This is a genomic window from Novacetimonas maltaceti (assembly GCF_002906255.1).
GTDB classification, from domain to species: Bacteria; Pseudomonadota; Alphaproteobacteria; order Acetobacterales; family Acetobacteraceae; genus Novacetimonas; species Novacetimonas maltaceti.
This window is the reverse complement of record NZ_POTC01000023.1, coordinates 1-48,642: the sequence shown is the minus strand read 5'-3', so window position 1 is coordinate 48,642 and position 48,642 is coordinate 1. Positions and strand designations below refer to the sequence as shown.

Below are 48,642 nucleotides of genomic sequence, written 5' to 3'. Positions count from 1 at the left end.
GCACGCCCTGCCACAGGTAGCCCGCGCCGACACCGACGAACGGGGTGACGGGGACGTCGATGCTGAACAGACGCTTCAGGTCGATGTCATACAGCACGTTGACGAAGCCGCCATAGGAGCGGTCGGAGCCCTTGTCGCCACGGCTCTTGCTGTAGATTTCGGACCAGTTGTAGTCGCCCTCGACCTCGGCGCGCAGGCCGTTCCCGAAGCCCCAGCCGACCGCGCCGAAGCCGGTCCAGCCATGACGGTGGCCGACCTTTTCACGGCCCGGTTCCGTGCCGCCGTCGGTGTCGGCAAAGTGCCCGTGCTGGGTCTGGGTCAGGTTGTAACCACCCCCGATGTCAACATACGGACCGGTGATCGTCGTGGCCATCGAGGCCGCCGGGGCGGCAGCCATCAGGGTCGTTGCCAGTAACGCCGTGCGAAGACGCATATTCTCGTCCTTAAAAAATGAAGTGTCAGAACTTCATGGAGTCTCAAAGGGATGAGGCGCGTCCCAACTCAGCAGGATGCACAGACACATCATCCGTTAATCTTTTCTGAGTGTCAGATAGCCTTTCTCGGTAGGGATGAGAAGGGACGTTTCACCGTATCGGGATGAGTGTGGCAAAAAAAGCACAAAACCTTAAAGATACTGTGAGGTATAATTTAAATTTTCCCTTTATCCAAAAGGGGATATCGCGAATCATGCGCGAAATCCCATAAATTTCATACTGTTCGCGCAAAAGAATATATGAAGAACGTTATGTGGTGTTTCTGCCTTATTTTGCCGGGGCTTATCCATGGTGGAGGCAGGAATCGGCCCCATAACGAAAAAAGGAGCGCCGGAGCACTCCTTTTCCCTTCTGCCATGACGTGTCCCGCGATCAGTGCAGGATGATTTCGACGCGACGGTTCTGGGGTTCGCGCGTATCCGGGCCGGTCGGGACCAGCGGGTGCGCTTCGCCATAGCCCTGGATGTCGATGGCGTTGGCGGGCACGCCGTCACGGATCAGTTCGGCCTTCACGCTGTTGGCGCGGCGCAGGGACAGGCCCATGTTGTACTGTTCGCCGCGCGGTCCCGGCTGGGCCGCCGAGTTGTCGGTGTAGCCATTGACCTCGATGCGGGTGGTCTGGACGTGGGTGGACGCCTGCGCGGCTTCGGCCACGATCTCACGCGCACGGCCGGTGAGGGCTGCGCCGTCCCAGTCAAAGAAGACGAGGTAGGTGCGGGCCGCGGTCGGTGCGGGCGGGACAACGGCGGGGGCCGGCGGCGGCGGCGGCGGCGCATGGTTGAAGGCATAGCGCACGCCAACGATGAACTGGTGGTTGAAGCGGTGGTCGAACCGGACATAGCCGTTGCGTTCCGCATTCCACGGGCTGCCGATGGTGGTCTGGCTGCCGGCATTGCCCATCGCAAAGGACTGCGGCTGGCCGATCATGCGGTATTCGGTGGTCATCTGCAGGCCGGGGACGCCCGGAATGTCATAGGCCGCACCGACGATACCCTGGTAGGCGAAGCCCTGGTTGCCACCCATATGGCGGACATTCGCGCTGACGCCATTGATGTTGTAGCCAGTCGACGTGCCCACGTCCTGCCACAGGTAGCCCGCGCCGACACCGACGAACGGGGTGACGGGGACGTCGATGTTGAACAGGCGCTTCAGGTCGATGTCATACAGGACATTGAGGAACCCGCCATAGGACCGGTCGGAGCCATGGGTATGGCCGACAAAGGTGTTCGCCCCGCCGCCGATCGTCTCGCGGTTGATCTGCGACCAGTTGTAATCCCCCTCGATTTCCACGCGCAGGCCGTTGCCAAAGCCCCAGCCCACCCCGCCAAAGCCGGTCCAGCCATTGCTGTGATGCAGGCGGTCGCGTGTTCCGACCTCGTTTTCCTGATGGGTGGGACCACCGTCGCGGTCAACCCCGTGGCCATGCTGGACCTGGGTGAGGTCATAGCCCCCCCCGATCCCGACATAGGGGCCCGTGATCGTCGTGGCCATTGACGCCGCCGGGGCGGCGGCCATCAGGGTCGTTGCCAGTAACGCCGTACGCAGACGCATATTCCCGTCCTTAAACCTGATCGTACGCCTGAGTTCGTGGAGATAGGGGCAGTTCCACCAAGGGCGATACAATGTTGAGCGAATAAAGCTTGTGCTTTTCTTTTGCGACGCCAGGGGGAATATTGCGGGAATATTGCTTACCAGATCTCCCGATACGACCCTTGGCGGGTTTCGTTGTGGGGGAGACAGGTTGAAATAAGGTAAATGTAGTCCGGGTGCGCACAGGTGTGCCCTATTCCCCGGACCATTGTTGCATAAAGATCACGCCCCGCGCCGTGATCCGGGCGGGGCGTGGGGTCCGGGGTCAGGGGCGGCAGCCATCCGCGCGCAGCACGGCGGCCACCGCGTCGTCGGGCACGTCGCGGCAGGTGAAGGCCTTGCCAATCCCGCGGACAAGGACGAAGGACAGGCGCCCGTCGCGCATCTTCTTGTCGCGCTGCATGTGGCGGATCAGGGTGGCGGCCGAGAATTCCTCCCCCGTGTCGCTGATGCGCGCGGGCATGTCCAGGCGTTCGAGGTGCGCGCTCACGCGGTCCAGGTCGGCCTGCGGGCAGTAGCCAAGGCGGACCGACAGCATGAACGCCAGGCGCAGCCCGATCGACACGCCCTCCCCATGCAGCAACCGCCCGTCATAGCCAAGCTCCGCCTCCAGCGCGTGGCCGAACGTATGGCCGAGGTTGAGCAGCGCGCGCCCGTTGGCCTTGCGTTCCTCACGTTCGTCATCGGCGACGACGGCGGCCTTGAAGGCGCAGGCGCGGCGGATGGCCTCCGCCTGCATGGCGGAGTCGCCATCAAGCACCGCCTGCCCATGCAGGTCGCACCATTCAAACAGGTCGGCATCGCCCAGCAGGCCGGATTTCAGGATCTCCGCATACCCGGCGCGGATTTCGCGCGCGGGCAGCGTGGTCAGCGCCGTCGTGTCGACCAGAACGGAGATGGGCTGATGGAACGCGCCGAGCAGGTTCTTGCCATACGGGGTGTTGATCCCGGTCTTGCCCCCCACGGACGAATCGACCTGCGACAGCAGCGTGGTCGGGACCTGCACGAACGGCAGGCCACGCAGGGTGGTCGCGGCGGCAAACCCGGCAAGGTCGCCCACGACCCCGCCACCAAGGGCAAGGACCGTGGTGCCGCGTTCAACCCCGGCCGCCAGCAGTTCACCGGTCACGCGCCCGTATTCGGCCAGCGTCTTTGACCCTTCCCCCGGCGGGACGGTGATGGTCCCATGGCGGATGCCGGTTTCCTCCAGCCCCGCAAGCAGCGTGGGCAGGTGCAGCGCCGCCACGTTTTCGTCCGTGACGATCATGACCCGTTTCTGCGGCAGCAGGGGCGCAAGGCGGGCGCCCGCGCGGCGGATCATGTCCGCCCCGATCTGCACGTCATAGCGCGCGCGCTCCAGCCTGACGGGCACCAGCAGGGGGCGGCGCGCGGTATTGATGGCCCCCAGGACCTTTTCGGCACTGTGCTCCACGTTGTCATCTCCACAATCGACGATAATGTCCGCCTCGGCATAGACGGGATGCCGGGCGCGCATAAGGTCCGACAGCACCGTGGCGGGCGACTCCACGTTCAATAACGGGCGATGGGTACGGTCCTGCACGCGCTCCAGCAGGACCGGCAGGGTGCAGCGCAGCCAGACCGAGGTCGCATTTTCGCGCACGCATGCACGGGTGCGCGGGTCCATGAACGCCCCACCCCCGGTCGCAAGGACGATCGGCGGCCCGGACATCAGACGGCGCAGGACCATATGTTCGCCGCGACGGAATTCCGCCTCGCCGTATTTCTGGAACAGGTCGGCGATGGAACAGCCTGCCGCGCGTTCGATCTCCTCGTCCGAATCCACGAATTCCAGGTTCAGCCGCGCCGCGAGCAGCCGCCCGATGGTGGTCTTCCCCGCACCCATCAGCCCGACAAGCACGATGCTGCCCCCCTGTGGCGGGGCGGTGGCGGCATGGCGGCCCTGGCCCAGCGCATCGAGGTCAAGGGGAATGAACAGGGGCGTGGCGTCGTTATGGGGGGACGTCGGGCGCGCCATCGGGGGCGTATCGGATGAAATCGGGCGTGACATGGCGGCCAACCTAACATAGAGCGGGAAAAAACGGATAGCGGGGAAGACCGTGCGTTGCCGCCATGGGGGCATGCGCGGGCCTTTTCGCCATCATCTTGTTGAGTATCTGGCGCATCCTTTGCATGGGGGAAACGGTCATGGCCCGTATTATTGTCGCCGCGTTCGCGGTCGTGCTGGCCTGCATGGTCGGCGGGTTCCTCTCGCTCGGCATGTTCCCGCCCGCGCTGGTGCAGCAGGACGTGCATCGTGACCTGTCACTGGCCACGGCGCCCGCAGCACCGCCACCCATGGCGGTCGCCGCGCCCGCGCCGCTGCCGGTCATGCCGCTGGGCAAGCCCGCCGCCGCGCAATGAGCGCGGACGGCGTCGATGCGTTCCTTGAGATGCTGGCCGCCGAACGGGGGGCGGCGCTCAATACGCTGAAGGCCTATCGCCGCGACCTTGACGACCTTGGCAGCATGCTGGCGGGGCAGGGCGCATCGCTGCCACAGGCATCGGCGCGGCAACTGGGGGCGTACCTGTCGGGTCTGGCGCAGGCGGGGCTTTCGGCGCGCACGCAGGCGCGGCGGCTGTCATGCCTGCGGCAGTACTACCTGTTTCTGGTGCGCGAGGGGCGGCGGCCCGATAACCCGGCCAGCATGCTCGAAGCCCCGCGCCTGCGTGCCGCGCTGCCGCGTTTCCTGTCCGAGGGGGATGTGGAGTCGCTGCTGGCGGCATGTGTGGCGCGTGCCGATGCGGGGGCGCAGGAGGTGCGGCGCATGCTGGTCGCGCGCACCGCGCTGGAAATCCTGTATGCCTCCGGGCTGCGCATCTCCGAGCTGCTGTCCCTGCCGCGCGCGGCGCTGGAACGCATGACGGGGATGCTGCTGGTGCGCGGCAAGGGCGGGCGGGAGCGCATGGTGCCCCTGTCCGCGCGGGCGCGCGATGCCGCCGATGAACTGATGCGCCTTGACCGCCCGCTGCGCAGCGCGTTCCTGTTTCCCGGCCGCAGCCCCCTGCGCCCCATGACACGGCAGGGATTCGACCGGATCCTGCATGATGTGGCACTGAAGGCCGGGCTGGACCCGCGGCACCTGTCGCCGCATGTGCTGCGCCATTCGTTCGCCACCCACCTGCTGTCGCACGGGGCGGACCTGCGGGCGCTGCAGATGCTGCTGGGGCATGCCGACATCGCCACCACCCAGATCTATACCCATGTCCTGACGGAACGCCTGCAGGAAGCGCTGCGCCAGCATCATCCGCTGTCGGAACATGCCGTCGCCTGAGGGTAAAAAGGCCGGGGTCGGGAAAAACGCGCCACCATCGGTGCAGAATCTGTTTGGCTGCGCCCCGGCCTGTGCTATCGGCAGGCCATGCGCCAGTTTCTAGATTTCGAAAAGCCCGTCGCCGAGCTTGAAAACAAGATTGACGAACTTCGCAAGATGTCCGGTCCCGACGGCATTAACATCGCCGACGAGATCGCACGCCTGACGGAAAAGGCCGACCGCGAACTGCGCGCGGCCTACGCCAAGCTGACGCCATGGCAGAAGGTGCAGGTCGCCCGCCATGCGCAGCGTCCGCACACGGTGGATTACATCGCCGGGCTGATTACCGAGTTCACGCCGCTTGCAGGTGATCGCCTGTTCGGGGAGGACAAGGCCATCATTGGCGGGCTGGGCCGTTTCGGCAACCAACCCGTTGTCGTCATCGGCACGGAGCGCGGGGCGGAGATCGAAACCCGCCTGCAGCACAATTTCGGCATGGCGCGTCCCGAAGGCTATCGCAAGGCGCAGCGCCTGGTGAAGCTGGCGGGGCAGTTCGGCCTGCCGGTCCTGACCTTCATCGACACATCCGGCGCATGGCCCGGCATCGATGCGGAGGCACGCGGACAGGCCGAAGCCATCGCGCGGTCCATTGATACCTGCCTGTCCGCGCCGGTTCCGGTCATCGCGACCGTCATCGGCGAAGGTGGCTCCGGCGGGGCCATCGCGCTTGGCGCGGGCGACCGGGTCATGATGCTGGAACATGCGATCTATTCCGTCATCTCGCCCGAGGCCTGTGCCTCGATCCTGTGGCGCGACCCCAAGCAGGCCAGCACGGCGGCCGGTGCGCTGAAGCTGACGGCGCAGGACCTGCTGCAACTCGAACTGATCGACCGGATCATTCCCGAACCGCTGGGTGGCGCGCAGCGAGACCCCAAGGCGACGATCCGCGCGGTGGGGGATGCGATTGCCGCGGAACTCCCCGGACTGCTGAAGAAGGATGCGGCGCTGCTCAAGGCGCAGCGGCGGGAAAAATTCCTCGCCATGGGGCGGGACAGGATCGCCTGAGATCGCCCATCCAATTTCGGGAACCATGATTTTTTGATAAATCAGGGTGCAGGGATCGTGATCCCTGCCGGGTCCGGGCAGCGCCCGGGTATTACATGCATGTGGTAATGCTGCATGTTCAGGGGCTTTGCCCCTGAAACCCCACCAAAGGGTATTCCCCTTTGGGAACCGTTACTTTTCAACAGGTCAGTGTCCGGGGCGATTACACCTTGTGTGCTGGCTCGCCCTCCAGCGGCGTGAAGCCCATCTCCCGGATCATGGCCGCGATCTTGTCAGCGACCTGCGTGACTTCGTCCGCATCCAGTCCCTTGCACACCAGCGCCACGCCGCCGCGACCGTCGCTGTCGTGGAAAGGGTAGGAGCCGATATCGATATCGGGATGGGCCGTCTGGATGTTTTCCAGCTTTGCCGCCAGTGCCCCTTCATACAGGCCGAATGCGTGCCAACTGCGTGATGTGACCGGTGTGCCATGGCGCAGGGTGGGGGCAATCTCCTCGAACATGGCGCGCATGATCCGGGGCACGCCCGCCATGACATGCACGTTGCCCATGGTGAAGCCCGGCGCGATGGAGACGGGGTTGCGGATGGGGGTTGCGCCCACCGGCAGCGTCGCCATGCGCTGGCGCGCCGCATTGAATTCACCCGGCGCGAAGTGTTTTTCCAGCAGGGCGAATGTCTCGGGATGGGGCGCCCATGGCACGCCGAATGCCTCCGCCACGCAGGAGGAGGTGATGTCGTCATGTGTCGGGCCGATGCCACCCGTGGTAAAGACATGGTCATAGGCCGCGCGCGCTTCGGTCACGACATTGACAATCACGGGGCGGATGTCGGGAATGATCCGCACTTCGCGCAGGCTGATGCCGATTTCGGTCAGGCGGCGGGCGATATACTGCACGTTCACGTCCTGCGTCCGGCCGGACAGGATTTCGTTACCGATAACCAGGATACAGGCGGTCGGGTTCATGGCGTCTCATCCATCGGGTTGAAAGCGAAAGGATCAATAGGCGCGCAGGCTACAGGAGATCGCGCCAAAAGTCTTGGCCGGGGCGGCGTGCCTGCATTGTCCGCCGTGAAAGGTGGACGCGCGCGCCAGGGCCTTTTGCGATAGACTCCCGCCCATCCGACACATCCGCAAAGGAAGCAGCATGGATACGATGACACCGCACTGCATATGGGACCTCAAGGCGCAGCTTGGCGAAGGCCCGGTCTGGGTGGCGGCGGAACAGGCGCTCTATTTCGTGGATATCGTCGGTTCGGCCATCCATCGCTACACTCCCGCCACGCAGGCCACCATGTCATGGAAAGCGCCCCGCCGTCCCGGTTTCCTTGTGCCGGTGGCTGACGGCACCTTCATGTGCGGCCTGCAGGATGGGCTGCATGCGTTCGATCCCGAAGGCGGGAAGTTCAGCGTGCAGGCGGTTGTGGAGCCGGACAGGCCGGGGAACCGGATCAATGACGGGTATGTGGACCCGCGCGGGCGCCTGTGGTTCGGCACCATGGATGATGGGGAGGCCACGCCTTCGGGCGCGCTGTACTGCGTGACGCGCGAAGGCGATGGGACCCTGCGCATCGTGCGTCAGGACGAAGGATATGTGGTGACCAACGGTCCCGCGCTCTCCCCCGACGGGCGGACGCTGTATCACAACGATTCGCACCGGCAGTCCATTTACGCCTTCGACGTGTCCGACAGCGGTGCCCTGGCAAATCGGCGCGTCTTCGCCCGCCTGTCGGACGGGTATCCCGATGGCGTGGTTGTCGACAGCGCGGGCTGTCTGTGGGTCGGGGTCTGGGGCGGTGGCCGGATCGAGCGTTTCACCCCCGATGGCCAACGGCTGGCCCCTGTCATGATGCCCGCGCGCAATGTGACCAAGGTCGCCTTTGGCGGCGAAGATTATCGCACCGTGTTCGTCACGACGGCGCGCAAGGGGCTGGACGGGGACGTGCTGGCCGCGCAGCCCCAGACGGGCGGCCTGTTCACGTTCCGCGTGGATGTCCCCGGACAGCCGCAGGCAACATTCCCGGCCAGCGGGATGCGCGAACTTGGCAGGGAACTGCATGCCCCGGGCGGGGAAAGCAGATAAAAGTTTTTGGGCGCCGCCTTTTGATCGGAAAAGGCGGTGTCTTTCGAAGCTTTTGGAGAAAAAGCTTCACCAGAAACTTTTGTCCTTCCGCCCCGCTCTTCAGATCAGGTCGCGCAGCAGCGGCACCAGCGGCTTGTCCGCGTCGGGCATGGCATATTCATGCAGGCGGTTTGTCGCGACCCATGCCAGTGTCTGCCCCTCCCGTGGGGTGGGGGTGTTTTTCCACCGGTGGCAGACGTAAAGCGGCATCAGCAGGTGGAAATGCCCGTAATCGTGGGATACGAAGGTAAACGGCGCCAGGCATGAGCGCGCGACATCGATGCCAAGCTCCTCATCGAGTTCGCGGATCAGCGCGGCCTCCGGCGTTTCCCCCGGCTCGACCTTGCCGCCGGGGAATTCCCACAGCCCGGCCATGGATTTCCCCTCCGGCCGCCGGGCCAGAAGGATGCGCCCATCCATGTCGATCAGCGCGACGGCCGCAACCAGCACGCTCTTCTTCTGGCGTGGCAGGCCGTCATCTTCCCCGGTGGCGGCACCAGTGCCCGACAGGTCAGCATGCCGCGCCTCAAAGCACAGGACGGGATATTCCCCCCCGCGGGAGACGAATTCCTGATGTCCCGTCCCCACCTCGCGAAAGCCGATGCGGCGCAGCACGGCGATGGAGGGGTGGTTGTCATGCGCGGCCGACGCCGTCAGCCGTTCGATCGGCAGGTTGGCCATGGCCCAGCGCGCCAGGCGTCCCGCCGTGGTGGAGGCCACCTTGCGGTTCCAGTGCGTGCGCGCCACCCAGTATCCCAGCGTGCCCGAACGGCTGGCATGGTCGATCCGCAGCCCGATGCAGCCGATCAGTTCGTCCGGGTTCGCCGCTTTCGGGCAGGTAATGGCAAAGTGGTAGGCATCGCGACTGCGCGACTGCGCGATGGTGGAGGCGATCCATTCATCGGTCAGGGCACGCGGGTAGGGGAACGGCACACGGCTGAGCATGCGCACCACGCTCCAGTCATTGATCAGGCGATGCATGACCGGCGCGTCGGTGGCCCGCACCTCGCGCAGGAGGTAGTCACCTGCCTCCAGCGCGGTTCCCGCAAACCGTGACTGTCCCTCCACCGTCATGTGCGGGTCTGTGGCGCGGCGGGGGTGTCGTCCTGGGCCGGCAGCCCGCATTCGGCCAGCAGTTCACGCAGGTTGCAGATCACGGGGAAGATCTCCTGGTTGCGGTCGCCGCCCTGTTCATTCCACGCTTCCTGCTCCATCTCCACGATCTCGCGGTCCTCGCGGAAGATGCGTTCGGTAAAGGCGGTCAGGAACGGCCACGCAAGGTCGAGCAGGCCGGGGATTCCCGGGCGCTTGATCGACAGCAGGCCGAAGGTGCGGTTCGTCAGCTGCGCCGCATCCTGGGGGACATAGGAAATCCACAGGTCCATGACCGGGTCGTTGTCGCCGGTACGAATCGACAGTGTCTGGTGGGGATAGACGGTGCGGATCGTCATGACGTCGCGATGGGCGAATTTTTCGCTGTTGTCGCGCTTCTGCCCGAAGATCAGGGCCTCCCCGATCGGCTGCTTCCCCCCGGTGCGGGCAAAGCTGTAGCGCGCCTCCACCATGTTGGGCGTGCGTTCCTGCCCCAGGAAGCGCGGCTTCATCTCGCCCATCTGCTTCATGTGCATGAACTGGTGGTTCATATCCATCAGGTTTTCATGCATGAAGCTGTAATGGCACTTGATGGTGCGGCCAAAGCGGCGCGTCTTGTAGGCGGGGTTGGCCACCTGCGCCAGATGCGGCAGCGCCTGGGCCTGCGCCTTGTCCGGGTCGCCGGGGAAGATGAAGATCAGCCCGTCCTGCTCCCGGCAGGGATAGGTCCGCACGCCGTTGGGCAGCTTCCCCTTGCCAAGGTAGGGCACGTCGATGCAGCGGCCCGACCGGCCATAGGCCCAGCCGTGATAGCAGCATTGCACCGAGTCTCCCTTGACGGTCCCCTTGCTCAGCGGCACCTGACGGTGGGCGCAGCGATCCTCCAGCGCAAAGACCGAACCGCCTTCGCGCGGGCGCACCAGCGCAATGGGCAGGCCGGCGTAACGTGTTCCGATTGTCTTGCCCGGGCGCAGTTCGCGCGACCATGCAACGGGGTACCAGTTGTCAGGATGCGCATGGATGCGACGCAGGTCGCGTCGGCCTGTGGTCAGGGGCGGCATGCTGTCTGACGATAGCAGTTTGTCCATTGTCTCTCTTGATTTTGAAGATGGCCGTGGCAATCGGACATGCCAGGAATCCCGGGTGGCGTTGGGTCTGTCATCTGTGCGGTCAGGTATAATACCCACTACGGTATATAAGGATGTTTTTCACGGGAAGCATAAATGGTTCCCCCTGCCCACACTTTGTCATCTGCCCTCCTGCGTCGTGATGCGGGCGCGCATGCCGCGCCGTGATGCGCGGCCGGGACGGTCACACGCCCACGCCATGATGGCGGCCGGGCGCGCGGTCGTCCTTGTGCTGGATCATCCTTGCGCGGAAAGTTCCGCCGTCAGGTCCTCGATGAACTGGAACGCGACACGGCCCGAACGCCCGCCGCGCGCCAGCGACCATGCGTTGGCCCGGCGCACCAGGTCCGCATCGTCGATCGGCAGGTGACGTTCGCGGGCATAGCCGCGCACCATGTCCATGAACGTGTCCTGCGCGCAGTTGTGAAAGCCGATCCACAGCCCGAACCGGTCGGAGAGGGAGACCTTCTCCTCCGTCGCCTCGGCGGTGTTGATCGCGGTCGAGCTTTCGTTCTCGATCATCTCGCGCGGCATCAGGTGGCGGCGGTTCGACGTGGCATAGAACAGGACGTTGGCCGGACGGCCCGCGATCCCGCCATCCAGCACGGATTTCAGCGCCTTGTAATCCGCGTCCTCGCGCTCGAACGACAGGTCGTCGCAGAAGACGATGAAGCGCCGCGAACTCTCCCGCAGCAGGGCGAGCAGTTCGGGAAGGGTGGACAGGTCCTCGCGCTGGATTTCCACCAGCGCCACGCGGCCCTTGCCGGCGGGGGCGGGCCTGCCGTCCACCAGGTTGGCCTGCGCGTGCGCCGCCTTGACCAGCGACGACTTGCCCATGCCGCGCGCACCCCACAGCATGGCGTTGTTGGCGGGCAGGCCACGGGCGAAATGCAGCGTGTTTTCCAAAAGCATGTTGCGCTGGCGTTCCACCCCGCGCAGCAGGCCGATCTCGACATGCGCCACATGCGCCACGGGTGACAGCCGCCCAAGGGAGGGATGCCAGATGAAGGCATCCGCCGTTTCAAGGCCGCCAAGGCTGGGCGCGGGCGGGGAGAGGCGTTCCAGCGCGGAGGCAATGCGTTCAAGGAGGGGGAGCAGGTTGGAATCCATCGTCGATCCTGGGTCTTGGACAAGAGGCGACAGCGTATGCTGACTGGTATCCGGAGCGCGTCGGACCATATGCAATGGCGAAGTGACGCCTTGACGGGAAACAGGCGAAAACTATGGTCCGCATCGCAACCCTGCAACCCGTTCCAACCTGTATCATGCCGGAAAGCTGCCCATGCGCTCTCTTTTTGACAATTTCCTGACCACCCCAGCCTATGCACAGTCGGCAGGGGGCGGTGGTTTCAGCGCCGAGGGGCTGATGTCCATCCTGCCTTATGTGGCGATGTTCGGGATTTTCTATTTCCTGCTGATCCGCCCGCAGCAGGTCAAGCAGAAGCAGTTGCGCAGCCAGCTGGCCGCCCTGCGCCGGGGCGACCGGGTTCTGACGGCCGGCGGGATCGTCGCCGTGGTCCAGAAGGTCAGCGACGGGTCGAACGAGGTCGAGGTCGAAATCGCCCCCAACGTGCGCGTCACCGTGCTGCGTGACACCATCAGCACCGTCATCACCAGTGTTGCCGTCCCCGCCAATGACGTGACCCCGCCCAAGAAGGGCTGAGGCCACGCCACACCGGGCCGGGGCAGGGAAGGTCAGGCGCGTGCGCGCAGCAGGATCGCGCCGAAGCCGATGAAGATGCCCCCGGTCACCCGGTTGAACGCCCGCTTGAGTGCCGGGCGTTCCAGATAGGCCGCCATCTTGCGGCCCCCCAGCGCATAGACCATGTACCACCCCGTCTCGATCGTGGCGAAGGTCGCGACGAGGATGGAAAACTGCGGCAGTTTCGCGGCGGCGGGGTTGATGAACTGCGGGAAGAACGCAGCCGCGAACAGCAGGAGCTTCGGGTTGCTGATCGCCACGAGGAACCCGCCGCGGAACAGCGCGAATGGCGTCGTGCCGGCGGGATCGGGTGCGGCCTCGCCATCGCCCTGCGGCGGCGCATCGCCAGCGTCGGCGCGCCATGCCCTGATGCCGAGGAAGACGAGGTAGCACGCACCCGCCACGCGCAGGACGCCAAACAGCCTTGGCGACGCGGCGAGGGCCGCGCTGAGCCCCGCGGCGGAAGCGCCGAGTGCGACGAGCAGCGCGAGCAGGCATCCCGCCATGGTCGCGGTGGTGCGCCGCACCCCGAAATGGACGCTGCGTGTCAGCACATGCAGCATGTTGGGGCCGGGAATGGCGCACAGAAGGAAGACGGCGACGGAAAACAGCCACCATGAATGAAGGGTCATCACGCGGTCCTGCGGGGCGTGCCATGGCCATTGGGCCATGGGGATGCATCATGTGGGAAGGATACGAAAAAACCCGGCCGCATGCACGGCCGGGTTTCCATCATGGCGGCCCGTGGGGCCGCCCGGCGACTGCCGTGATGCCTTACGCGGCCTTGAGCTGCGCTTCGGCGAATTCGTAGTTCGCCAGCTTGTCGAGGTAGTTGACGATGTAGTCGGGGCGACGGTTGCGGAAGTCGAGGTAGTAGGAGTGTTCCCACACGTCGAGGCCCAGCAGCACCTTGCCCTGGCCTTCGGCCAGCGGGTTGGAGCCATTGGCCGTCTTCGTCACCTTGAGCTTGCCATCGGGGCCAAGGACCAGCCATGCCCAGCCGGAGCCGAACTGCGACGCGGCGGCGGCCTTGAAGTCGGCCTTGAACTTCTCGATGCTGCCGAAATCCTCAACCAGCTTCTTGGACACGGATTCGGGCATCTCGCCGCCCTTGGGCGACAGGTTCTGCCAGAACAGGATGTGGTTCCAGTGCTGTCCCGCATTGTTGAACACGGGGGCCTGTGCCGGGTCACCCTTGACCGCCAGGATGATTTCTTCCAGCGACTTGCCCTGCAGTTCGGGCTTGGATTCGACAAAGCCGTTCAGCGCCGTCACATAGGCCTGATGGTGCTTGTCATGATGCAGTTCCAGCGTTTCCTGGCACATGCCACGCGCGGCAAGCGCATTGTAGGCGAAGGGAAGGGAGGGCAATTCGAAAGCCATGAACGTTCTCCTGGCGATTGCAAAAGGCGGTATCGCACCGCTACCCCTAAACAGCTATGGGCGCACGGCGGGTGCGTCAAGTCACGCGCCACGGCGCGGTACCATCGTAACGCATGGACCCCTAACGTCATGACCCCTGTCCGGGATGCACAACACCCCACTGATGGCCTGTCGGAATGCGGCGCGATTGCGCGGCGTTTCGACCCGGACCGTTTCCTGTGCGCGCTATTCATGCCCGCCCCCGTGCGGGAGGCGGCGATGACGCTGATCGCCTTCAATCACGAGTGCGTTCGCGCGCTCTCGACTCCTGCCTCATGGTCGGTGGCGGGGCCGATCGCGGGGATGATCCGGCTGCAATGGTGGCGCGACGTGATCGATGGTGGCGACCCGCAGCGCCATCCGGTGGCCATCGCGCTGGTCGAACTGCTGTCGCGTGGCGCAGTAAGGGCGGACAGTGTGCGCGGCATTGTCGATGCGCGTGAATGTGAACTCGACGGGCTGCCGGACTGGCCCGCGTGGCGCGACAACATGCGCGCGGGCGCGGGCGGGCTGCAGCGTGCCATGGCCCAGGCGCTGGGCTGTTGCGACGATGCGGTATGCGATGCGGTGGCGGAACTTGGCGCGGTCTATGGCGCGGGCGCGCTGGCGCGGCATCTGGGGATGGTGCTGCGTTCGGGGCGGTGTCCCCTGCCTGATGAGGCGCTTGAGACCGTGGGGCTAAGCCGCGATGGCGTGCGCGACGGGTATGCCACCCCGGAACAGATAGGAAAGCTGCATGGCCTTCTGTGCACCGAAGGGGAGGCGTTTCATGCCCGCGCCCTGACGCTTGCCCCACGCCTGCCGCGTGCCATCCTGCCCGCCGCCCTGCCCGCCGTGCTGGGGCGGCGCGACCTGAAGGCCGGTGGAGGAGAGGATGGTGCCGCGCGCGGCATTGGCGACCGGCTGGCGGTCATGGCCGCGATGGCGCGTGGGCGGGTCTGAATTAAGGAGCAAAAGTTTTTGGGTGCCGCCTTTTTTCAAAAAGGCGGCGTTTCTTGAAGCTTTTTGACAAAAGCTTCACCAAAAACTTTTGGTTTTAAAAAGAGATTACGGCGTGTCGTCGTTGGCGACCATGTCTTCCATGACGGCGAACAGGGACGAATAATCCTCGTTCGGGTAACGGCGGCGCGTCAGGCTCAGCGACTGCGTGGCGGCGGCGGTCGCGGGCATCGGGGCCATCTGGCGCGCGGCGTCGGTCATCAGCAGGCGCATGTCCTTCTGCATCAGGCGCGTGGGGAACTGCGGGCTGAAATCCCCGGCCTTCGCGGCCTTGAGCTTGCGCTTGTGATGCGGCGAGATGACCGGCACGGCGTCAAGCGCATCGAACAGCATGTCGCGCTCCAGCCCGCTTGCCAGCCCATAGGTGACCCCTTCGGCCACGACCGCGAGCGTGGCGCCCATGATGCCGTTGATGACCAGCTTCAGCTTCGACCCGCTGCCCGATGGGCCGGCATGGATCGTCAGCCGCCCGATGGCGTCGAAGATGGGCTGCGCGCGCGCGACATCTGCGGCATGACCGCCCACCAGCACGACGAGGTTGGCGGATTCGGCCTCCGGAGTGCTGCCCGCCACCGGCGCGTCAAGCACCGTGACCCCGATCGCCGCCCCCTGCGCCGCCAGGGCTGTGGAGGTTTCGGGCGCGACCGAACTGGTATTGATCAGCAGGCCGCCCGCCTTCATGCCCGCAAGCGCGCCGTCAGGGCCGGACATGGACTGCTCCAGCGCCTCGTCATCGGGGACGCAGGCGATGACGATGTCCGCTTCCTGCGCCAGCGCGCGGGGCGTGGGCAGGAACGGCACGTCGCCATCGCCGCCCTTGCCCGACGGGGTATAGGCCGCGATGCGGTATCCCGCCTTGCGCAGGTTGGCACCCATGCGGCAGGCCATGGCGCCGAAGCCGATAAAGCCGATCAGGGAGGACATCGGTAAAACTCCTGTCTTGTTCATCCAGCGAATGAAGGCCCGTCATGTGGGCATGATCGGGGCAAGCTTGCCCAATGGGGGCGGGGATGTCACGCGGGCGATGGGAGGCGGGGCCGCGCGGTCGCGCAAAGATGATGCGCAAGACCCCCCCGTGTCTGTGGCAAGGAAGGGCAGAGCCGTTAAGTGTCCGCCTTGCTGGAAAAATCCATGACGACGTCCGCCCCGACGCCTGCCCCCGTGCCTGCCCTGCCTTTCTTCGACAGCCTTGCCGCGACCCTGCGCGATGTCGCCCCGATGCCGGTGGGCATCGTCTATCCCTGCAGCGCCATCGCCCTGCGCGCGGCGTGCGAACTGCGGCGGCGCAATCTTGCGCGGCCGGTGCTGATCGGGCCGGTCGCGCGGATTCGCGCCATTGCGGAGGAAGGGGCGCTCGACATTTCGGGCTGCCGCCTTGTGGACGTTGCCGATGACGCGCAGGCCGCGCAGTGCGGCGTGCGCATGGCCCGTGAGGGCGAGGTCGCGATCCTGATGAAGGGCGCGCTGCATTCGCGGGTCTACCTGCATGAAATCGGCCACCATGACAGCGGCCTGCGCACCGAACGGTGGATGAGCCATGTCTACATCCTCGACCTGCCGGGGGTGGGGCGGCCGCTGCTGGTCAGTGACGGGGCGGTCAACATCGCGCCGGACCTCGACGTGCGGCGTGACATCGTGCGCAACGCCATCGACCTTGCGCACATGCTGGGCATCGCATGTCCGCGCGTGGCGCTGCTCTCGGCGGTGGAGACGGTCAATCCCGGCCTGCAGTCCACGCTGGATGCGGCCATCATCTGCAAGATGGCGGACAGGGGGCAGATCACCGGCGGCATCGTCGACGGGCCGCTTGCGCTCGACAACGCCCTCAGCGCGGAGGCCGCGCGCTGCAAGGGCGTGCGCTCGCCCATTGGCGGGCAGGCCGACATCCTGATCGTGCCGGACCTTGAATCGGGCAATATCCTTGCCAAGCAGATGACCTTCCTTGGCGGCGCGCAGGCGGCGGGCATCGTGATCGGCGCGCGCGTGCCCGTGGTCCTGACCAGCAGGGCGGATTCCCTGTCCACGCGCCTGCTGTCGTGCATGGTGGCCGTGGCGATGGTGCGCAAGGGATACCGCATTGCGCGCCCCGGCGCGGACGGTGCATGAATGCAGTCCATGGAATGCAGATATGCGCCGCGATCCTTTTCCCTCTCACAAAGATGATGCGCCACAATGGCCCTGCCGATGGCATGAGGAATGACTGTCGCTGTCAGGCCTGTCCGTGCCCTGTGCGTCTGTACCGTCCCGTCGCGGGGCGGACGCGCGCACGGCCCGGGTGGGGCGGACGGTATTTTCCGCGCGCCGGACATGGCGGGACGCGGGAACATGAAATCCGGCGTGGCTTGGCTGCCGGGGGTGCCCCCCGTGCCGCGGTCCCGCGCCACCGGCAGGCTGCCCGGAGCGCACGATTGCAGCCATGACGCCACTGCCCGACGCCGAAGCGGAGAATATCATGACCTCTCAGCCTACTACTGCCGATTCCACCTATGATGTCGTCCTTGTCGGCGGCGGTATCATGAGCGCAACGCTCGGCGTGATGCTCAAGCAACTCGAACCCAACCTGTCGATCGCGCTGTTCGGGCGCCTTGACGACGTTGCGCTGGAAAGCTCCAACGGATGGAACAATGCCGGCACCGGCCATTCCGCGCTGTGTGAACTCAACTACACCCCCATGGGCGCGGGGGGCGAGATCGATATTTCCAAGGCCGTCAACGTCAACGAGGCCTTTCAGGTTTCGCGCCAGTTCTGGTCCTACCTGACCGAAAGCGGCCTGATCGCCTCGCCGCGCGACTTCCTCAACCCCATCGCGCACATGAGTTTCGTGTGGGGGCCGGAGAATGTCGATTTCCTCCAGCGCCGCTACAACGCGCTGAAGGACCATCCGCTGTTCGCGGGAATGTCCTACTCCACCGATACGGCGCAACTGGCGCAGTGGATGCCGCTGGTGATGGACGGGCGCACGGGCGGCACGCCGCTGGCGGCCACGCACCACCCGGCGGGCACGGACGTCAATTTCGGCGCGCTGACGCATCGCCTGGTCGATATCCTGACCGGTGGGCCGGGCTTCGACCTCAACCTCGCGCATGAGGTGACGGGCCTGCGGCAGTCCGGGTCGGGGTGGACCGTGTCCGTGCAGGGCATGCACGACGGCGCATCGCGCGATGTCGCGGCCAGGTTCGTGTTTGTCGGCGCGGGTGGCGGTGCGCTACCGCTGCTGCAGAAAAGCGGCATCCCGGAGGCGCGCGGCATTGGCGGCTTCCCCGTCAGCGGGCAGTTCCTGCGCTGCACCAACCCCGAAATCGTCGCCCGCCACCATGCCAAGGTCTATGGCAAGGCCTCGGTGGGCGCACCGCCGATGTCGGTGCCGCACCTTGATACCCGCGTGATCGACGGGAAGGAGGGGCTGCTGTTCGGCCCGTATGCGGGCTTCTCCACCAAGTTCCTCAAGCAGGGGTCATGGCTGGACCTGCCGCGTTCGATCCGCATGGACAATATCGGCGCGATGCTGGCGGTGGCGCGTGACAACATGCCGCTGACGAAATACCTGATCCAGCAGGTCATGCAGTCGAGCGAGGACCGCATGAAGGCCCTGCGTGATTTCGTGCCCGGCGCGCGCAGCAGCGACTGGGAACTGATTACTGCGGGACAGCGCGTGCAGGTCATCAAGAAGGATCCGGTCAAGGGCGGCGTGCTGCAGTTCGGGACCGAGGTGGTGACCGGGGCGAACGGCACGATCGCGGGCCTGCTGGGCGCATCGCCGGGGGCGTCCACGGCCGCGCCGATCATGCTGTCGGTCATCCAGCGCTGCTTTGCCGACCGCCTGCCGCAGTGGGAAGACCGCCTGCGCAAGATGATCCCGTCCTATGGCAAGCGCCTGTCCGATGATGCCGCGCTGTGCGCGCGCACCCGCGACTGGACGCGCCAGACACTCCAACTCGAAGGCTGATTTCACGTGTGGCGCAGTTGTCTGTGCCTGTCCCCCAGGGGGAAGGGCACAGGGGACGGCCGCACATGAAAGGAAATCATTCGGAATTTTGTGGTGAAGCTTTGTAAAAAGCTTCAGAAAACGTCGCCTTTTAAAAAAGGCGACACAATGAAACCTTAATTTTTCTTAATATAGTCTTGTGAAATGGCCGTCATTCTTCCGGCAGGTCGCTCAGATGGTCGGCCGGATGGCGGACCGGGGGCGCCGGGTTGGACCGGTTGGCGCGATTTTCGATCTGCCGACGGGTAAAATGCGACGCGATGTCGGCAAGTTCGATGAACTGGTCCGCCTGCCGGCGCAGTTCATCGCCGATCAGCGGCGGCGTGGTCTTGATGGACGCGATGACCGTCGTGCGCACGCCCTGGCGCTGCACCGCCTCCAGCAGGCGGCGGAAATCCGCATCCCCGCTGAACAGCACGGCATGGTCGATCTTTGGCGCCATCTCCAGCATGTCCACCGCAAGTTCGATGTCCATGTTGCCCTTCACGCGGCGGCGGCCCGTATGGTCGGTATATTCGCGCGCCGTCTTCGTCACGAGGAAATAGCCGTTATAGACAAGCCAGTCCGTCAGTGGCTTGAGCGGGGAATATTCTTCCGTCTCCAGCACTGCGGAATAGTAATAGGCGCGCAGTACGTTCGACTTGGAACGGAAAAATGACAGCAGCTTACGATAGTCGACCTCAAAACCGAGGTTGCGCGACGCTGAATACAGGCTGGTTCCATCAATAAAAAGACAAAGCCGTTCCTGAGGCTGAAAGAACATTAGTAGGTGTCCCTGAAAGAGGTAGCTTGGTATGCCCGGATGACGATATGAAATTCCAATGGTGGTGGTCGTGGTCCGTCCGTCATCAGGAGAATGCCGGGGTGGTTGGCGCCCGGCATGACATTGTCCATACCGATGTAGTCTTAAAGTTTGAGATAACAAATCACCCAGTCATGTTCCAGTCATGTTATTGTTCATGGCATGGATACGCACGATATGGTGCCGGGTTCCGGCGGGCATTCAGCAGGCATCCTTGTGGCGGTCGGGGCGAACCTGCCCCGCCACACAGGGGAAGGGCCATTGCAGACATGCCACTGGGCTGTGGCGGAAATAGGGCACATTGACACAATTCGGGTGGAGGCGGTCTCCTGCTGGTATGAAAGCGCGCCAATCCCGCCGTCGGGGCAGCCCCCTTATGTCAACGGGATGGTGCGACTGAGTGGCAATATCACACCCGAAGCCCTCCTGTCTGCCCTGCAGGAGATCGAGGCGCGGGCCGGCCGGGTGCGCACTGTCGCCAACGCCGCGCGCCCGCTTGACCTCGACATCATCGCGATGGGCGGGCTTGTGCGCGCGGCCCCCGATCCCATCGTGCCGCACCCGCGTGCATGCGCGCGGGCCTTCGTCCTGCTGCCGCTGCGCGATGTCGCGCCCGACTGGCGCGATCCCGTCAGCGGGGAGGGGATCGACACCCTGCTGGCCCGCGTGGCGGACCAGCAGGTCACCCGCCTGCCGGGCTGAAGGCGTAACAGCGTGCTTGCGTTGTGGGACGGGGGGGAGTATTCCATCTTGTTCCACCGATATATTGTTCCATAGAGAAACCGGAGTCTGGCCTGATGGCACGCGTCACTGTCGAGGACTGCGTTGAGCGGGTTCCCAACCGTTTTGAACTGGTGCTGCTGGCGGCCCAACGCGCCCGCGCCCTGTCGCGCGGCGAAGAACTGACGATCGATCGCGACAACGACAAGAATCCCGTCGTCGCCCTGCGTGAGATTGCGGACCAGACGATCAGTCTGGACCAGGTCAAGAGCGACCTGCTGCGTTCGCTGGCCCGCGCGCCCGAGCCCGAGCCCGCCGATGAGGAGGTCGTGGACCTGATCCCGACGGAACAGAACATCTTCGGCCTGCAGGATGTCTCCGCCGAGGAGGAAGCCCGCCACACGGCAGGCATGACGGCAGAGGAACTCGAGGCCACGATCGAGGCGGAACTCGGCGGTCGGGGTTCGCGATAGCACTTTTGACGGAAGGGGACGGATGTGACGGATCGGGTCGGCTCTGAAACGGCGGCTTCCCTCACGTCCCCTGCCATGCCCGCCACGCAGGCGCCTGCATCCGCCACGACGGATGCCGTCCCGGCCGTGGCGGCGCAGGATACGCCGCCCGCCACCGGGCGCGCCATTTCCTGTGACGGGCTGATCCGCCGCATCCAGGCCTATGACCCCGGCGCGGACATCGACCTGATCCGCCGCGCATTCGACGTGGCGTACAGGGCGCATGAAGGGCAGGCCCGCGACAACGGCGATCCCTACATCACGCACCCGCTCGCGGTGGCGAACATCCTTGCCGGGTTCCGGCTGGACACCGCCTCCATCGCGACCGCGCTGCTCCATGACACGATCGAGGATACCGGCGTCACGCAGGCGCAGTTGCGCACGCAGTTCGGCGCGACCATCGCGGAACTCGTCGATGGCGTGACCAAGCTGACCCGGCTGGAACTCCAGTCCGACCGCACCAAGCAGGCGGAGAATTTCCGCAAGCTCGTCCTTGCGATGTCCAAGGACATCCGCGTGCTGATCGTCAAGCTTGCGGACCGGCTGCACAACATGCGCACGCTGCATTACGTGCAGCGCCTTGACCGCCGGCAGCGCATCGCGCGCGAAACCATGGAAATCTATGCCCCGCTTGCCGATCGTATCGGCATGGAGAAGGTGAAGGTCGAGCTTCAGAACCTTTCCTTCGCGGAGCTTGAGCCCGAAGCGATGGCCACCATCCGCGCCCGCCTGAACTACCTGCGCGGGCAGGGCGCGGACGTGATCGAGGAAATCCGCCACGAACTGCAGAACCTGTGCGCGGAGGCCGGGCTGAAGGGCGTGGAGGTCACGGGGCGGGAGAAGACGCCCTATTCCATCTGGGAGAAGATGCAGCGGCGCAATGTCGCGTTCGAGCAGCTGTCGGACATCATGGCGTTCCGCATCATCGTCCCCTCGCGCGAGGGGTGCTATGTCACGCTTGGCGCGGTGCATGCGGCCTATCCCGTGATCGCGGGGCGGTTCAAGGACTACATCTCCACCCCCAAGGTCAACGGTTACCAGAGCCTGCATACCGGCGTGACCCTGCGCCATCCGCGCAACCAGAAGATCGAGGTGCAGATCCGCACGGCGGAAATGCACGACGTGGCGGAAAACGGGGTCGCCTCGCACTGGCTGTACAAGCAGGGCGGCGACGGGAAGATCGAGGATGCCTCCCACGTGGTGTCCGGCCTGCGCTGGGTGCAGGACCTGCTCGACATCCTTGAGGATTCGGCCGCGCCGGATGAATTCCTCGAAAATACCAAGCTCGAACTCTATCAGGACCAGGTGTTCTGCTTCACGCCGAAGGGGCAGTTGATCTCCCTGCCGCGTGGCGCGACCCCGATCGACTTTGCCTATGCCGTGCACAGCCAGGTGGGCGACAGTTGTGTCGGCGCGCGTATCAATGGCCGCCTGATGCCCCTGCGCCACGAACTGCAGAATGGCGACCAGGTGGAGATCATGACCGCGCGTGGCGGCACGCCTTCGCCCTCGTGGGAGCGTTTTGTCGTCACGGGCAAGGCGCGGGCGCGCATCCGCCGCCATGTGGCGCTGCAGCAGCGTGAATCGCATCTCGACAGCGGGCGCGTGGCGCTGGCCAAGTCGTTCCGGCAGGAAGGCGTGGACGGGTCGGAAAAGGTGCTCGAATCCCTGCTCAAGGACCTGCGCCTGTCCTCGGTGGCGGACCTGTATGTGGCGGTGGGCAATGGCAACCTGTCCGCGCGTGAGGTGGTGCAGGCGGCCTATCCCGAACTGCGCCGCGCGCCGCGTGCGCCGCGCATGGTGCCCGGCCTGTCGATGCGTTCGGCGGAAAGCTCGACCGCTTTTTCCGCCGCCCGGCGCAAGAATGCGGCCGGCATGGCGCTGGCGGGCGTGGGTGCGGGGATGGCGGTGCATTTCGCGGGCTGCTGCCATCCGCTGCCCGGTGACCGCATTGTGGGCATCGTGTCCACCGGCAAGGGGATCACGGTCCATGCACAGGGATGCCAGACGCTGGAGACGTTCGCGGCCACGCCCGAACGCTTCATGGACCTGAACTGGGATTACGACCTGATCGCGCGCAATGCGGGGGGCACCCATGTCGGGCGGCTGAGCGTCGTGACCGCCAACGAACCTTCGGTCCTTGCGACGCTGACGAATATCGCGACCAAGCATGAGGGCGTGATGGTGAACCTGCGCATCGTCAACCGGCAGCTGGAATTCATGGAGATCCTTGCCGATATCGAGGTGCGTGACCTGCGCCACCTGTCGGCCATCATGGCGGCGCTGCGGGCGGAAACCGGCGTGGTGCAGGTCGAGCGTGCCAGGGGGTGAAGGTGTTCCGGCAATGAGGGGCGCGGGTTCATGATGATCGGGATCGGGTCGGACCTGTGCGACATCCGCCGTGTCGAGCGTGTCCTTGCCCATCACGGCGCGCGGTTCGAAAACCGGGTTTTCACCGCGCGCGAACGTGCGGCCGCCAACCGGCGTTCGGGGCAGGCGCGGCTTGGTACCTATGCCAAGCGCTGGGCGGCGAAGGAAGCCTGCGCCAAGGCGCTGGGCACCGGATTCGCCCGTGGCGTGTTCCATCGCGACCTTGGCGTGGAAAACCTGCCCGGCGGGCAGCCGGTCATGGTGCTGTCGGGTGGCGCGCGCGCGCGGCTTGCTGAAATCGTGCCGGACGGGTATGCGCCGCGCATCATGGTGACGATGACGGACGAATACCCTTATGCCTTCGCCCAGGTCGTCATCGTTGCGGATGTCGCGCCGATCGCCTGATCGTCCCATGCATGGCCGCCCATGCTTGACAGCGCATGGCCCCGTGGGCTTGATCGCCAGAATACGCGTCCGGTCCAGTATTGCGCCCGGTCGAGCACGAAGCCGGATTTATGAAGAACATGTCGAGCGATGACCCCCAGACGCCAACTGCCCTGACGAATCCCCCCGCCACGGGGACGCGCGGCATGCTGGAACTCCTGCGTACTGTCGTGGTGGCGGGGGCGATCGCGCTGTTCGTGCGCACCGCCCTGTTCGAGCCGTTCAACATCCCGTCCGGTTCGATGATCCCGACATTGCAGGTGGGGGATTATGTGTGGGTCGCCAAATACAGCTATGGCTACTCGCACTTTTCCCTGCCGCTGTCGCCCAACCTGTTCAGCGGCCGCATCTTCGGCAGCGAACCCCATCGTGGCGATGTCGCCGTGTTCCGCTTCACCAAGGATACGTCCATCGACTACATCAAGCGGGTGATCGGCCTGCCGGGTGACCGCATCCAGATGCGCGAGGGGCAGCTTTACCTGAACGGCGCCCTCGTGCCCCGCACGTCGGAAGGCGAGTATGTCGCGGTGGACGAACACCATACCCACATGGAGGGCGAGCGCTATCGCGAGGACCTGCCCGGCAGTGACGGCCGTCCCCCGGTGACGCATGACATCCTGAAGCTGACGGATGAGGGGGACAAGAACGACACCCCCGAATATGTCGTGCCGCCGGGCTATTTCTTCGTCATGGGCGACAACCGCGATGACAGCGCCGACAGCCGCTTCATGGGCGATGCGCCACAGGATCTCGGCTTCGTGCCGATGGAAAACCTCGTGGGGCAGGCGAAGTGGATCTTCCTGTCGGTGGATGCGCAGTACCCGACCTGGGAATTCTGGAAATGGCCCACGGAAATCCGCTGGGGACGCCTGTTTTCGGGGGTTCACTGATCATGGAAGCTTCCAGCAGTCCCACGGCCGAATTCGAACGGATCGAGGCGTATGTCGGCTATTCCTTCCATAACCCTGCCCTGCTGCGCGAGGCGCTGACCCATCGCTCCGCCGCCCACCAGCGCAGCAGCGCGGTCGGGCGGCGCACGCGCCAGTCTGTGGCGCGGCGTGGCGCGGGGTCGAATGAACGGCTGGAATTCATCGGGGACCGCGTGCTTGGCCTGCTGATGGCGGAATGGCTGCTCGAACGCTTCCCCGATGAGCAGGAAGGCGCGCTTGGCCCGCGCCATGCGCACCTCGTCTCGCGTACGGTGCTGGCCCGCATCGCCGAGGAGATGGCCCTGCCGTCCGCCCTTGACGTGGCGGAGCATGAGGCCCGTGCCGGCGTGCGCCAGATGGCCAATGTGCTGGCCGACGCGGTGGAGGCGATCCTGGGCGCGATCTACCTTGATGGCGGGCTGGAACCGGCCCGTGCCTTCGTGCGCCGGGCCTGGAACGATGCCATCGTGGCGCAGGCCCGCCCGCCCAAGGACCCCAAGACCGCGTTGCAGGAATGGGTGCTGGCGCGCGGACTGCCGCTGCCGGTGTACAAGGTGGTTTCCACCGACGGGCCGTCGCATGCGCCGCGCTTCGTGATTTCGGTGGAGGCATCGGGACGGCGCGGCGAAGGCGTTGCAGGCAGCAAGCGCGCCGCCGAAAGCGAGGCCGCAGCAAGGCTGCTCAGCCAGTTTGGCTGACGCCGCGTGCGCCCATGGTGGCGCGGGCACACAGAATCGAACACTCGGGACGGCCATCGCAGCCGTGGGAATGACAGATGCCGGAACATGAAGACATGACGACCCGCTGCGGTTTCGTCGCCATCGTGGGCGCGCCCAATGCGGGCAAGTCCACGCTGCTGAACCGCATGGCGGGGACCAAGCTGTCGATCGTCAGCCCCAAGGCGCAGACGACGCGGTTCCGGGTGCTGGGGATCCTGATGCGCAATAACGCGCAGATGCTGCTGGTGGACACGCCGGGCATCTTCCGCCCGCGCCGCATGCTGGACCGTGCGATGGTTGCCGCCGCCTGGACCGGGGCGGAGGATGCGGACATCACGCTGCTGATCGTCGATGCGCGCGCGGGCCTGACCGATGCGGTGCGCGAGATCGTCTCCCAACTGGCGCAGCGCAACCGCCGGGTGTGGCTGGTGCTGAACAAGACCGACCTGATGAAGCGCGAGGCGCTGCTGCCGCTGACGGCGGAACTCTCCGCCCTGCTGCCGGTGGAGCACGTGTTCATGATCAGCGCGCGTTCGGGGCAGGGGGTGGATGACCTGATGGACCGGATGGCCGCCGAACTGCCGGTGGGGCCGTACCTGTATCCCGAAGACGACCTGACGGACCTGCCCGATCGCCTGCTGGCGGCCGAACTGGTGCGTGAGCAGATCTTCCTGCAGACGCATGAGGAAGTGCCCTATGCCGCCACGGCGGAGACCGAAAGCTTTCAGGAACGCCCCGACGGGTCGGTGCGGATCGAGGTCACGATCTATGTCGCCCGCGCATCGCACAAGGCGATCCTGATCGGGGAACGCGGGTCGCGGATTCGCAGCATTGGCGAACGCGCGCGCAAGGAACTTTCGCGCCTGCTCGACCGGCCATGCCACCTGTTCCTCAATGTGAAGGAACGCTCCGGCTGGGATGAGGAACGCGCCCGCCTGCGCGCCATCGGCCTCGACGACGCCTGAGACCCCGATGCACGATCCGTGGCGGCGTGTATGATTGCCGCATTATCGGTATCGTGTGCTTGTGAGGGGGGCGAAGCCCCTATATGACATGTGCTGCGTCGGCGCTGCCGTCACTGGCGGGCGGCGGCCTGTCGCCTGTGTCTTATTTCCTGTTGTGTTCGAGGGCCAATGACAAATCCGCTGACAGATCATGCCCCAGACAATGCCCCCGGTTACCGCCGGGTCCTGCTGAAGGTTTCGGGCGAGGCCCTGATGGGCGGCGGGTCCTACGGGATCGATCCCGCAACCGTCGATGGAATCGCCGCCGACGTGGCCGCGGTTGCGCGCACTGGCGTGGAGGTGTGTCTGGTTATCGGGGGTGGCAACATCTTCCGCGGTGTCGCGGCCGCCGCCCGTGGCATGGACCGTGCGCAGGGTGATTACGCGGGCATGCTCGCCACGGTGATCAATGCGCTGCTCATGCAGAATTCGCTGGAACGCCAGGGTGTCGCCACCCGCGTCATGAGTGCGATCCAGATGTCGTCCATCGCCGAACCCTATATCCGCCGCCGCGCCGTGCGGCATATGGAAAAGGGGCGCGTGGTGATCTTCGCCGCCGGCACCGGCAACCCGTTCTTCACCACCGATACGGGGGCCGCCCTGCGTGCCGCGGAAATGGAATGCAGCGCCCTGTTCAAGGGGACGCAGGTCGATGGTGTCTATTCCGCCGACCCGCGCAAGGTGCCCGATGCGCGCCGTTACGATACGCTGACCTATCGCGATGTGCTGGCCAATGACCTCAATGTCATGGATGCGGCCGCCATCAGCCTTGCGCGTGAAAACAAGCTGCCGATCGTGGTGTTCAATATCCATGAAAAGGATGCGTTTTCGCGCGTTATGCGGGGCGAGGGACGCTTTACCACGATCGTGGCCTCGGACTGAGGCGCACACCCCGCACGAATAGAGTCGCATTGCGGTCGAACGCGACCGTCTGAGGAATGTTGGGAGGGCCAAGGTGTCTGTCGATCAGAAAAGTTTGCTGGCGGATATAACCCGTCGCATGGATGGCGCGCTGGAAAGCCTGCGTCGTGATTTTGCCGGCCTGCGTTCGGGCCGCGCGAGTCCGGCGCTGCTGGAACCGGTGCGCGTGGAAGCCTATGGCGGTGAAGTTCCGCTGACGCAGGTTGGCTCCATCGCCGTGCCGGAGGCGCGGATGCTGACGGTGCAGGTGTGGGACCGCTCGCTTGTCGGTGCGGTGGAACGCGCGATCCGTGACAGCGGACTGGGCCTGAACCCGGCGGCTGATGGCCAGACCGTGCGCGTGCCCATCCCCCAGTTGACCGAGGAACGCCGCAACGAACTGGCGCGCGCGGCGGGCAAGTATGCCGAAAACGCGAAGATCGCGGTGCGCGGCGTGCGTCGTGACGGCATGGAACAGACGCGCGGGCAGGAAAAGAAGGGCGAAATCAGCCAGGATGACGTCAAGGTCTGGTCCGATGCGATCCAGAAGCTGACGGACCAGTATGTGAAGCGTGTTGACGAACTGCTCGCGGAAAAAGAACGCGAGATCAAGCAGGTCTGACCCCCGCATGTACCCAGTTGCCGGGGGACGGCGTGCAGGGATCGTGCCTGTCCATGTGGCGATCATCATGGACGGCAACGGGCGGTGGGCGGCATCGCGCGGCCTGCCGCTGCTTGCCGGGCATCGCGCCGGGGCGGAGGCGGTGCAGCGCTGCATCCGTGCGGCTGTGGCCGCCGGGGTGAAGTGGCTGACGCTTTACGCATTTTCCTCCGAAAACTGGCGGCGCACCCCGCAGGAGGTGGCCGACCTGACCAGCCTCCTGCGCTACTACCTGCGCTACAAGGTGGCGGAGCTTGCGGCGAAGGGGGTGCGTATCCGCATCATCGGCGACCTGTCGCGCTTTGCCCCCGACGTGCGCGCCGAAGCCCGCCGTGCGGAGATGGAGACCGCTTCCAACACGGTGCTGACGGTGGTGCTTGCCCTGTCCTATGGCGGGCGTGCCGACATCGTGCAGGCGGCGCTGCGCATGGCGAAGGCCATTGACGCGGGCACGCTGGCGGCCTCGCAGGTGGACGAGGATACGTTCGGCGGCTTCCTGATGACGGCGGACATGCCCGATCCCGACATCGTGGTGCGCACGAGTGGCGAAAGCCGCCTGTCCAATTTCCTGTTATGGCAGTCGGCCTATGCCGAACTGATATTCATAGAGACGCTGTGGCCTGATTTTGATGCCGGGCATTTCGATGCCGTGCTTCAGATCTATTCCCGGCGCGAAAGGCGCTTCGGTGCAAGACCGGTCTGATACCACTCCCCCTACCGTCATTGCGTTTCCTTCGGCCCCCCGGCCGCCGGGTGGCGGGTCGGGGCGCGGGTGGAAGGACCTGCGCGCGCGCGTCCTGTCCGCGCTGGTGATCGTGCCGCTTGCCGCCCTGTGCGTGTGGGCGGGCGGCGTCGCCTATGCCGTGATGATCGTGCTGGCGATGGTCGGCATGGCGTCCGAATGGGGGCGGATGTTTTCGCTGTCCGCGCGCAGTTGGCGCGGCGTGCTCTACCTCATATGGCCGCTGGCCTGTGCCGCTGCGGCGCTCGGCGGGCAGTGGGGCGGCGCGTTCCTTGTCATGGGCGCGGGATTCGTCTTTGGCCCGGCCCTGTGGGGCGGGCAGGTGGCGATCGGCTGCGCGGGGGTATCGCTTTTGTGGCTGCGGTTCATGACGCATCCGGGCGCGGGTGTCGTCCTGTTCGTCGTGGCGTGTGTCGCGCTGAGCGATACGGGGGCCTACCTTACGGGCCGGGCCGTTGGCGGCCCGAAGCTCGCGCCGCGTATCTCTCCGGCCAAGACATGGTCGGGATCGGTGGGCGGCCTGCTGGCCGCGATTGCGGGGGGCGCGACGATCGCGACCCTGCTGCCCGATGCGATGGCGGGGGCCGCGGTGCGCGGTGCGATGATGGGCGGTGTCATGGCGATCGCGGCGCAGGTGGGCGACCTTGCGGAAAGCGCGCTCAAGCGTGCGCGCGGCGTCAAGGATTCCGGGACGATCATCCCGGGGCACGGCGGCCTTCTGGATCGGTTTGATGGATTGCTGGTGGCGGCACCGCTGGCTGCATTGATTTCGCTGGGGGCAGCGGCGGGCGCTGCTTTCTGGTATGTCGGCCTGCGCTGAGCGCGGTCGCAATGAAAAGAAGATTGGGGAAATCGGTAGGATGAAGACAGTTTCCGTTCTGGGCAGTACCGGCAGCATCGGCTGCTCCACTGTGGATCTGCTGTTGCAGGCGCCGGAGCGGTTCCGCGTCGTGGCCCTTGTCGGGGGGCGCAATGTCACGAAGTTGGCCGAACAGGCCCGGGCGCTGGATGCCGAATACGCCGTCATCGCCGATGAAACCCTGGTGGGGGAGCTTGAGACCCTGCTGGCCGGGACATCCACGCGGGTGTCCGGCGGGCGTGAGGCGGTGATCCGCGCGGCGGGCGTGCCGGTGGACTGGACCATGGCTGCGATCACCGGGGCCATCGGGCTGGAACCCACGCTGGCGGCGGTGCGCAATGGCGGGTGTGTGGCGCTGGCGAACAAGGAAGCGCTGGTCTGCGCCGGCGACGTCATGCTGCGCGAGGTGCACCAGGCGGGGGCGACGCTGCTGCCGGTCGATTCGGAACATAACGCCATTTTCCAGTCCATGGCCGACCGGCAGGTGGACCAGGTGGAGAAGATCGTGCTGACGGCATCGGGCGGCCCGTTCCGCCGCGCCAGCATCGAGGAGATGGAGAAGGCCCCGCTCGAAGCCGCGCTGAAGCACCCGACATGGAGCATGGGGGCCAAGATCACCATCGATTCTGCGACGATGTTCAACAAGGGCCTGGAACTGATCGAGGCGGCGCGCCTGTTCGACATGACGGAGGACAGGATCGGCGTCATCGTCCACCCGCAGTCGGTGGTCCACAGCATGGTCCAGTACACCGATGGCAGCATCATCGCGCAGCTTGGCTCCGCCGACATGCGCATTCCCATCGCGCACACGCTGGCGTGGCCGAAGCGCATGGCGACGAATTCCCCGCGCCTTGACCTTGCCGCCATGTCACGGCTGGATTTCGAGGAACCCGATGAGGAGCGTTTCCCCGCGCTGCGCCTTGCGCGGGAATCGCTGCGGGCGGGGGGCGCTGCCTCCGCGATCCTGTCGGGCGCCAATGAAATTGCCGTGGAGGCCTTCCTTAATCGTAAAATCGGCTTCCGGGATATTGCGCGGGTTGTCGAGGATGTGATGCAATCACTTGGAAACCAGAAAGCGGACACGCTGGAGCAGGTCCTGCGCTGGGATGAGGAGGCGCGACGCCTCGCCCGGGCCACGATCACGGCGCGGGCTGCATAAGACGACAGGAACAAGGGGGCATGGCCGCGCGTGATCATCAGGGGAACTCATAATCATCATGCATGATCTGCTGCGGACCATCCTTGCATTCGCCCTGGTCCTGGGAGTGCTGGTTTTCATCCACGAACTTGGCCACTACCTCGCCGCGCGCTGGCGCGGGGTGCATGTGGAGGTCTTTTCCATCGGGTTTGGCAAGCCGCTGCTGCGCTGGCACGACAGTGTCGGCACGGAATGGCGGCTGTGCCCCGTGCCGCTTGGCGGCTATGTCAAGCCGCACGGGTTCGAGGGGCCGGAAGACGCCACCCCCGAACAGATGGCGGCATGGCAGAAGGGGCGTACGTTCCACGACAAGCCCGTGCTGTCGCGGGCCATCGTCATCGTCGCGGGGCCGGTTTTCAACTTCCTGCTGGCGATCATCCTCTTTACCGGCCTGTTCGCCTTTGCGGGGCAGCCGCACATCCGCAATGTCGTGGCGACCGTAATGCCCGGCAGCGCCGCGGCGACGGCCGGCATCGTGCCCCATGACGCCATCGTCAAGCTGGGCGATCATCCCATTTCCGATGTCGCGGACCTGCAGGCGCGCATCGCGGCCGAACCCGGCGCGCATATCGACGTGGTGGTGCGGCGTGACAACAGGGACGTGACGATCCCGCTGACGGTCGGCAGCGTGGCCGACGCGAAGGGGCAGCCCCCGCACGGGCAGCTTGGCGTCTCCTTCCTTGCCGAGATGGGCGCGCCGCAGTCACTGCCGCATGCCTTTGTTTCCGCCGTGAAGGAAACGTGGACCGTCTCCGTGCAGACCCTTGCGGGGCTGTGGCAGATGCTGACGGGGCAGCACAGCACGAAGGACCTTGGCGGCCCGCTGCGCATCGCGCAGATGTCGGGGCAGGTGGCGCAGTACGGGCTGTCAAGCCTCGTGTCCTTCATGGCGCTGCTGTCGATCAACCTTGGCCTGATCAACCTGTTCCCCATCCCGATTCTCGATGGGGGGCGGCTGATGTTCTATATTTTCGAGGCGATCATGGGCCGTCCCGTGTCGCGCCGGGTGCAGCAGTTGAGCTTCCAGGCGGGATTTGCGCTGATCGCAAGTCTGTTTTTATTTTCTACATTTAACGACCTCTCGCATTTCGGCTTGTTTCAATGGCTGGCATCGCATGTCGGATAACGTAAGAATGGCGGCATGAGACAAGTGCTTGCACGAGAGGGGCGATATCGGATACGTCCGCCCATGCGGATAACGCATGACAGCACGGAGACGATTTCTTCGCATGGCTGGCAGTGTGGCCAATCCGCCTACCGAATGGTGAGGAATGCCGATTTTGTCGACTAAACGTTCAGCGCTGCTTGCATCCGTGTGCGTTGTGCCGCTGTTCTGGACGGCAGGAGCCCACGCGCAGGACGCTGGAGCGGAGGGCGCGCCGCCTTCCGACGCCCCACCGTCCGACGGCATGGCCCCTACGCCGGGGATGGCCCCTGACCAGCCGCAGGTCGAGGCCATCAAGCCGCCGCCACTGGCCGACCCGATCGAGGCGGTGGACATCAAGGGCAATGACCGTATCGAGACGAACACCATCCTGTCCTACATGGTGGTCCAGCCCGGTGACCGCTTCGACCAGGATCTGCTCGACCGTTCGCTCAAGACGCTTTATGCCACCGGCCTGTTCAAGGACGTGAGCATGCAGCGTTCGGGCAACATGCTGATCGTGCATGTCGTCGAGAACCCGATCGTCAACCGCATCATTTTCGAAGGCAACCACAGCGCCAAGGACGAGGACCTTACGAAGGTCATCTCGCTGCGGCCGCGCGCGGTGTTCTCCACCAAGACGATCGCCTCCGACCGGCAGAAGATCCTTGGCGTCTATGCGGAAAAGGCACGCTATGCCGCCACCGTCACGCCGCAGGTCATCCGCCTTGCCCATAACCGCGTCGATGTGATCTTCCGCATCAACGAGGCGCAGAAGACCCTGATCCGCAAGGTGACGTTCGTGGGGAACCGCACCTTCTCCAGCACGCGCCTTGCCGGTGTCGTATCGTCGAAGGAGACGGCGTGGTACCGCTTCTTTTCCTCGAGCGACCAGTATAATCCCGAACGCATCAAGTATGATGCCGAGCTGCTGCACCGTTTTTACCTGAAGAACGGTTTTGTCGATTTCCAGATCAAGAACGCGACGGGTGAACTCTCTCCTGACCACAAGGAGTTCTACATCACCTATACGATGGAGGAAGGGCCGCGGTACCGTCTGAACAAGATGGATATCCGCTCTTCGCTGCGGCATGTCAGTGCGGAGTCCCTGCACAAGTACATCTCCCTCTTCCACAACCAGTGGTATGACGGCAGCGCCATCCAGCATAACGCGACATCCATGCAGGAGATCCTGCAGGCCAAGGGATATCCGTTCGCGATGGTGCATCCCGAAATCGCGCGCAATCCCGAAAAGCGCACGGTCAACCTTCTGTTCGACGTGAGCGAAGGCCCGCGCATGTATGTCGAGCGCATCGACATCAACGGCAACACGATCACGCAGGACAAGGTCATCCGCCGCCAGTTGCCGATGTCCGAAGGCGACCCGTATACCCCCATGGACCGCAAGTATTCCAAGGCGGTGCTTGAGGATCTGGGCTTCTTCAAGACGGTCTCGATCGACCAGACGCCCGGTTCCGCCCCGGACAAGGTCAACATCTCCGCCGATGTGGTGGAAAAGCCGACGGGCGAATTCTCGCTCGGTGGCGGGTATTCGTCGGACGCGGGCGTGCTGGGCAACCTGGGCCTGAAGCAGCACAACCTGCTGGGCACCGGCATCGATGCCGGCTTCTCCGGCACGGCGGCCTATTACGAGGACCAGGCCGACATCTCGATCACGGACCCGTATTTCCTCAATCGCAACCTGGTGGCCGGTATCGACATCTTCGGCATCCAGAACCGCTACATGACGTACCAGAACTACTCCGAAGGCCGGTACGGCATGACGCTGCGCATGGGGTATTCGTACAACAACCACCTGTCGCAGTCGTGGAGCTATACGCTCACCGATCGAAATGTCGGCGATACATGGTCGGATTCCTCGTGGTACGTGCTTGACCAGTCGGGCTGGTCGCTGCTGTCGCAGTTGAGCACCACGCTGACCTATGACACCCGCGACCGGCGCATGCAGCCCCACAGCGGCTATGTCATCCGCATTGGCGGTGACTTTGCGGGCATCGGCGGCAACGAACGCTATTTCCGTGGCAAGATCGACGCCGCCTACTACATCCCGCTCGACAGCCTGATGGGCAACCATGACTGGACGGTGGACCTGCGCGCGGGTGCGGGCGACATCGCCAACTGGGGCGGCGGGCGCAGCGACATCATCGATAACTTCTACCTTGGTGGTAATACGCTGCGCGGCTTCCTTGACGGTGGCGCGGGGCCGCGAACGATGGGCATCCCGGCGCGCACCATCGATGGCGTGAAATACCCGATGCATTCGCAGGAAGACTTCCTTGGCGGGCGGTTCCTGTATACCGCTTCCGCCACGATCCATTTCCCCATGCCGTTCGCCGCGGACATGGGGATCAAGGGACGTTATTTTGTCGATGCCGGTGGTCTTGACGGCCTGCGCGTGCGCGAACGCTACACATCGCCCAGCGATGGTTACAAATATACCCCGGTATATGGCGATACGCTGGTGCCACGCGTCAGTACCGGCGTGGGCTTTTCGTGGAAAAGCCCGTTTGGTCTGATCAACATCGATCTTGGTGTGCCGATCATCAAGCAGAAGCATGACCGAACACAGTTGCTCCGCTTTGGCTTCGGCCAACAATTCTGAGGTGATAATGTTGCGTAATTCCGGCGTTCGTCTACTTGCCGCGGCTGTCGCACTGGGATGTGGCAGTCTGGTCGGGTCTGCTGCCCATGCGCAGAACAATTCCGGGTGGTTCGTCCCCAAGGCATCCCAGCAGCCGGAGCATGCGGCATCCCACGCGGCCCAGCCCGCGCCGCAGCCCGTGCCGCTGCCGGCCCCCCCGGCCGACAGCGAGGAGGCCCAGTCCCAGACGCCGCCGGTCCTGCCGCTGCCGCAGATCCCCAACTCCCCGGACCTGCCCAAGGGTGCGCCGCCGCCCGCCCCGATCATCGGCGTCATCAGCGTGCCTGACGTGATGCGCCTGTCGACCGCGGCACAGCAGGCGGAACGTGTGCTGGGTGCGCGTCGTGACGAACTGGCGCGTGATGCGCAGAAGGAGCAGGCCTCCTGGCGTGACGAGCAGCAGAAGCTGCAGGGACAGGCCCGGACCATGACGTCCGACCAGATCCAGGCCAGCGAGCGCAAGCTGCAGGAGCGCGTGATCGCGGCGCAGAAGAACTTCCGCAACCGTAACCGCATCATCCAGGAAGCGGCGCAGGTGTCGCTGGGGCAGATCGAGCGTGAACTGGTGCAGATCATCCGCCAGGTCGCGGCCAGCCGCAGCATGAACCTTGTCCTGCACCGTGAGCAGGTGGCGCTGAGCCAGGACAGCCTCGACATCACGCAGCAGGTGGCGACGCAGCTGAACTCGGTCCTGCCGAGCGTCTTCATCCCGGCGGCGAATGTCGACCCCGAGGTGCTGGCGAAGTCGGGCACGATGCCGACGACCGCAGATGCGGAGCAGGGCGGTGCCCCCGCCCCGGCGGCGGCACCTGCCGCGGCCAAGGCGAAGCACTAAAGGCTTGGGTGGATCCATGCACGTGCGGGAGGAAAGCGGGCCGGGCGATACGCGGTTCTTCGTATCGGATGGCCCGTTTGACGCTGCCGAACTTGCGCGCTGTGCCGGTGCGGAGCTTCGCGGGTCTGATGCGGCCCTTGCCGGGGCGCCACGGTTTTCGGGCATAGCGCCGTTGCAGTCCGCAGGCCCGGCGCAGGTCAGCTTCCTCGACAACCGGCGCTACCTCCCCCTGCTGGAGGAGACGGGAGCGGGGGCCGTGATCGTGGCGCCCGCCTTCGTGGACAAGGTGCCCGCGCATGCCGTGGCGCTGGTGTCAAAAACGCCATACCTGGCATGGGCGCGGGTTGCGTCACGTTTCTATCCCCCGCCACCGGTGAAACCGGGGATCCATCCCACGGCGGTGATCGGCGAAGGCGCGCAGATCGACCCGTCGGCGGCGGTCGGGGCGTTCTGCGTCATTGGCGAACGGGTGCGCATCGGCGCGGGCGTATGCATCGACACGCATGTCATGATTGGCGATGGCGTGGAAATCGGCGCGCGCAGCCGCATCGGCAGCCATGTCTGCCTGTCGCATGCGCTGCTGGGCGAACGCGTGACCCTGCTGCCGGGCGCGCGCATCGGGCAGGAAGGGTTCGGCTTCGCCACCGGCCCGGACGGGTTCGAGACGGTGCCGCAGCTTGGCCGCGTGATCCTGGAGGATGGGGTCGAGGTCGGCGCCAACTCCACCATTGACCGCGGCTCGATTCGTGACACCCTGATCGGGGCGGGTTCGCGCCTCGACAATCTGGTGCAGATCGGCCATAATGCGCGTCTGGGGCGGTGCTGTATCGTGGTGTCCCAGGCCGGTATTTCCGGTTCGACGGAACTGGGTGATTTTGTCACGATCGCGGCGCAGGCCGGGCTGATCGGGCATATCAGGATCGGCACGAAGGCACGGATTGGCGCGCAGTGTGGCGTCATGTCCGATGTCGAGGCCGGGGCCGATGTCATCGGAAGCCCGGCGATGCCATTCAGGGAGTTTTTCCGAAACGTGGCGTTCCTGCGTCGTCTGGCGAAAAAACCGGCGCAGGGCGGGGACGGCGACAAGGCCGGCTAGGCGACGGTGCCGAGGCGCGGCAAGGAACATTCAACCGGCACGGGGCGGCCTGTCCAGTCAGATTGCAGGCGTCCCCCGTACCGAATAGATGGTTGGACGACGTGGATAAAGAAGTAGAGGCATTACCGACGGAGCAGGCGCCGCAGAGTGTCGAGGCAATCGACATCATGCGCATCATGGAGGCGATCCCCCATCGTTATCCCTTCCTGCTGATTGACAGGATGGTTGATATCGTCCGGGGGCAGTCTGCGGTCGGCATCAAGAACGTGTCGGTGAACGAACCGCATTTCCAGGGACATTTCCCCGCACGGCCCGTCATGCCCGGCGTGCTGATCATCGAGGCGATGGCGCAGACGGCGGCGACGCTGGTCGTGCTGACGCTGGGTGAGGCGTTCGAGGGGAAACTGGTCTATTTCATGACCATCGACGGTGCGAAATTCCGTCGCCCCGTCGGTCCTGGCGACCAGCTGCGGATTTCCGTCGAAAAAGAGCGCAGCCGCGCGAATGTGTGGAAATTCAAGGGGGTCGCGCGCGTGGATGGCGTCTCGGTGGCCGAGGCGACGTTCAGTGCGATGATCATGGGCTAGGCCGCGTCCTGCAACACTGCAAATGACCGGCCCGTAACGGCAGGCACCGTGACCGGGGGCCGGTATCGGGATCATGGCTTTTTCTCCGGTGGCTGTCTGCCGGAAGGCCGTCGAAATGGAGGCTGTTCTGGCACACAGCGCATTTACCGGCGCGACAAGGGATGCGGGATCTCTGGGCCCTGCCGAAATCCATCCCTCATCCATCGTTGCCCCTGGCGCCCGAATTGGTCGCGGCGTGTCAATTGGTCCGTGGTGCACCGTCGGTCCCGACGTGGTGATCGAGGATGGCGTCCGGCTGATTTCCCATGTCGTGGTTGATGGCCATACGCATATCGGCGCGAATGTCGTGTGCTATCCCTTCACCACGGTGGGACTGGAACCGCAGGACCTGAAATATCGTGGCGAACCGACCCGCTGCATCGTGGGCGCGGGCACCATCATCCGTGAAAATGTCACCATCCATCGCGGCACCGCCACGGGCGTGGGCGTGACCACGATTGGCGATGGCTGCCTGATCATGGCGAATTCGCATGTGGCGCACGACTGCACGCTGGGGCGCGGTGTCATCATCGTCAACAACGTGGTGATGGGTGGCCATGTCGTGATTGGCGAAAATGCCCGCATCATGGGTTCGGCCGCCCTGCACCAGTTCGTACGCATCGGCCATGCGGCCCTTGTCGGCGGTGTATGCGGGGTGGAGGCGGACGTCATCCCCTATGGCAGCGTGCTTGGCAACCGGGCGCGGCTTGTGGGGTTGCACTGGATCTGGCTGCGGCGCAATGGTGTCGCCCCCGATGACATCCGGCGCATGCGCCTTGCCTTCCGTGCGCTCTATCCCAAGGCCGCGCATGCCAGCGGGGCCGTTTTCCAGCAGCGTCTGGAGCAGGTGCGCGCGCAGTACGGTGACGATGCCCGTGTGTCCGAAATCCTTGATTTCATCGCAGCCCCCAGCCATCGCGGCCTGGTACGGGTCCAGAGAAGCCCCGCCGAAATGATCGAGACCGATGGCGCCTGACCCGTTGGGGGATCAGGTGTCGCCTTCGTCTGGAATATCCGCGCCCGGTTGTGTCGGGATCCTTGCCGGGGGCGGTCCGCTGCCCGCGCAGGTGGCGCAGTCGGTGGTTGCCGCGGGCGGCAGTGTCTTCATCATCGGGTTCGAGGGGTTTGCCGAACCCGATGTCATTGCCCCGTGGCCGCACCGTTTCATCCGGCTTGCCGCGGCGGGCGAAATCCTTTCCACCCTGCGCCAGCATAACTGCCGCGAACTGGTCCTGATCGGGCCGGTGCGGCGCCCTTCCTTTGCGACCCTGCGTCCCGATGCGGCGGGTGCGCGGATTCTGGCGCGGATCGGCCGTGCCCTGTTTTCCGGTGATGACGGCCTGCTCGGCGCGATTGTCCGGGTGCTGGGGGAGGAGGGATTCGTCGTCCGGGGCGCGCATGATTACCTCCATGCTTCTGTCGGGCGGCGGGGCGTGATGGGGGCGGTGCGTCCCGATTCCATCGCCGTGTCGGACATCACGCGCGGGCGCAACGTGGTGGTGGCGATGGGGGGGCTTGATATCGGGCAGGGCTGCGTGGTGCAGGACGGGCTTGTCCTTGCGGTCGAGGCGATCGAGGGCACGGACGAGATGCTTGAACGTGCCGGGCGATACCGTCAGGATGGCCGCCCCGGCGGGGTGCTGGTCAAGATGGTCAAGCCGGGGCAGGAACGGCGAGCCGACCTGCCGACCATCGGCCCCGAAACGGTGCGCCGCGCGGCGCGTGCCGGGTTGCGCGGCATCGCGTTCGAGGCGGGGGCGACGCTGCTGACGGACCCGCGTGAATGTGTGGCGCGGGCCGATGCGGCCGGGCTTTTCCTCGTCGGGATCACGACAGACGGGACAGTAGAATCCCTTTTGTAGACAGGAGTGAAAACGTCATGGGCAGTTACCTGCACACAATGGTCCGCGTCCGTAACCTGGAGGCCAGCATCGCTTTCTATGGCCTGCTGGGCATGCGTGAACTGCGGCGGCGCGAGGTGCCGGAGGGCAGATACACGCTGGTCTTCATCGGCTACGGCGACAATGCGGCGGGACAGGCGGAAATCGAGCTGACCTATAACTGGGGCAAGGACGACGGATATGACGTCGGCACCGGATTCGGCCACTTTGCCGTGGGGGTGGAGGACGTCGCGGCCATGGTGGAGCGGGTTCGTGCCGGCGGCGGCAAGGTCACGCGGGAGGCGGGGCCGGTGAAATTCGGCACCACCGTCATTGCCTTTGTCGAGGACCCCGATGGCTACAAGGTCGAACTGATCGAGCGTCGCTAGCCCTTTCGTCATTCGTCATTCGTCCTTCCGGCGCGCGGGCAGGCAGGTGCGCCGGATCTGGTCCATCCTGCCGACCGTGGCCTCTATGGCCTTTATGATGGCCTCCGCGCCCGCGCGCACCCTGGCGTCAGGGTGCGCGGACAGGATGTCCGCCTGCATCATGGCAGGTGACAGGAGGCCCCGGATGTCATGCAGGTGGGCGCGTATTCCCGCCACGTCTGCGGTGTCCGGTGTGGTCTGGTCCTTGGTCTGTGGCGTCGGGGGCATGGGCATGTCCGTGTCGGTGTGTGGCGTTCCGGTGCGACGCGCGGTCATGTAACGTGCGTTGCGCATTGACGCTGGGAATAACGGGCAGTATAAGGCCCGCCTTGGGGATGTGCAGGGAAATCGCCTGCACCCCCGATATTCATCCGTAACCTGTTACAGTCAATCTGGGAGTGCCGTCGTGAAGCGCACGTATCAACCCTCGAAGCTGGTCCGCAAGCGCCGTCACGGCTTTCGTTCCCGCATGGAAACCGTCGGTGGCCGCAAGGTGATTGCGAACCGTCGCACCAAGGGCCGCAAGCGTCTTTCCGCTTAATTGCCCTGGTCTTACGTTCCGGGACAGCCTGTCCCGGAATGACACTCTGCATTAACAGGGGCTGCTGAACGTGGCCGACCGGTCGATACGTCTCAAGAAACGTGCTGAATTCCTGAAGGTCGCGGCAAAAGGCCGCAAGGCCCCGGTATCCGGCATGGTCGTGCAGGCGTTGCGTCGTGATGACGACGATTCGGCGCGTCATGGTTTTACCGTGACGAAGAAGGTCGGGAATTCCGTGGTCCGCAATCGTGTACGCAGGCGCCTGCGCGAGGTGGTCCGCCAGGTCGGGCGGGAACTGCCCCTCAGTGGCGTTGATCTTGTCGTGATTGGCCGTAGCGCCACAATCGATCGTAAATTTGCCGCGTTGCTGGCTGACTATCGCAAGGCGTTGAAAAAAGCCGGGGTCGTGGGGGACGCGTGAACATTCCTTCCCCCGGTCCGGTTTCACGGGGCCCTGTTGTCGCGGCGATGCGCGGAATGATCCGTGCCTACCAGTTGCTGGTCCGGCCCGTGATCGGCGCCAACTGCCGCTTTACCCCGTCATGCAGCCATTATGCCCGCGATGCCCTGGCATGCCACGGTGCGTGGCGTGGCGGTCTGATGTCGTTGTGGCGCATCATGCGCTGCAATCCCTGGAATGCGGGGGGATATGACCCGGTGCCCACCACGCACCATGATGGTCGCTCCTGCTGCCGCATCCATAAACCTGAATAACGAGAGTCTGGCTGGTCGCTGATGGATATCAAGCGTTTAATGGTGGCGACGGTGATGTCTGCCGTGGTTCTGGTCGGTTTCCAGTATCTGATGCCGCATCCGGATCACAAGGCGGTCACGCCGCCGGCGGCCAGCACCGAACAGGATGCGCCTGCCACGGCATCGTCCGCCCCCACGGGCGACGGTCCTGCCGTGACGGATGCAAAGGACGACCCCCGCCTTGCGATTGATACCGGGCGTGTCAGCGGGTCGATCGACCTGCGTGGCGCGCGCCTCGATGACCTCGTGCTCAAGGACTATCACGAGACGGTCAAGCCCGGCAGCGCGCTGGTCCGTATCCTCGACCCGCGGCAGGACCCGCAGTCGAACCTGGTGGAGGTCGGCTGGCTCAACATCGCGGGCGGGCAGGTGCGCGTGCCCGACGCCAACACGGTCTGGAGCGCGGACCAGTCCACCCTGACGCAGGACCAGCCCGTCGTCCTGACATGGGATAACGGGCAGGGGCAGGTTTTCGAACTCGACGTTGCGATCGACCAGAACTACATGTTCTCCGTCACCCAGAAGGTGCACAACCACGGGGCGGAAGCGGTGTCGCTCTACCCTTATTCGCGCGTCGATCGTGGCTATACCCCCGTGGAGACGGGGGGCTACCTGGTGCATGAGGGGCCGATTTCCGTCATCGACGGCCGTCTGGACGAAAGCTCCTACAAGACCGTGCGCAATGGCGCGGTGCCGCCGGGCAACATGTCGTGGAACAAGCCCGGCACGGGCGGATGGGGCGGCATTACCGACAAATACTGGCTGACCGCCGTGATCCCGCAGCAGGATTCGCTGGTGACCGGCAGCTATGGCTATGCGCCCGAAGCCGGGCATGAGGGGGTCTATCAGGTCGGCTTTACCGCCCGCACGCCCGAAGTGGTCGCACCCGGCGGGGACGGCGTGACCGAAACCCATGTCTTCGCCGGTGCGAAGGAAGTCCCGCTGCTGGAGAAGTACGAGGCCAGCCTGCACATTCCCTCCTTCTGGAAGGCGGTGGATTTCGGCTGGTTCGCGTTCCTGACGCATCCCATCTTCACCGTGCTGGACTGGCTGAATACGCTTCTGGGGAATTTCGGCCTCGCGCTGATGGCCTTTACGCTGGTGGTCAAGGGGCTGTTCTTCCCGCTGGCGACCAAGCAGTTCCGTTCCATGGGCAAGATGCGCCAGCTCCAGCCCAAGGTCAAAGCCCTGCGGGAGCGTTATAAAGACGACCAGATGGCGCTGAACCAGCACATGATCGCGCTGTACAAGGAAGAAAAGGTCAATCCCGCCAGCGGCTGCCTGCCGATGCTGCTGCAGATCCCGGTCTTCTGGTGCCTGTACAAGGTGCTGTTCGTCACGATCGAGATGCGGCATGCGCCGTTCTTCGGCTGGATCCATGACCTGTCGGCCGCTGACCCGACGAACATCTTCACCCTGTTCGGGCTGATCCCGTGGGATCCGACGCACATCTCGACCTTCTTCCAGCTCGGGCTGTGGCCGATCGCCTTTGGCCTGACCATGTTCGCGCAGCAGAAGATCAATCCTGCCCCCGCCGCCGACCCGGCGCAGCAGAAGATGTTCCAGATGATGCCGGTCCTGTTCACCTTCTTCATGGCGCGGCAGCCGTCGGGACTGGTGATCTATTACTGCTGGAACAACCTGCTGACGATGGCGCAGCAGGCCCTGATCCAGCGCCGTGTCGATGCCGAAGCCAGGAACCCCGCGCTCAAAAAGCCGCAGCCGGAAAAGAAGCCGGGCTTCTTTGCGAAGATGCTGCAGGGCGCGCTCGAACGCCAGGCAAAGGCGGTTCAGGAAGCGGCCGCCAGCAAGGCCGGTGGCAACAGGGCAGGTGGCACGGGCAAGCCGGTCGGCAAGCAGATCGAGGGCACCGTCATCCGGGAAGTGCCGCAGCCGGACAAGGCCGATGCGCAGGGGACTGATGCGGATGGGGCCGATGCAGGCAAGGCCGCCGCGACCACCGCGACCGACCTCGTGAGCAAGCCAGACGCGGCAGGGGATGCGGCCGCCACGACCGATAAGGATGCGGGCGCGGCGCCTGCGGTCCATACCGCCTCGCGCAAGAAGAAAAAGCACAACAACAGGCAGGCCAGGAACCGGCAGAAGGCTGCCCGGCGCAATCCTTCGCCGGGCGGCGACAAGGCTGACGGGAATGGCAAGGATGGGGACAAGACAGGCGGCAATGGTTGATTTTACGCCCCAGGCCCCGACGCCAGAGGAAATCGAGCGCGACCGCGAGGCGGGACGCCTGCTGTTCGCGGGTGAGTGCCAGTTCGTCTTCGGCGCGCAGAAACTCGGCCAGTTGCCCGACCCCCTGCTGCCGGAGGTCGCGTTCGCCGGACGTTCCAACGTGGGGAAGTCCAGCCTGGTCAACGCCCTGACGGGGCGGCGGACGCTGGCGCGTGCCTCGTCCGAGCCGGGACGCACGAAGCAGCTCAATTTCTTTGAGCTTGCAGGGCGCCTGACGCTGGTGGACATGCCGGGCTATGGCTTTGCCAAGGCGGCCAAGGCGGTCAAGGAAGACTGGCAGGGGATGATGTTCTCGTTCCTGCGTGGGCGCCCGACCCTCAAGCGCGTGGTGCTGCTGCTGGATTCGCGGGTGGAGATCAAGGAAAACGACCGCCAGATCATGAAGCTGCTCGATCGCGCGGCGGTCACGTTCCAGATCGTGCTGACGAAATGCGATGTCCCCAAGCCCCCCGTGCTGGCGGCGAAACTGCGTGAGGCGCGCGAGATCGCGGCAGCCCATGCAGCCGCCTATCCCATCGTCCTTGCGACGAGCAGCACGAACGGCGAAGGGATTGTTGAACTGCGCGCGGAACTTGCGCGGCTTGCATATCCGCCCCCCGCACGGGCATGAAGGGTCCGGCTGTGATAAGGGTCATGGCCGCACAGTGTTTGATGGATTGAGGCACGATCGGATGACGTTAACAGGACCGGGCAGTCAGGATGCCCGCGAACGGGCAGATGTTCTGGCGCGGGCGTTGCCGTACCTGCGACGCTATGCCGGGGATACGCTTGTCGTGAAATATGGCGGCAGCGCGATGGTCGATACCTCGCTGTCGGATGCGTTCGGTCATGATGTCGCCCTGCTCAAGCAGGTGGGGATCAATCCCGTCATCGTCCATGGCGGCGGCCCGCAGATCAGCGCGATGCTCAAGAGGCTGCAGATCGAATCGACCTTCATCGACGGCCTGCGCGTGACCGATGCGGCGATGATCGACGTGATCGAGATGGTGCTCGCGGGCAAGGTGAACAAGCAGGTCGCGGGCCTGATCAACCGTGCCGGCGCGCTGGCGGTGGGGATTTCGGGCATGGATGGCGGCCTGATTTCCGCGCGCAGGCTTGAACGCCGCGCCCGTGAAAACGGGGTGGAGACGGACCGCCTGCTCGACCTCGGGTTCGTGGGGGAACCCACGCGCATCGACCCGCGCGTCATCTATGCCCTGTCGGGATCGGGCCTGATCCCCGTCATCGCCCCTGTTGGAAGTGGCGAGAACGGGGAGACCTACAACATCAATGCCGACACGGCGGCGGGCGCCATCGCGGGCGCGGTCAATGCCAGCCGCCTGCTGATGCTGACGGACGTGCCGGGCGTGCTGGATGAAAATGGCAACCTCATCCCCGAACTGACGGCGGAGGATGCCCGTCGTGGCATCGCAAGCGGCATGATCTCGGGCGGGATGATCCCCAAGGTCGAAACCTGCCTTGCCGCCGTGAAGGCCGGGGCGAAGGCCGCCGTGATCCTTGATGGCCGCGTGCCGCATGCCTGCCTGCTGGAACTGTTTACCGAAGCAGGGCTGGGCACGCTGATCCGCGGGGAATGAGGCGGCCGCCGCCTCGTGCCCACAAAACGGGGAATGCGTTGACAGGGGCGGCCATCCCCCGCATGGTCCGCGATCACCCCATTTCATGCCGTCGCCGCACCCTGATGCACGGGGGTGGCGATGCTGTCCGGAACAGGATTTGGAATTCATGACTGATACAGCCCTCCAGAGCCAGATCGAGGCCCTGTGGGAACGGCGTGAGACGCTGTCCCCCACGTCTGGCGACGCGGATCGCGCGCCGGTGGAGGCCGCGCTGTCCGCACTTGATACCGGTCGCCTGCGCGTGGCGATGCCGGGCGCGGACGGCTGGGTTGTCAATGAATGGCTGAAGAAGGCGGTGCTGCTGTCCTTCCGCCTCAACGACAATCGCCTTGTGCCCGGCGGGGGGGCTGGCGCGCCTGCCTTTGACAAGGTGCCGCTGAAATTCGCGGGCTGGAACGAGGCGGAATTCGCGCAGGCAGGCTTCCGTGCCGTGCCGGGCGCCGTCGTGCGCCGCTCGGCCCATATCGCGCCGGGCGTCGTCCTGATGCCCAGCTTCGTCAATGCCGGGGCCTATGTCGACAGCGGCACGATGGTCGATACGTGGGTCACGATCGGCAGCTGCGCGCAGATTGGCAAGAACTGCCATATCAGCGGTGGCGTGGGCATCGGCGGCGTGCTGGAGCCGCTGCAGGCCGCCCCGGTCATCATCGAGGATGGCTGCTTCATCGGCGCGCGCTCCGAAGTGGCGGAAGGCGTCGTGGTCGAACGTGGCAGCGTGCTGTCGATGGGCGTGTTCCTTGGCGCGTCGACCAAGATCGTCGACCGTGCGACGGGCGAGGTGTTCATGGGCCGCGTCCCGGCCTATTCCGTCGTGGTGCCCGGCACCCTGCCGCCGCGCCAGCCGACCTCGGCCGAGGGCAGGCCGCTGCCCGCGCTTGACTGCGCGGTGATCGTCAAGCGGGTGGATGAGCGCACACGGTCGAAAACCTCCATCAACGAGCTGCTGCGCGGCTGAAGGGCGGACCGGTCATGAGTGAGACACCCACCGGCAACGCAACCCGCGGGGCACAGGCCCCCGTGGCGCAGGAGGATGCCGGGGGTGTGCTTACGCTGGCCCGCGACCTGATCCGCTGCCCTTCGGTCACGCCGGATGACGGGTGCGCGATTGACGTGCTTGCGGCCGTGCTGCGGCAGATGGGCTTTGCGGTCACGCCGCTGGTGTTCGGGGAAGGGGGGGCGCGCACCCCCAACCTGTTCGCCCGCCTTGGCACGGGGCATCCGCATGTCTGTTTCGCCGGGCATACCGATGTCGTGCCGGTGGGGGATGCGGCATGGCGCAGTGACCCGTTTGGCGCGCAGATCCATGACGGGCTTCTGTATGGGCGCGGGGCGTGCGACATGAAGGGCGGGATCGCCGCTTTTGTCGCCGCCGTGCGCTGCTACCTCGCGCGGCATGGGGGCCGCGTGCCCGGTTCAATCAGCCTGCTGATTACCGGGGACGAGGAAGGCCCCGCGACCAATGGCACGGTGCGCGTCCTGGAATGGATGGAAGCGCAGGGACAGGTTCCCGATTTCTGCCTGGTGGGGGAACCGACGAACCCGCAGCAGATGGGCGAGGTCATCAAGATCGGGCGTCGTGGCAGCCTGAATGCCACGATCACGGTCAAGGGCGTGCAGGGGCATGTGGCCTATCCCCACCGGGCGGACAACCCGGTGCACCGGCTGCTGGCGCTCCTGCAGGAACTTACTGCGGTCCCGCTGGATACCGGTAGCGAATGGTTCGAACCGTCCAGCCTGCAGGTCACCAGCATCGATGTCGGCAATAGCGCGACCAATGTCATTCCCGCCACGGCGTGCGCGCGGCTGAACATCCGGTTCAATGACCTGCATACGGGGGCGGACCTTTCCGGGTGGATACGCACCGTCTGTGCGCGGCATGCGCCGGGGGCGGATGTCCAGATCCGCATCAGCGGGGAATCGTTCCTGACGCAGCCGACGGCCGGGGTGGATGCCCTGCGCGATGCGGTGGCAAAGGTTACCGGACATGCGCCACGCCTTGATACCGGGGGCGGGACGTCCGACGCCCGGTTCATCAGCCGCTACTGCCCGGTGGCCGAATTCGGCCTTGTGGGGGCCAGCATGCACAAGGCGGATGAACATGTGCCGGTTGCCGACCTGACGCAGCTGACACGGATTTATGACATGTTTCTGGAAAGGCTGATGGCCTGATGGCGGATGACGGCATGACGCCCCAGCCCGCGCCCGGCGGGTTTGGCAATATCCTGCGCGGGATGCTGCTGCTTGGACGCGGGCGGCTTACGGGGCTGGTATATTTCGGCAATACGGCCGATGCGGTCCTGACGGCGCTGGCGCCGCGTATTGCGTTGTGGCTGGTGGGCGGCCTGCTGACGATGGCGCATGCGCCCGACGCCACCAGCGCCACGCGCTGGCTGTTTTCGCTGTGCATGATCCTGCTGCCTGCAATCGTGACCCATGCGCTGGCGCAACGGTGGGGCCGTTCCGCATTGTGGTGCCGCTATATCGCCGCGGCGTGGTGGACCGACTGGCTGTCGCCCTTTGTCATGCTGGGGGTGGCGCTTCTGATGGCGCTGGGGGCCCCGGCGCTGCTGGAGACCACTTATGGTGGCCTGATCATCAATGGCGTCGGGTTCGCCTACAGCCTGTGGATGACATGGTTCATCGCGCGTGTCGGACTGGCGCTGGGTGGCGGGCGTGCGATGCTGCTGGTCGGGGCCGTGCTGCTCAGCCTGACGCTGCTGGCCGGGATTACCGCGCTGCTGCCGCCGCATTACATGCCGTGGCATGATTTCATGGCGCTTCCGGGGGCTTCATCCGCACCCCATCACTGAAGTGCCGTTTCCAGGCGTTGCCTTTATTTCGCGAACGGGTCCTCGGGGTAGCCCACGCCGGTCAGGTAAAGCCCTTCCGCCGGTGCCGTGGGGCCACCGGCGCGCCGGTCGCGGGCGGCAAGCGCCTGCGCCACCCGTTCAACCGACCAACTGCCTTCGCCCACCATCTTGAGCGTGCCGGTCATGTTGCGGACCTGATGGTGCAGGAAGGCGCGGGCCTCCGTCACGATGACGATTTCCTCTCCCTCGCGCAGGATCTCCAGCCGGTCGAGCGTACGGACCGGGCTTTTCGCCTGACAGGCGGAGGCGCGGAAGGTGGTGAAGTCGTGCCGTCCCAGCAGTGACTGCGCGGCCTCGCGCATCAGGTCCACATCCAGCGGCTGGCGCACATGCCATACCCGTCCTTCATCCAGTGTGGGCCGGGCGCTGCGGTTGAGGATGCGATAGCGGTAGGAGCGGCGGATGGCGGAAAAACGCGCGCTCCAGTCCGGCAGGACGGGACGTGCGATCAGGATGGCCGCGCGGTGCGGCTTCATGTGGTAATTCAGCGCGTCACGCACCGCCGAACTGCTCAGCGGGATATCGGCGGGGAAATCGAGGTGCGCCACCTGCCCGGTCGCGTGCACGCCGGAATCGGTGCGCCCGGCGGTGATGCTGCTGACGGGACGGCCACCGGTCAGGCGCGTGGCCGCGGCCTCCAGCACGCTCTGGACCGAGGTCAGGCCCGAAGCCTGACGCTGCCAGCCGACAAAGTCGCGGCCGTCATATTCGATCCGCACCGCCCAGCGGCGCACGTTGGCCGGGGCTTCGGCGCGTGGGGGGACAAATCCGGGAGGCAGGCCGCCCCATGCGGGGCGCGTGGTCTCGTCGCTCATGCGCGGGACGGGTCGAAACGGGTGCCCACGGGCATGTCCTGCCCACGCAGGAAGGCATCGGCCTCCATCATGCCGCGTCCGGGCCGTTGCAGGCGCGTGATCCGCAGGGTCGTGCCGTCCCCGCAGGCCACCAGCAGCCGGTCATCAATGACCGTGCCCGGTGCCGCCGATGTGGTGACGTGTTCCGGCACGACGGCCCCGATCTTGATCGTCTGGGCCGCCAGTTCGGTAAACGTGCCGGGCCATGGCGTCATGGCGCGCACCTGCCGGTCCAACTGTTCCGCCGTCCTGTCCCAGTGCAGGCGCCCGTCCTCACGCGTCAGGCGCGCGGCATAGGTCACGCCTTCCTCCTGCTGCCTGACGCGTGAGGACGGGTGCCAGCACTGGGACAGGAC

General features: G+C 65.3%; 50 protein-coding genes and 1 pseudogene. 37 read left to right on the top strand and 14 right to left on the bottom strand.

What is annotated here, in order from left to right:
• The 3 genes from KMAL_RS09560 to aroB form a co-directional block, all read right to left on the bottom strand.
• Positions 1 to 433: outer membrane beta-barrel protein (locus tag KMAL_RS09560; protein WP_180999789.1), on the bottom strand; the 433-nt coding region annotated here is incomplete at its 3' end.
• A gap of 433 nt (positions 434 to 866) precedes the next feature.
• A complete protein-coding gene (locus tag KMAL_RS09555; protein ID WP_110095473.1) occupies positions 867 to 2,045 on the bottom strand; it encodes an OmpA family protein in 1,179 nt (392 codons plus the stop codon).
• Positions 2,046 to 2,349: 304 nt separating this feature from the next.
• Positions 2,350 to 4,113 carry a 3-dehydroquinate synthase gene (gene aroB, locus KMAL_RS09550; protein ID WP_110095472.1) on the bottom strand — a complete coding sequence of 588 codons (1,764 nt, stop codon included), beginning with the start codon at positions 4,111 to 4,113 and terminating at the stop codon, positions 2,350 to 2,352.
• Positions 4,114 to 4,250: 137 nt separating this feature from the next.
• Here aroB and KMAL_RS09545 point away from each other — a divergent pair, with 137 nt between their 5' ends.
• The 3 genes from KMAL_RS09545 (at position 4,251) to KMAL_RS09535 (ending at position 6,421) form a co-directional block, all read left to right on the top strand.
• Positions 4,251 to 4,466 (top strand): hypothetical protein, encoded by a 216-nt coding sequence (locus KMAL_RS09545; protein ID WP_239020053.1) that lies wholly within the window; start codon positions 4,251 to 4,253, stop codon positions 4,464 to 4,466.
• On the top strand, positions 4,463 to 5,377 hold the full coding sequence (locus KMAL_RS09540) for a tyrosine recombinase (protein WP_110095471.1): 915 nt from the start codon (positions 4,463 to 4,465) through the stop codon (positions 5,375 to 5,377). Before KMAL_RS09545 ends, KMAL_RS09540 begins: the two co-directional genes overlap by 4 nt.
• A gap of 87 nt (positions 5,378 to 5,464) precedes the next feature.
• On the top strand, positions 5,465 to 6,421 hold the full coding sequence (locus KMAL_RS09535; RefSeq protein WP_110095470.1) for an acetyl-CoA carboxylase carboxyltransferase subunit alpha: 957 nt from the start codon (positions 5,465 to 5,467) through the stop codon (positions 6,419 to 6,421).
• Positions 6,422 to 6,623: 202 nt separating this feature from the next.
• On the opposite strand, the gene KMAL_RS09530 is transcribed toward KMAL_RS09535, so the two are convergent.
• Positions 6,624 to 7,385 carry a competence/damage-inducible protein A gene (locus tag KMAL_RS09530; protein ID WP_110095469.1) on the bottom strand — a complete coding sequence of 254 codons (762 nt, stop codon included), beginning with the start codon at positions 7,383 to 7,385 and terminating at the stop codon, positions 6,624 to 6,626.
• 181 nt (positions 7,386 to 7,566) lie between these two features.
• Here KMAL_RS09530 and KMAL_RS09525 point away from each other — a divergent pair, with 181 nt between their 5' ends.
• Positions 7,567 to 8,502, top strand: a complete 936-nt coding sequence (locus KMAL_RS09525; protein ID WP_110095468.1) for an SMP-30/gluconolactonase/LRE family protein — start codon at positions 7,567 to 7,569, stop codon at positions 8,500 to 8,502.
• A gap of 99 nt (positions 8,503 to 8,601) precedes the next feature.
• On the opposite strand, the gene mutT is transcribed toward KMAL_RS09525, so the two are convergent.
• From mutT to KMAL_RS09510, 3 genes are all read right to left on the bottom strand, one after another.
• Complete coding sequence (mutT, locus tag KMAL_RS17800; RefSeq protein WP_110095467.1) at positions 8,602 to 9,615, bottom strand: 8-oxo-dGTP diphosphatase MutT; 1,014 nt, start codon at positions 9,613 to 9,615, stop codon at positions 8,602 to 8,604.
• Complete coding sequence (locus KMAL_RS09515) at positions 9,612 to 10,721, bottom strand: aromatic ring-hydroxylating oxygenase subunit alpha (protein ID WP_110095466.1); 1,110 nt, start codon at positions 10,719 to 10,721, stop codon at positions 9,612 to 9,614. The genes mutT and KMAL_RS09515 overlap by 4 nt, the downstream gene beginning before the upstream one ends.
• Positions 10,722 to 10,997: 276 nt before the next feature.
• Positions 10,998 to 11,870 (bottom strand): ATP-binding protein, encoded by an 873-nt coding sequence (locus KMAL_RS09510; protein ID WP_110095465.1) that lies wholly within the window; start codon positions 11,868 to 11,870, stop codon positions 10,998 to 11,000.
• Between the two features lie 172 nt (positions 11,871 to 12,042).
• Between KMAL_RS09510 and yajC the strand changes: the two genes are divergently transcribed.
• The gene (yajC, locus tag KMAL_RS09505; RefSeq protein ID WP_110095464.1) at positions 12,043 to 12,423 is read left to right on the top strand and encodes a preprotein translocase subunit YajC; all 381 of its coding nucleotides are present in this window, start codon (positions 12,043 to 12,045) and stop codon (positions 12,421 to 12,423) included.
• Between the two features lie 32 nt (positions 12,424 to 12,455).
• Here the strand turns inward: yajC and KMAL_RS09500 are convergent, their stop codons facing one another.
• Together KMAL_RS09500 and KMAL_RS09495 are read right to left on the bottom strand one after the other, a co-directional pair.
• Complete coding sequence (locus KMAL_RS09500; RefSeq protein ID WP_110095485.1) at positions 12,456 to 13,094, bottom strand: LysE family translocator; 639 nt, start codon at positions 13,092 to 13,094, stop codon at positions 12,456 to 12,458.
• Between the two features lie 142 nt (positions 13,095 to 13,236).
• Complete coding sequence (locus KMAL_RS09495) at positions 13,237 to 13,845, bottom strand: superoxide dismutase (RefSeq protein WP_110095463.1); 609 nt, start codon at positions 13,843 to 13,845, stop codon at positions 13,237 to 13,239.
• 129 nt (positions 13,846 to 13,974) lie between these two features.
• Between KMAL_RS09495 and KMAL_RS09490 the strand changes: the two genes are divergently transcribed.
• The gene (locus KMAL_RS09490) at positions 13,975 to 14,826 is read left to right on the top strand and encodes a squalene/phytoene synthase family protein (RefSeq protein ID WP_110095462.1); all 852 of its coding nucleotides are present in this window, start codon (positions 13,975 to 13,977) and stop codon (positions 14,824 to 14,826) included.
• Positions 14,827 to 14,931: 105 nt separating this feature from the next.
• On the opposite strand, the gene KMAL_RS09485 is transcribed toward KMAL_RS09490, so the two are convergent.
• Positions 14,932 to 15,807, bottom strand: a complete 876-nt coding sequence (locus KMAL_RS09485; protein WP_180999788.1) for an NAD(P)-dependent oxidoreductase — start codon at positions 15,805 to 15,807, stop codon at positions 14,932 to 14,934.
• Between the two features lie 207 nt (positions 15,808 to 16,014).
• On the opposite strand from KMAL_RS09485, the gene KMAL_RS09480 reads away from it, so the two are divergent.
• Both KMAL_RS09480 and KMAL_RS09475 read left to right on the top strand, forming a co-directional pair.
• Positions 16,015 to 16,989 (top strand): bifunctional enoyl-CoA hydratase/phosphate acetyltransferase, encoded by a 975-nt coding sequence (locus KMAL_RS09480; protein WP_110095484.1) that lies wholly within the window; start codon positions 16,015 to 16,017, stop codon positions 16,987 to 16,989.
• Positions 16,990 to 17,335: 346 nt separating this feature from the next.
• A complete protein-coding gene (locus KMAL_RS09475; protein WP_110095483.1) occupies positions 17,336 to 18,829 on the top strand; it encodes a malate:quinone oxidoreductase in 1,494 nt (497 codons plus the stop codon).
• Positions 18,830 to 19,019: 190 nt separating this feature from the next.
• On the opposite strand, the gene KMAL_RS09470 is transcribed toward KMAL_RS09475, so the two are convergent.
• Positions 19,020 to 19,631 (bottom strand): LabA-like NYN domain-containing protein, encoded by a 612-nt coding sequence (locus tag KMAL_RS09470; protein ID WP_110095460.1) that lies wholly within the window; start codon positions 19,629 to 19,631, stop codon positions 19,020 to 19,022.
• A 201-nt stretch (positions 19,632 to 19,832) separates the two neighbouring features.
• On the opposite strand from KMAL_RS09470, the gene folK reads away from it, so the two are divergent.
• The 20 genes from folK to gloA all read left to right on the top strand — a co-directional run bounded on the left by folK (position 19,833) and on the right by gloA (position 39,360).
• Positions 19,833 to 20,372 carry a 2-amino-4-hydroxy-6-hydroxymethyldihydropteridine diphosphokinase gene (gene folK / locus KMAL_RS09465; RefSeq protein ID WP_110095459.1) on the top strand — a complete coding sequence of 180 codons (540 nt, stop codon included), beginning with the start codon at positions 19,833 to 19,835 and terminating at the stop codon, positions 20,370 to 20,372.
• A 95-nt stretch (positions 20,373 to 20,467) separates the two neighbouring features.
• A complete protein-coding gene (gene rpoZ / locus KMAL_RS09460) occupies positions 20,468 to 20,863 on the top strand; it encodes a DNA-directed RNA polymerase subunit omega (protein WP_110095458.1) in 396 nt (131 codons plus the stop codon).
• Between the two features lie 75 nt (positions 20,864 to 20,938).
• On the top strand, positions 20,939 to 23,233 hold the full coding sequence (locus tag KMAL_RS09455) for a RelA/SpoT family protein (RefSeq protein WP_110095457.1): 2,295 nt from the start codon (positions 20,939 to 20,941) through the stop codon (positions 23,231 to 23,233).
• A gap of 30 nt (positions 23,234 to 23,263) precedes the next feature.
• A complete protein-coding gene (acpS, locus tag KMAL_RS09450; protein ID WP_110095456.1) occupies positions 23,264 to 23,677 on the top strand; it encodes a holo-ACP synthase in 414 nt (137 codons plus the stop codon).
• Between the two features lie 185 nt (positions 23,678 to 23,862).
• Positions 23,863 to 24,606, top strand: coding sequence for a signal peptidase I (lepB, locus tag KMAL_RS09445; RefSeq protein ID WP_167400025.1), 744 nt, complete (start codon positions 23,863 to 23,865; stop codon positions 24,604 to 24,606).
• Positions 24,607 to 24,608: 2 nt separating this feature from the next.
• Positions 24,609 to 25,343: a ribonuclease III gene (gene rnc / locus KMAL_RS09440; protein ID WP_110095455.1), complete on the top strand. Its 735-nt coding sequence runs from the start codon at positions 24,609 to 24,611 to the stop codon at positions 25,341 to 25,343.
• 77 nt (positions 25,344 to 25,420) lie between these two features.
• Positions 25,421 to 26,329 carry a GTPase Era gene (gene era, locus KMAL_RS09435; RefSeq protein WP_408887913.1) on the top strand — a complete coding sequence of 303 codons (909 nt, stop codon included), beginning with the start codon at positions 25,421 to 25,423 and terminating at the stop codon, positions 26,327 to 26,329.
• Between the two features lie 168 nt (positions 26,330 to 26,497).
• The gene (gene pyrH / locus KMAL_RS09430) at positions 26,498 to 27,250 is read left to right on the top strand and encodes a UMP kinase (RefSeq protein WP_110095454.1); all 753 of its coding nucleotides are present in this window, start codon (positions 26,498 to 26,500) and stop codon (positions 27,248 to 27,250) included.
• A 73-nt stretch (positions 27,251 to 27,323) separates the two neighbouring features.
• Positions 27,324 to 27,890, top strand: coding sequence for a ribosome recycling factor (frr, locus tag KMAL_RS09425; RefSeq protein WP_110095453.1), 567 nt, complete (start codon positions 27,324 to 27,326; stop codon positions 27,888 to 27,890).
• Positions 27,891 to 27,897: 7 nt separating this feature from the next.
• Positions 27,898 to 28,632: a polyprenyl diphosphate synthase gene (gene uppS / locus KMAL_RS09420; RefSeq protein WP_110095452.1), complete on the top strand. Its 735-nt coding sequence runs from the start codon at positions 27,898 to 27,900 to the stop codon at positions 28,630 to 28,632.
• The gene (locus KMAL_RS09415; RefSeq protein ID WP_408887912.1) at positions 28,616 to 29,491 is read left to right on the top strand and encodes a phosphatidate cytidylyltransferase; all 876 of its coding nucleotides are present in this window, start codon (positions 28,616 to 28,618) and stop codon (positions 29,489 to 29,491) included. Before uppS ends, KMAL_RS09415 begins: the two co-directional genes overlap by 17 nt.
• A gap of 40 nt (positions 29,492 to 29,531) precedes the next feature.
• On the top strand, positions 29,532 to 30,689 hold the full coding sequence (gene dxr, locus KMAL_RS09410; protein WP_110095450.1) for a 1-deoxy-D-xylulose-5-phosphate reductoisomerase: 1,158 nt from the start codon (positions 29,532 to 29,534) through the stop codon (positions 30,687 to 30,689).
• 58 nt (positions 30,690 to 30,747) lie between these two features.
• Positions 30,748 to 31,854, top strand: coding sequence for an RIP metalloprotease RseP (rseP, locus tag KMAL_RS09405; RefSeq protein ID WP_110095449.1), 1,107 nt, complete (start codon positions 30,748 to 30,750; stop codon positions 31,852 to 31,854).
• 145 nt (positions 31,855 to 31,999) lie between these two features.
• Positions 32,000 to 34,495, top strand: coding sequence for an outer membrane protein assembly factor BamA (bamA, locus tag KMAL_RS09400; protein WP_167400018.1), 2,496 nt, complete (start codon positions 32,000 to 32,002; stop codon positions 34,493 to 34,495).
• A 7-nt stretch (positions 34,496 to 34,502) separates the two neighbouring features.
• Positions 34,503 to 35,369, top strand: coding sequence for an OmpH family outer membrane protein (locus tag KMAL_RS09395; protein WP_110095480.1), 867 nt, complete (start codon positions 34,503 to 34,505; stop codon positions 35,367 to 35,369).
• Positions 35,370 to 35,385: 16 nt separating this feature from the next.
• Positions 35,386 to 36,465, top strand: coding sequence for a UDP-3-O-(3-hydroxymyristoyl)glucosamine N-acyltransferase (lpxD, locus tag KMAL_RS09390; RefSeq protein ID WP_110095448.1), 1,080 nt, complete (start codon positions 35,386 to 35,388; stop codon positions 36,463 to 36,465).
• A gap of 101 nt (positions 36,466 to 36,566) precedes the next feature.
• Positions 36,567 to 37,052 carry a 3-hydroxyacyl-ACP dehydratase FabZ gene (gene fabZ, locus KMAL_RS09385; protein WP_110095478.1) on the top strand — a complete coding sequence of 162 codons (486 nt, stop codon included), beginning with the start codon at positions 36,567 to 36,569 and terminating at the stop codon, positions 37,050 to 37,052.
• Between the two features lie 73 nt (positions 37,053 to 37,125).
• Positions 37,126 to 38,067: an acyl-ACP--UDP-N-acetylglucosamine O-acyltransferase gene (lpxA, locus tag KMAL_RS09380; protein ID WP_239020052.1), complete on the top strand. Its 942-nt coding sequence runs from the start codon at positions 37,126 to 37,128 to the stop codon at positions 38,065 to 38,067.
• Positions 38,057 to 38,953: an LpxI family protein gene (locus KMAL_RS09375; RefSeq protein WP_110095447.1), complete on the top strand. Its 897-nt coding sequence runs from the start codon at positions 38,057 to 38,059 to the stop codon at positions 38,951 to 38,953. Before lpxA ends, KMAL_RS09375 begins: the two co-directional genes overlap by 11 nt.
• 17 nt (positions 38,954 to 38,970) lie before the next feature.
• Positions 38,971 to 39,360, top strand: coding sequence for a lactoylglutathione lyase (gene gloA, locus KMAL_RS09370; protein WP_110095446.1), 390 nt, complete (start codon positions 38,971 to 38,973; stop codon positions 39,358 to 39,360).
• 15 nt (positions 39,361 to 39,375) lie between these two features.
• Here the strand turns inward: gloA and KMAL_RS09365 are convergent, their stop codons facing one another.
• Positions 39,376 to 39,675 carry a hypothetical protein gene (locus KMAL_RS09365; protein ID WP_239020051.1) on the bottom strand — a complete coding sequence of 100 codons (300 nt, stop codon included), beginning with the start codon at positions 39,673 to 39,675 and terminating at the stop codon, positions 39,376 to 39,378.
• Positions 39,676 to 39,805: 130 nt separating this feature from the next.
• Between KMAL_RS09365 and rpmH the strand changes: the two genes are divergently transcribed.
• The 9 genes and pseudogenes from rpmH (at position 39,806) to KMAL_RS09320 (ending at position 47,372) form a co-directional block, all read left to right on the top strand.
• Positions 39,806 to 39,940 (top strand): 50S ribosomal protein L34, encoded by a 135-nt coding sequence (gene rpmH / locus KMAL_RS09360; protein ID WP_003618086.1) that lies wholly within the window; start codon positions 39,806 to 39,808, stop codon positions 39,938 to 39,940.
• Between the two features lie 70 nt (positions 39,941 to 40,010).
• Complete coding sequence (rnpA, locus tag KMAL_RS09355) at positions 40,011 to 40,361, top strand: ribonuclease P protein component (protein WP_110095445.1); 351 nt, start codon at positions 40,011 to 40,013, stop codon at positions 40,359 to 40,361.
• A 47-nt stretch (positions 40,362 to 40,408) separates the two neighbouring features.
• Complete coding sequence (gene yidD, locus KMAL_RS09350) at positions 40,409 to 40,654, top strand: membrane protein insertion efficiency factor YidD (protein WP_110095444.1); 246 nt, start codon at positions 40,409 to 40,411, stop codon at positions 40,652 to 40,654.
• A gap of 21 nt (positions 40,655 to 40,675) precedes the next feature.
• Positions 40,676 to 42,430 (top strand): annotated as a pseudogene (yidC, locus tag KMAL_RS09345) (membrane protein insertase YidC); the annotation flags it as partial.
• Between the two features lie 445 nt (positions 42,431 to 42,875).
• Positions 42,876 to 43,553 carry a ribosome biogenesis GTP-binding protein YihA/YsxC gene (yihA, locus tag KMAL_RS09340; RefSeq protein ID WP_110095442.1) on the top strand — a complete coding sequence of 226 codons (678 nt, stop codon included), beginning with the start codon at positions 42,876 to 42,878 and terminating at the stop codon, positions 43,551 to 43,553.
• Positions 43,554 to 43,614: 61 nt separating this feature from the next.
• Entirely contained in the window at positions 43,615 to 44,520 is a 906-nt protein-coding gene (gene argB / locus KMAL_RS09335) for an acetylglutamate kinase (RefSeq protein ID WP_003618094.1), read from the top strand.
• A 148-nt stretch (positions 44,521 to 44,668) separates the two neighbouring features.
• Positions 44,669 to 45,517, top strand: coding sequence for a 2,3,4,5-tetrahydropyridine-2,6-dicarboxylate N-succinyltransferase (dapD, locus tag KMAL_RS09330; RefSeq protein WP_110095441.1), 849 nt, complete (start codon positions 44,669 to 44,671; stop codon positions 45,515 to 45,517).
• 14 nt (positions 45,518 to 45,531) lie between these two features.
• Positions 45,532 to 46,731: a succinyl-diaminopimelate desuccinylase gene (dapE, locus tag KMAL_RS09325; protein ID WP_110095440.1), complete on the top strand. Its 1,200-nt coding sequence runs from the start codon at positions 45,532 to 45,534 to the stop codon at positions 46,729 to 46,731.
• A 14-nt stretch (positions 46,732 to 46,745) separates the two neighbouring features.
• Positions 46,746 to 47,372: a hypothetical protein gene (locus KMAL_RS09320; RefSeq protein ID WP_110095475.1), complete on the top strand. Its 627-nt coding sequence runs from the start codon at positions 46,746 to 46,748 to the stop codon at positions 47,370 to 47,372.
• 23 nt (positions 47,373 to 47,395) lie between these two features.
• Here KMAL_RS09320 and truA read toward each other — a convergent pair whose 3' ends face one another.
• Both truA and KMAL_RS09310 read right to left on the bottom strand, forming a co-directional pair.
• Positions 47,396 to 48,247, bottom strand: a complete 852-nt coding sequence (gene truA, locus KMAL_RS09315; RefSeq protein ID WP_239020050.1) for a tRNA pseudouridine(38-40) synthase TruA — start codon at positions 48,245 to 48,247, stop codon at positions 47,396 to 47,398.
• Positions 48,244 to 48,642 (bottom strand): methionyl-tRNA formyltransferase (locus KMAL_RS09310; protein WP_408887911.1); only part of this gene is annotated, 399 nt, incomplete at its 5' end. The genes truA and KMAL_RS09310, both read right to left, overlap by 4 nt.

What these genes read in the sequence shown, in the direction of transcription:
- KMAL_RS09500 (WP_110095485.1), bottom strand. Translation starts at nt 13,094, where the DNA reads ATGACCCTTCATTCATGGTGGCTGTTTTCCGTCGCCGTCTTCCTTCTG.
- dxr (WP_110095450.1), top strand. Translation starts at nt 29,532, where the DNA reads ATGAAGACAGTTTCCGTTCTGGGCAGTACCGGCAGCATCGGCTGCTCC.
- KMAL_RS09365 (WP_239020051.1), bottom strand. Translation starts at nt 39,675, where the DNA reads ATGACCGCGCGTCGCACCGGAACGCCACACACCGACACGGACATGCCC.
- acpS (WP_110095456.1), top strand. Translation starts at nt 23,264, where the DNA reads ATGATGATCGGGATCGGGTCGGACCTGTGCGACATCCGCCGTGTCGAG.
- KMAL_RS09540 (WP_110095471.1), top strand. Translation starts at nt 4,463, where the DNA reads ATGAGCGCGGACGGCGTCGATGCGTTCCTTGAGATGCTGGCCGCCGAA.
- era (WP_408887913.1), top strand. Translation starts at nt 25,421, where the DNA reads ATGCCGGAACATGAAGACATGACGACCCGCTGCGGTTTCGTCGCCATC.
- lepB (WP_167400025.1), top strand. Translation starts at nt 23,863, where the DNA reads ATGCTGGAACTCCTGCGTACTGTCGTGGTGGCGGGGGCGATCGCGCTG.
- dapD (WP_110095441.1), top strand. Translation starts at nt 44,669, where the DNA reads ATGACTGATACAGCCCTCCAGAGCCAGATCGAGGCCCTGTGGGAACGG.
- lpxD (WP_110095448.1), top strand. Translation starts at nt 35,386, where the DNA reads ATGCACGTGCGGGAGGAAAGCGGGCCGGGCGATACGCGGTTCTTCGTA.
- KMAL_RS09555 (WP_110095473.1), bottom strand. Translation starts at nt 2,045, where the DNA reads ATGCGTCTGCGTACGGCGTTACTGGCAACGACCCTGATGGCCGCCGCC.
- rnc (WP_110095455.1), top strand. Translation starts at nt 24,609, where the DNA reads ATGGAAGCTTCCAGCAGTCCCACGGCCGAATTCGAACGGATCGAGGCG.
- KMAL_RS09530 (WP_110095469.1), bottom strand. Translation starts at nt 7,385, where the DNA reads ATGAACCCGACCGCCTGTATCCTGGTTATCGGTAACGAAATCCTGTCC.
- pyrH (WP_110095454.1), top strand. Translation starts at nt 26,498, where the DNA reads ATGACAAATCCGCTGACAGATCATGCCCCAGACAATGCCCCCGGTTAC.
- KMAL_RS09470 (WP_110095460.1), bottom strand. Translation starts at nt 19,631, where the DNA reads ATGTTCTTTCAGCCTCAGGAACGGCTTTGTCTTTTTATTGATGGAACC.
- KMAL_RS09525 (WP_110095468.1), top strand. Translation starts at nt 7,567, where the DNA reads ATGGATACGATGACACCGCACTGCATATGGGACCTCAAGGCGCAGCTT.
- KMAL_RS09510 (WP_110095465.1), bottom strand. Translation starts at nt 11,870, where the DNA reads ATGGATTCCAACCTGCTCCCCCTCCTTGAACGCATTGCCTCCGCGCTG.
- KMAL_RS09375 (WP_110095447.1), top strand. Translation starts at nt 38,057, where the DNA reads ATGGCGCCTGACCCGTTGGGGGATCAGGTGTCGCCTTCGTCTGGAATA.
- KMAL_RS09395 (WP_110095480.1), top strand. Translation starts at nt 34,503, where the DNA reads ATGTTGCGTAATTCCGGCGTTCGTCTACTTGCCGCGGCTGTCGCACTG.
- KMAL_RS09475 (WP_110095483.1), top strand. Translation starts at nt 17,336, where the DNA reads ATGACCTCTCAGCCTACTACTGCCGATTCCACCTATGATGTCGTCCTT.
- aroB (WP_110095472.1), bottom strand. Translation starts at nt 4,113, where the DNA reads ATGTCACGCCCGATTTCATCCGATACGCCCCCGATGGCGCGCCCGACG.
- yidD (WP_110095444.1), top strand. Translation starts at nt 40,409, where the DNA reads ATGCGCGGAATGATCCGTGCCTACCAGTTGCTGGTCCGGCCCGTGATC.
- KMAL_RS09515 (WP_110095466.1), bottom strand. Translation starts at nt 10,721, where the DNA reads ATGGACAAACTGCTATCGTCAGACAGCATGCCGCCCCTGACCACAGGC.
- KMAL_RS09490 (WP_110095462.1), top strand. Translation starts at nt 13,975, where the DNA reads ATGACCCCTGTCCGGGATGCACAACACCCCACTGATGGCCTGTCGGAA.
- argB (WP_003618094.1), top strand. Translation starts at nt 43,615, where the DNA reads ATGACGTTAACAGGACCGGGCAGTCAGGATGCCCGCGAACGGGCAGAT.
- KMAL_RS09320 (WP_110095475.1), top strand. Translation starts at nt 46,746, where the DNA reads ATGACGCCCCAGCCCGCGCCCGGCGGGTTTGGCAATATCCTGCGCGGG.
- bamA (WP_167400018.1), top strand. Translation starts at nt 32,000, where the DNA reads ATGCCGATTTTGTCGACTAAACGTTCAGCGCTGCTTGCATCCGTGTGC.
- mutT (WP_110095467.1), bottom strand. Translation starts at nt 9,615, where the DNA reads ATGACGGTGGAGGGACAGTCACGGTTTGCGGGAACCGCGCTGGAGGCA.
- folK (WP_110095459.1), top strand. Translation starts at nt 19,833, where the DNA reads ATGGATACGCACGATATGGTGCCGGGTTCCGGCGGGCATTCAGCAGGC.
- rpoZ (WP_110095458.1), top strand. Translation starts at nt 20,468, where the DNA reads ATGGCACGCGTCACTGTCGAGGACTGCGTTGAGCGGGTTCCCAACCGT.
- dapE (WP_110095440.1), top strand. Translation starts at nt 45,532, where the DNA reads ATGAGTGAGACACCCACCGGCAACGCAACCCGCGGGGCACAGGCCCCC.
- KMAL_RS09455 (WP_110095457.1), top strand. Translation starts at nt 20,939, where the DNA reads ATGCCCGCCACGCAGGCGCCTGCATCCGCCACGACGGATGCCGTCCCG.
- gloA (WP_110095446.1), top strand. Translation starts at nt 38,971, where the DNA reads ATGGGCAGTTACCTGCACACAATGGTCCGCGTCCGTAACCTGGAGGCC.
- KMAL_RS09495 (WP_110095463.1), bottom strand. Translation starts at nt 13,845, where the DNA reads ATGGCTTTCGAATTGCCCTCCCTTCCCTTCGCCTACAATGCGCTTGCC.
- KMAL_RS09480 (WP_110095484.1), top strand. Translation starts at nt 16,015, where the DNA reads ATGACGACGTCCGCCCCGACGCCTGCCCCCGTGCCTGCCCTGCCTTTC.
- KMAL_RS09485 (WP_180999788.1), bottom strand. Translation starts at nt 15,807, where the DNA reads ATGTCCTCCCTGATCGGCTTTATCGGCTTCGGCGCCATGGCCTGCCGC.
- uppS (WP_110095452.1), top strand. Translation starts at nt 27,898, where the DNA reads ATGTACCCAGTTGCCGGGGGACGGCGTGCAGGGATCGTGCCTGTCCAT.
- rseP (WP_110095449.1), top strand. Translation starts at nt 30,748, where the DNA reads ATGCATGATCTGCTGCGGACCATCCTTGCATTCGCCCTGGTCCTGGGA.
- KMAL_RS09535 (WP_110095470.1), top strand. Translation starts at nt 5,465, where the DNA reads ATGCGCCAGTTTCTAGATTTCGAAAAGCCCGTCGCCGAGCTTGAAAAC.
- KMAL_RS09545 (WP_239020053.1), top strand. Translation starts at nt 4,251, where the DNA reads ATGGCCCGTATTATTGTCGCCGCGTTCGCGGTCGTGCTGGCCTGCATG.
- yihA (WP_110095442.1), top strand. Translation starts at nt 42,876, where the DNA reads ATGGTTGATTTTACGCCCCAGGCCCCGACGCCAGAGGAAATCGAGCGC.
- yajC (WP_110095464.1), top strand. Translation starts at nt 12,043, where the DNA reads ATGCGCTCTCTTTTTGACAATTTCCTGACCACCCCAGCCTATGCACAG.
- lpxA (WP_239020052.1), top strand. Translation starts at nt 37,126, where the DNA reads ATGGCTTTTTCTCCGGTGGCTGTCTGCCGGAAGGCCGTCGAAATGGAG.
- truA (WP_239020050.1), bottom strand. Translation starts at nt 48,247, where the DNA reads ATGAGCGACGAGACCACGCGCCCCGCATGGGGCGGCCTGCCTCCCGGA.